The organism is Arthrobacter sp. SLBN-83 (assembly GCF_006715285.1).
In the GTDB taxonomy this organism is placed as follows: domain Bacteria; phylum Actinomycetota; class Actinomycetes; order Actinomycetales; family Micrococcaceae; genus Arthrobacter.
This window is the reverse complement of sequence record NZ_VFMX01000001.1, coordinates 3290594-3346637: the sequence shown is the minus strand read 5'-3', so window position 1 is coordinate 3346637 and position 56044 is coordinate 3290594. Positions and strand designations below refer to the sequence as shown.

General features: G+C 66.4%; 57 protein-coding genes (2 of these 57 cut by a window edge). 20 read left to right on the top strand and 37 right to left on the bottom strand.

Translation table 11 applies throughout. The features are described from left to right. From FBY30_RS15670 to FBY30_RS15600, 15 genes are all read left to right on the top strand, one after another. Positions 1-209, top strand: partial view of a hypothetical protein gene (locus FBY30_RS15670; RefSeq protein ID WP_056387381.1) — the end only. 523 nt of this gene lie to the left of the window's left edge; the window shows 209 of its 732 coding nt (coding positions 524-732); its start codon lies off the left edge, out of view; it ends in the stop codon at positions 207-209. Positions 210-266: 57 nt separating this feature from the next. Next, positions 267-803, top strand: a complete 537-nt coding sequence (locus FBY30_RS15665) for a hypothetical protein (RefSeq protein WP_056387384.1) — start codon at positions 267-269, stop codon at positions 801-803. After that, positions 803-1819, top strand: coding sequence for a hypothetical protein (locus FBY30_RS15660; protein ID WP_056387386.1), 1017 nt, complete (start codon positions 803-805; stop codon positions 1817-1819). The genes FBY30_RS15665 and FBY30_RS15660 overlap by 1 nt, the downstream gene beginning before the upstream one ends. Positions 1820-1913: 94 nt before the next feature. Then, positions 1914-4190 (top strand): relaxase MobL, encoded by a 2277-nt coding sequence (gene mobL / locus FBY30_RS15655; RefSeq protein ID WP_160141486.1) that lies wholly within the window; start codon positions 1914-1916, stop codon positions 4188-4190. 160 nt (positions 4191-4350) lie between these two features. Beyond that, on the top strand, positions 4351-4890 hold the full coding sequence (locus FBY30_RS15650; RefSeq protein WP_056387390.1) for a hypothetical protein: 540 nt from the start codon (positions 4351-4353) through the stop codon (positions 4888-4890). A gap of 87 nt (positions 4891-4977) precedes the next feature. Beyond that, complete coding sequence (locus FBY30_RS15645; RefSeq protein ID WP_142133568.1) at positions 4978-5772, top strand: hypothetical protein; 795 nt, start codon at positions 4978-4980, stop codon at positions 5770-5772. 25 nt (positions 5773-5797) lie between these two features. Continuing rightward, entirely contained in the window at positions 5798-6070 is a 273-nt protein-coding gene (locus FBY30_RS15640; protein ID WP_056387396.1) for a hypothetical protein, read from the top strand. A gap of 153 nt (positions 6071-6223) precedes the next feature. After that, positions 6224-7990, top strand: coding sequence for an AAA family ATPase (locus tag FBY30_RS15635; protein ID WP_056387398.1), 1767 nt, complete (start codon positions 6224-6226; stop codon positions 7988-7990). 132 nt (positions 7991-8122) lie between these two features. Continuing rightward, positions 8123-10192, top strand: a complete 2070-nt coding sequence (locus tag FBY30_RS15630; protein WP_142133567.1) for a hypothetical protein — start codon at positions 8123-8125, stop codon at positions 10190-10192. A 125-nt stretch (positions 10193-10317) separates the two neighbouring features. Beyond that, positions 10318-14412, top strand: coding sequence for a type IV secretory system conjugative DNA transfer family protein (locus tag FBY30_RS15625; protein WP_056387403.1), 4095 nt, complete (start codon positions 10318-10320; stop codon positions 14410-14412). 166 nt (positions 14413-14578) lie between these two features. Continuing rightward, positions 14579-20140, top strand: coding sequence for a hypothetical protein (locus FBY30_RS15620; protein WP_056387406.1), 5562 nt, complete (start codon positions 14579-14581; stop codon positions 20138-20140). Beyond that, a complete protein-coding gene (locus tag FBY30_RS15615) occupies positions 20112-21905 on the top strand; it encodes a hypothetical protein (RefSeq protein WP_142133566.1) in 1794 nt (597 codons plus the stop codon). Before FBY30_RS15620 ends, FBY30_RS15615 begins: the two co-directional genes overlap by 29 nt. Positions 21906-21935: 30 nt before the next feature. Continuing rightward, positions 21936-22301 carry a hypothetical protein gene (locus FBY30_RS15610; protein WP_056387413.1) on the top strand — a complete coding sequence of 122 codons (366 nt, stop codon included), beginning with the start codon at positions 21936-21938 and terminating at the stop codon, positions 22299-22301. Positions 22302-22410: 109 nt separating this feature from the next. Further along, positions 22411-22782: an HU family DNA-binding protein gene (locus FBY30_RS15605; protein WP_056388141.1), complete on the top strand. Its 372-nt coding sequence runs from the start codon at positions 22411-22413 to the stop codon at positions 22780-22782. 144 nt (positions 22783-22926) lie between these two features. After that, positions 22927-23985 (top strand): hypothetical protein, encoded by a 1059-nt coding sequence (locus FBY30_RS15600; RefSeq protein ID WP_056387415.1) that lies wholly within the window; start codon positions 22927-22929, stop codon positions 23983-23985. Here FBY30_RS15600 and FBY30_RS20715 read toward each other — a convergent pair. Continuing rightward, positions 23920-24369, bottom strand: a complete 450-nt coding sequence (locus FBY30_RS20715; RefSeq protein ID WP_160141485.1) for a hypothetical protein — start codon at positions 24367-24369, stop codon at positions 23920-23922. The two genes, FBY30_RS15600 and FBY30_RS20715, sit on opposite strands and share 66 nt — an antisense overlap. Before the next feature lie 153 nt (positions 24370-24522). Here FBY30_RS20715 and FBY30_RS15590 point away from each other — a divergent pair, with 153 nt between their 5' ends. After that, entirely contained in the window at positions 24523-25542 is a 1020-nt protein-coding gene (locus FBY30_RS15590) for an ATP-dependent DNA ligase (RefSeq protein WP_056388143.1), read from the top strand. A gap of 28 nt (positions 25543-25570) precedes the next feature. Continuing rightward, positions 25571-26350, top strand: a complete 780-nt coding sequence (locus FBY30_RS15585) for a hypothetical protein (protein WP_056387420.1) — start codon at positions 25571-25573, stop codon at positions 26348-26350. A 70-nt stretch (positions 26351-26420) separates the two neighbouring features. Here the strand turns inward: FBY30_RS15585 and FBY30_RS15580 are convergent, their stop codons facing one another. The 17 genes from FBY30_RS15580 to FBY30_RS15500 all read right to left on the bottom strand — a co-directional run bounded on the left by FBY30_RS15580 (position 26421) and on the right by FBY30_RS15500 (position 42549). Further along, positions 26421-26663 carry a hypothetical protein gene (locus FBY30_RS15580; RefSeq protein WP_142938892.1) on the bottom strand — a complete coding sequence of 81 codons (243 nt, stop codon included), beginning with the start codon at positions 26661-26663 and terminating at the stop codon, positions 26421-26423. A gap of 11 nt (positions 26664-26674) precedes the next feature. Then, positions 26675-27016 (bottom strand): hypothetical protein, encoded by a 342-nt coding sequence (locus tag FBY30_RS15575; protein WP_142133565.1) that lies wholly within the window; start codon positions 27014-27016, stop codon positions 26675-26677. Positions 27017-27070: 54 nt separating this feature from the next. Beyond that, complete coding sequence (locus FBY30_RS15570) at positions 27071-27577, bottom strand: hypothetical protein (RefSeq protein WP_056387430.1); 507 nt, start codon at positions 27575-27577, stop codon at positions 27071-27073. After that, the gene (locus FBY30_RS15565; RefSeq protein WP_142133564.1) at positions 27570-27941 is read right to left on the bottom strand and encodes a hypothetical protein; all 372 of its coding nucleotides are present in this window, start codon (positions 27939-27941) and stop codon (positions 27570-27572) included. Before FBY30_RS15565 ends, FBY30_RS15570 begins: the two co-directional genes overlap by 8 nt. Before the next feature lie 157 nt (positions 27942-28098). After that, the gene (locus FBY30_RS15560) at positions 28099-28593 is read right to left on the bottom strand and encodes a phosphatase domain-containing protein (RefSeq protein WP_056387434.1); all 495 of its coding nucleotides are present in this window, start codon (positions 28591-28593) and stop codon (positions 28099-28101) included. A 28-nt stretch (positions 28594-28621) separates the two neighbouring features. Then, positions 28622-28906 carry a hypothetical protein gene (locus tag FBY30_RS15555; protein WP_056387438.1) on the bottom strand — a complete coding sequence of 95 codons (285 nt, stop codon included), beginning with the start codon at positions 28904-28906 and terminating at the stop codon, positions 28622-28624. Beyond that, complete coding sequence (locus FBY30_RS15550; protein WP_056387441.1) at positions 28903-29166, bottom strand: hypothetical protein; 264 nt, start codon at positions 29164-29166, stop codon at positions 28903-28905. Before FBY30_RS15550 ends, FBY30_RS15555 begins: the two co-directional genes overlap by 4 nt. A gap of 2 nt (positions 29167-29168) precedes the next feature. After that, a complete protein-coding gene (locus FBY30_RS15545) occupies positions 29169-29870 on the bottom strand; it encodes a hypothetical protein (RefSeq protein WP_056387443.1) in 702 nt (233 codons plus the stop codon). 36 nt (positions 29871-29906) lie between these two features. Next, complete coding sequence (locus FBY30_RS15540) at positions 29907-30848, bottom strand: hypothetical protein (RefSeq protein WP_056387446.1); 942 nt, start codon at positions 30846-30848, stop codon at positions 29907-29909. Between the two features lie 62 nt (positions 30849-30910). Beyond that, positions 30911-31531 carry a hypothetical protein gene (locus FBY30_RS15535; protein ID WP_056387450.1) on the bottom strand — a complete coding sequence of 207 codons (621 nt, stop codon included), beginning with the start codon at positions 31529-31531 and terminating at the stop codon, positions 30911-30913. A 107-nt stretch (positions 31532-31638) separates the two neighbouring features. Continuing rightward, positions 31639-34428 (bottom strand): AAA family ATPase, encoded by a 2790-nt coding sequence (locus FBY30_RS15530; protein WP_056387452.1) that lies wholly within the window; start codon positions 34426-34428, stop codon positions 31639-31641. Positions 34429-34756: 328 nt separating this feature from the next. Continuing rightward, positions 34757-34966 (bottom strand): hypothetical protein, encoded by a 210-nt coding sequence (locus FBY30_RS15525; RefSeq protein WP_142133563.1) that lies wholly within the window; start codon positions 34964-34966, stop codon positions 34757-34759. A 106-nt stretch (positions 34967-35072) separates the two neighbouring features. Continuing rightward, positions 35073-37016 carry an AAA family ATPase gene (locus FBY30_RS15520; RefSeq protein ID WP_082581620.1) on the bottom strand — a complete coding sequence of 648 codons (1944 nt, stop codon included), beginning with the start codon at positions 37014-37016 and terminating at the stop codon, positions 35073-35075. Positions 37017-37163: 147 nt separating this feature from the next. Beyond that, a complete protein-coding gene (locus tag FBY30_RS15515; RefSeq protein ID WP_056387459.1) occupies positions 37164-38855 on the bottom strand; it encodes a hypothetical protein in 1692 nt (563 codons plus the stop codon). Between the two features lie 103 nt (positions 38856-38958). Next, on the bottom strand, positions 38959-40203 hold the full coding sequence (locus tag FBY30_RS15510) for an AAA family ATPase (protein WP_056387461.1): 1245 nt from the start codon (positions 40201-40203) through the stop codon (positions 38959-38961). Positions 40204-40423: 220 nt separating this feature from the next. Next, positions 40424-41455, bottom strand: a complete 1032-nt coding sequence (locus FBY30_RS15505; protein WP_056387464.1) for a hypothetical protein — start codon at positions 41453-41455, stop codon at positions 40424-40426. Between the two features lie 137 nt (positions 41456-41592). After that, positions 41593-42549 (bottom strand): hypothetical protein, encoded by a 957-nt coding sequence (locus tag FBY30_RS15500; RefSeq protein WP_142133562.1) that lies wholly within the window; start codon positions 42547-42549, stop codon positions 41593-41595. 171 nt (positions 42550-42720) lie between these two features. On the opposite strand from FBY30_RS15500, the gene FBY30_RS15495 reads away from it, so the two are divergent. Next, positions 42721-43278, top strand: coding sequence for a LysM peptidoglycan-binding domain-containing protein (locus tag FBY30_RS15495; RefSeq protein WP_056387469.1), 558 nt, complete (start codon positions 42721-42723; stop codon positions 43276-43278). Positions 43279-43348: 70 nt separating this feature from the next. On the opposite strand, the gene FBY30_RS15490 is transcribed toward FBY30_RS15495, so the two are convergent. The 7 genes from FBY30_RS15490 to FBY30_RS15460 all read right to left on the bottom strand — a co-directional run bounded on the left by FBY30_RS15490 (position 43349) and on the right by FBY30_RS15460 (position 47761). Continuing rightward, the gene (locus tag FBY30_RS15490; protein ID WP_056387472.1) at positions 43349-43690 is read right to left on the bottom strand and encodes a hypothetical protein; all 342 of its coding nucleotides are present in this window, start codon (positions 43688-43690) and stop codon (positions 43349-43351) included. Next, positions 43683-43985 carry a hypothetical protein gene (locus FBY30_RS15485; RefSeq protein ID WP_056387475.1) on the bottom strand — a complete coding sequence of 101 codons (303 nt, stop codon included), beginning with the start codon at positions 43983-43985 and terminating at the stop codon, positions 43683-43685. Before FBY30_RS15485 ends, FBY30_RS15490 begins: the two co-directional genes overlap by 8 nt. 217 nt (positions 43986-44202) lie before the next feature. Continuing rightward, positions 44203-44730: a hypothetical protein gene (locus tag FBY30_RS15480; RefSeq protein WP_056387479.1), complete on the bottom strand. Its 528-nt coding sequence runs from the start codon at positions 44728-44730 to the stop codon at positions 44203-44205. A gap of 169 nt (positions 44731-44899) precedes the next feature. Beyond that, on the bottom strand, positions 44900-45217 hold the full coding sequence (locus FBY30_RS15475) for a transcriptional regulator (protein WP_056387481.1): 318 nt from the start codon (positions 45215-45217) through the stop codon (positions 44900-44902). Positions 45218-45447: 230 nt separating this feature from the next. Further along, positions 45448-46086: a hypothetical protein gene (locus FBY30_RS15470; RefSeq protein ID WP_056387484.1), complete on the bottom strand. Its 639-nt coding sequence runs from the start codon at positions 46084-46086 to the stop codon at positions 45448-45450. Then, positions 46083-47204 (bottom strand): hypothetical protein, encoded by a 1122-nt coding sequence (locus FBY30_RS15465; RefSeq protein WP_056387487.1) that lies wholly within the window; start codon positions 47202-47204, stop codon positions 46083-46085. Before FBY30_RS15465 ends, FBY30_RS15470 begins: the two co-directional genes overlap by 4 nt. Further along, a complete protein-coding gene (locus tag FBY30_RS15460) occupies positions 47204-47761 on the bottom strand; it encodes a hypothetical protein (protein ID WP_056387490.1) in 558 nt (185 codons plus the stop codon). Before FBY30_RS15460 ends, FBY30_RS15465 begins: the two co-directional genes overlap by 1 nt. A gap of 116 nt (positions 47762-47877) precedes the next feature. On the opposite strand from FBY30_RS15460, the gene FBY30_RS15455 reads away from it, so the two are divergent. Beyond that, positions 47878-48576, top strand: coding sequence for an SDR family NAD(P)-dependent oxidoreductase (locus FBY30_RS15455; RefSeq protein ID WP_056387495.1), 699 nt, complete (start codon positions 47878-47880; stop codon positions 48574-48576). A gap of 2 nt (positions 48577-48578) precedes the next feature. Next, positions 48579-49664 carry a hypothetical protein gene (locus tag FBY30_RS15450; protein WP_056387497.1) on the top strand — a complete coding sequence of 362 codons (1086 nt, stop codon included), beginning with the start codon at positions 48579-48581 and terminating at the stop codon, positions 49662-49664. Here FBY30_RS15450 and FBY30_RS15445 read toward each other — a convergent pair. The 12 genes from FBY30_RS15445 to FBY30_RS15390 all read right to left on the bottom strand — a co-directional run. Continuing rightward, positions 49661-50350 carry a class I SAM-dependent methyltransferase gene (locus FBY30_RS15445; protein ID WP_056387501.1) on the bottom strand — a complete coding sequence of 230 codons (690 nt, stop codon included), beginning with the start codon at positions 50348-50350 and terminating at the stop codon, positions 49661-49663. The genes FBY30_RS15450 and FBY30_RS15445 overlap by 4 nt on opposite strands. Before the next feature lie 160 nt (positions 50351-50510). After that, positions 50511-50858: a hypothetical protein gene (locus FBY30_RS15440; RefSeq protein ID WP_056387504.1), complete on the bottom strand. Its 348-nt coding sequence runs from the start codon at positions 50856-50858 to the stop codon at positions 50511-50513. A 28-nt stretch (positions 50859-50886) separates the two neighbouring features. After that, entirely contained in the window at positions 50887-51249 is a 363-nt protein-coding gene (locus tag FBY30_RS15435) for a hypothetical protein (RefSeq protein ID WP_056387508.1), read from the bottom strand. 108 nt (positions 51250-51357) lie between these two features. After that, positions 51358-52659: a replication-associated recombination protein A gene (locus tag FBY30_RS15430; protein WP_056387510.1), complete on the bottom strand. Its 1302-nt coding sequence runs from the start codon at positions 52657-52659 to the stop codon at positions 51358-51360. A gap of 3 nt (positions 52660-52662) precedes the next feature. Continuing rightward, entirely contained in the window at positions 52663-53115 is a 453-nt protein-coding gene (locus FBY30_RS15425; RefSeq protein WP_056387513.1) for a hypothetical protein, read from the bottom strand. Between the two features lie 29 nt (positions 53116-53144). Next, entirely contained in the window at positions 53145-53459 is a 315-nt protein-coding gene (locus tag FBY30_RS15420) for a hypothetical protein (protein ID WP_056387516.1), read from the bottom strand. Between the two features lie 29 nt (positions 53460-53488). Beyond that, a complete protein-coding gene (locus tag FBY30_RS21195; protein ID WP_142133561.1) occupies positions 53489-53899 on the bottom strand; it encodes a WhiB family transcriptional regulator in 411 nt (136 codons plus the stop codon). 202 nt (positions 53900-54101) lie between these two features. Beyond that, positions 54102-54446 carry a hypothetical protein gene (locus FBY30_RS15410; RefSeq protein ID WP_056387519.1) on the bottom strand — a complete coding sequence of 115 codons (345 nt, stop codon included), beginning with the start codon at positions 54444-54446 and terminating at the stop codon, positions 54102-54104. Continuing rightward, complete coding sequence (locus FBY30_RS15405; RefSeq protein WP_056387522.1) at positions 54443-54928, bottom strand: hypothetical protein; 486 nt, start codon at positions 54926-54928, stop codon at positions 54443-54445. Before FBY30_RS15405 ends, FBY30_RS15410 begins: the two co-directional genes overlap by 4 nt. Beyond that, the gene (locus FBY30_RS15400) at positions 54928-55269 is read right to left on the bottom strand and encodes a glutaredoxin family protein (protein ID WP_056387525.1); all 342 of its coding nucleotides are present in this window, start codon (positions 55267-55269) and stop codon (positions 54928-54930) included. Before FBY30_RS15400 ends, FBY30_RS15405 begins: the two co-directional genes overlap by 1 nt. Before the next feature lie 58 nt (positions 55270-55327). Next, positions 55328-55720, bottom strand: coding sequence for a hypothetical protein (locus FBY30_RS15395; protein WP_056387529.1), 393 nt, complete (start codon positions 55718-55720; stop codon positions 55328-55330). 283 nt (positions 55721-56003) lie between these two features. Then, positions 56004-56044, bottom strand: the 3' end of a protein-coding gene (locus FBY30_RS15390; protein ID WP_056387532.1) for a hypothetical protein. It continues 229 nt past the right edge of the window; only the last 41 of its 270 coding nucleotides appear in the window; its start codon lies beyond the right edge, outside the window; its stop codon occupies positions 56004-56006.

The window sequence follows — 56044 nt, the reverse complement described above, 5'->3', positions numbered from 1 at the left end:
GCCTGGACCCGGTGTCCGCCGACGGCAAGTCCACGGCCAAAAGTGAGTACGTGGTCTTCACCTTCGCCACCGGACAGGACGGCACGGTCGCCTCGTTCGAAGCGTACCGGGCCTCGGGCCGGACGCGGGACCAGCTTGCCGCGCAGAGGCCACCTGCCTCTGCTTCACCGGTCGATACCGCCAGCCCCGGACCCAGCCACAGCGGCTGACCGGCGGGACACCCGCACAGACACGACACGACACGACAACCACGAAGGACGAGACGAATGACGATCCAGACTCTGGACAAGACCGGCAGCGCGACCGAGCACGAAGCCCGGGTGGAGGCTGCCACTGCAGTCCCCGTCGAGAAGGCCCCGGTCAAGCCGAAGGCCGGGCGTGGCCCTTCGAAGCTGGCCGGCGCGCTGCGCCGCCTGGCCCCCGGGAAGGGCTTCGGCGGATCGCCGGTGCTGATCTGGGCGGTGTTCTTCCGCTCGGTCGTGCTCATCGCCGACTACGTGCTGGCCTCGATGACTGCGATGGTCGTGATCCCGATGCTCGGCGCGTGGCTGCACCGGCAGTCGGGCGCAGCAAGCGGCGACCTGACCATGGCCGGGACCGTCGCGATGTGGATCGCCCCGCTGCTGTTTGTGGTCCTGTTGCTGGCCGCCGCGGAGATCGCCGCGATGCGCGGGATGTGGCGCTGGTCCACCCGCCGGATCCGGGCTGTACGCGACGCCCGCACCCCGGCGCTGGCCCCGGCCACCTCCGCCCCCAGGACCACCCGCCCGAGCAAGAAGACCAACCGGAAGAGGAGCAACTGATGCGCACTGCTGGACTGATGATGAATGACGTGTGGGCCGACCGGGCCCTGCGGGAGCGTGGCGTGCAGGCGCACCGCTACGACGGCCTCGATGCCCAGATCGGGGTGCTGGTCGACTCTGTCGAGCTCAAGCACCGCGGCAAGGAGGAGAACTACCGGCCCTACCTGCACGTCGTGGGCGAGCTGCGCTCGATCACTCCCGCCGAGCCGCTTCCGTACGGGATCACCCAGGTGACCTACTCGCACGGCCAGGGCGAGAAGGTCGACGCCTTCTACGAGTTCGACGACGAGCAGCTGGTCGCACTGGCGGCCAAGGGCTACTTCAGCCCTTCGTTCACTGTGCCCGACCAGCTCACGGGGATCGAGTGGGAGCTGCCCGCCAGGGCGGATGCCCTCGTGCTCACCCCGTCCGGGGACCAGGCCGATGCCCCCGTGGTCTTCATGAACGTGCACCGCATCGCCGATCTCGAGATCGACCTGGCCTCCACCGAGTACGACCTGGCGGCCTACTTCGCTGACCGCTCCAAGGATGGTCATGGTCCGGTCGAGTCCGTCGTCGACCAGCGGGGCCTGCGGGCCCGCTCCGACGCGATCAACTCGCTGTTCAGCGAGGACGAACTCGACTTGGTCGCGCAGGCGGAGAACCTCCAGCGGCCCGAGGAGCAGCAGCCGGCTGCCGAGGGCGTCACCGCGCAGTTGCTGGCGGTCGAGGCTGAGATCACCGCGGAGCGCGAGCGGTATCAGGCTGAGCTGGAGCGCACTGAGGGCACGCCCGAGCACCTGTACCACCAGCGTGTGGCCCCGGCCCTGCACCTGGACGGACCGGAGGATGCTGCCGTCCCTGCGGACGCGGAGCCGGATGCCAGCGCGACCCACGATCTGGACTTTGGTCTGGATGAGGAGGCCACCGGGCAGGAGGTGCCCGCGCCGACGCTCGAGGAGCGCAAGCGCGAGGCCTCCCGCCGCGCCGCCGACCTCGACTTCGGCGAGGAAGACGGGCACGGCCTGGGCCACTGAGGCCGAGGCGGGCAGAGCAGTCAGGACGGGCCCCGGTCGCTGGAGGACAGCGGCCGGGGTTCTGTGCATTCACACGACGGAGGGATGAGGCGGGATGGGCCTGAAGCAGTCAGTGGTCATCGTCAACGAGTTCAGTGTGCCGCTGCCCGGCGGCAAGGGGTCCCGGGGCGGCACCCCCGGCGACTACGTCACCCGGTACATGGCGCGCGAGCAGGCGACTGAGTCGCTCGCGCCGATCCAGCGGCTGCGCACGGACGACTTCATCCTGCGCTACATGGCCCGCGAGAGCGCGGTCGAGCGCGCCGGGACGAGCAGGGTCGAGGCCAAGACGATAATGCGCCAGGCCCAGGGCGATGGCGGCGTGGCCTTCGGCTACGGCTCAGTGTCGCTCTCCGACGAGCAGCTGCGGGCTGCATCCCGGGACATCCAGAAACACTTCGAGAGCGGCAAGACGGTGCTGAAGACCGTGCTCTCCTTCGATGAGGAATACCTGAAACGGCACCGCATCGTCGGCGAGGACTTTCACTGCGAAGGCCGCGGGGACTACCGCGGCCACATCGACCAGATGAAGCTGCGGATGGCGATCATGCACGGGCTGGAGCGGATGAGCTCGGGCACGAGCGGTTTCGACGACCTGCGCTACGTCGGCGTGATCCAGGTCGACACCGAGCACGTCCACTGCCACCTGGCGATGGTCGACGCCGGACACGGCCACCTGGCCAAGGACGGCACCCAGCGGGGCAAGCTTCTGGACCGGCACAAGTCCCGGTTGCGGCGCGGCGTGGACGCCTGGCTGGACGAGAAGCAGGCCGTCGCGCACCTGTCCAGCGCCGTCGGTTACGAGCGCAGGAACGTGACGACCTTCATCAAGCGCTGGGCACACGAGCGCATGCGCTCAGAGGCCCTCCCCCAGTTCCTGTTGGCCTGCCTGCCCGCCGACCGCTCGCTGTGGCGCGCCGGAACCAACGATCTGCGGATGCGCAAAGCCAACCGTCTGGTCTCCGAGCTGGTGGCCGAGCAGCTGGAGCGGCCGGGCTCTCCGCTGCCGGCGGCAATGGAGAGGGTCGTGGAGTACGCCAATCAGCGCCGGGAGGCCGAGGGCCTGCCCACCGACGCGTGGCAGCGCCTGGTCGACGCGGGCCGCAACCAGATCACCGAGCGGGCGGTCAACGGGGTCTACCAGATGCTGCGCGCCCTGCCCGAGGAGGAGCTGCGGGTGCGTACGCCGATGCTTGAGGTGATGGGTATGGACTACGCCGAGATGGCCGCCCTGGCCGCAGAGCGCCAGCAGCAGCACGGCAGCTCGGAGGACGACGTCGTCTCCTTCGGCTTCCGGCTGCGCAGCTATGCCTCCCGCCTGCAGCATCACAAGTCCAAGGCCAGCGCCTACCGCGACCTGGCCCGGCAATGGGAGCGTGCCGAGAAGGCCGAAGTGGCCGTAGAGGACTCCCGGCCGCTCTACGACTTCTACCGCTACGAAGAGGACTGGCACCGGCGGGTGATGAGCAAGTACCAGCACTTCCTGCCGTTTGTCGGCGACGCCAGCCAGTGGTACGCCCAGCAGCAGGAGGTCGCCGCGTACGGCCAGCGCCTGCTCTCGCTGATGGCGCTGCGCCAGGACGCCTCGCTGCAGCGGATGAAGGACGCCGACCAGGCCGAGGAGATGGGCCGCGAGATCTACGGCCAGCCCGGCGGACGGCACCTGACCGCGGGCAAGGCCGGACGGGCGGTGCTGGACGCGCGCATCGAGACGATGAAGCAGGTCTACGACGAACGGCTCCAGGAGCTGCGCACCGACCTGGCCGACTCGGGGCTGGTGCTCGTCGCCGGTCCTGCTGACCAGCGCAGCGCCGTCGCCGGCGGGGATCCGGAGGTCTCCACCCAGCTGTCGATCGAGACCGGGACGGCGCACCCCTTCGACGACGTCAAGGCACTGGACCTGCATCACCTGGGCTACGACTTCGTGGCCGATGTCGAGATCGGCGAGCGGGCCCGGCGGGAGTTCACCGCAGCCGCGGCCGAACGCCGCCGGCTGCTGCTGGCGGCCATGGAGTACCTCGACCAGTCAGGCCAGTCTGAGGCGATCGCCGACCTCCCTGTCGACGACATCGCCGCGATGACCCGGGTCTCGCGGGAACTGGTTCCGGTGGAGGACGGCTCCATGCGGCCGCTTCTGCGTTCGAGGATCGCGGCGCTGCGCGAAGAGCAGGAACAGGCGGCCCGGATGCGCCGTTCGAAGGCCTCCTCGCTCGACGCCGGCCTGGTGGTGCGTGTCCAGCAGCGGGTCGACGCCGCGGTGGCTGGTGCCGGGGTCCTCCCCGGCCCCGAGCAGGAGCCGGCAGGCCGGTCCGACGGTATCCAGCACGAGTAGGGACACGAGTCGAAAGATCATTCGAATGGTTGCGGAATGCTCTATAGGAGTATTAGTGTATAGAGCAGTTCGGCACTGCACTTCGGGGCTTTGCTCGGACGACGTGAATGATCAAGGCCGTTCTGCCGAGTGGCGGACGGAACGACGAAAGGACGAGATCATGGCACTTCTCAAGGGCAAGGGCGCAATGACCGGGGTCAACCTCATCGCCAAGGTCTATGACAACGGCGCGACCAAGGACGGCAAGTCGCACTACGCCGACATCCAGGTCGACGCCCGCGACTCGCGCGGACCGGAGCAGAGCAACCTGCACCTGAAGTCCGAGCGCGTGAAGGGCCCGGACGGCAAGGAGCGCTTCGCCAACACCGCCCCCTACTCGGTGGGCCAGCTGGAGGAGATCGTCAAGGCCGCGGGCCCGAATACGGAGCCGCTGCTCAACAAGGACGGCGAGAAGGTCGGCACCGTCTACGGCTTCAAGGGCAACGTGATGCCGGCCTCGCGCGGCACCGGTCTGGTGGTCAACACCAAGTCCGTGGAGGCCAGCGACTTCAAGGTCGACGCCAAGACCCTGGACAACCAGTTCGCCTCCATGAAGGCGGCCAAGGAGACCCAGGCGGCTGCCAAGCAGAGCCAGGCCGGTCCGGAGCAGACCGCCCAGGCCGAGCAGGTCGTCGAGGCCGAGGCCCCCGCGGTCGGCTGACACCGATCCACGGCTCAGCAGAACTCATTGAAAGGCCCCCGGAGAAACCTCTCCGGGGGCCTTTCGCATAGAGAGGAACGAATCATCATGGCAGATCTCAGTAAAGGTTCCCAGGGCCGACCGGAGCACGGCCAGCGCCCGACGTCGTACACGCCCGAGCAGCTGGCGGCGATCCGCGGGGCCACCCCCGATACCGGAGAGCAGCGGGGCCCGAGCTCGCAGGCGGGCCTCGGCGCGGTGCGGGGTCCCCGATACAGCTTGCCCTCCTCCCCCGCTCCCGGCCAGCCGGGCTCGAGGTTCAACCCCAACGTGGTCGAGCGGCGGCCGCGCCCGCAGGCTGAGCCGGCACCGGGGATGATCACTTCAGCGGATGTGCCGAAGCCGGAATCGTCCCGGCAGGAGCAGCCCCAGGCGAAGCAGGCCCATGCCGGCGGCACGGTTCAGGGTCCGGTGAAGGTCCCGCTCACCCAGCGGGCCGCCGGGTCGAAGGTCGGACAGGCCGTGCAGTCCGCGGGCCTCCGCGAGGGAGCCAGGCGGCTCGGCACCGAGGCCATGCAGGATGCCGCGGCCCACGCCCAACGTGCCCAGCAGTCTGGTGCATCGACCAGGGGCGTCGCCGCCAGCGCCGCCAGGGGAGCTGCCGTGGGTGCAGCCCGCGGGCTGCACACGGAGCTGGCCGGACATGGCGGACAGAAGGCCCCCCAGGGCTCCGCTGCCGGGGCGGACCTGGTCGGGCGGATGGGCTCGGTTGTCGGCCGTGGTGCTCAGGAGCAGCTGCCGGGCACCTCGCCGCAGGGACGGAAGCCGGTCAGCGAGAGGTACGACTATCAGTTCGAGGGCCAGGGCGGGCCCGAGGGCACCGAGCAGCAGCGCGGGGCCTGAGACAGGCACGGAGGAGGAGAAGGCTATGGCGACGAACGATCCCAGCCCACTGAGCGGCACGAGCCTGCTGGAGCTGGGCCTGGACGAGATCACGGCCCCGGACGAGGGCAAGGACATGTGGGCGGAGGCCGGGCGCGCACTGGTCGACCGCGTGGGTGCCTCGATGCGTCAGCAGCGGGAGGCGAACGAGCGGGCACGGCGCGACCGGGAGTCCAGCAGGCCGCTGAGCGAGCGGTACGACTACCAGTTCGAGCAGGATGGGGCTTCGTCCCAGGAGGACCGCCAGCCGGGGCTGTGACAGCACCCCTACGGAGTGAATGGCCAGGAGGCCCCCGGATATGAGTCCGGGGGCCTTTCGCTGTCCTATCACAGTCGAGCCGAATGGTGCCATGATAGACTTTTGACTGATCTATCAGATGAATTCAAGTCTTGGCGAGAGGTCTTCCACGGCATGTTCCATGAAGTGCACCTGAATGAGGGCTATCCGCTCCTGTCGAAGCTGTCGGACCCGCTCAAGAGGGCCGAGCGCGAGATCGTCGGCCGCGAGCACGAGAAGCTCCAGCTGCTGGCCTCGATGAGCAGGCCGGAGCTCTGCAACGCCCTGCTCCTGGCCGAGGCAGGTACGGGTAAGACCGCTCTCGTCCAGGCCACGATGGCCGCTGACGCCGAGCGGCTCTATCTCGAGGTCGATCCGTCCCGGATGATCTCCGAGGCCGGCGACTCGGACCGCATGGCCGCCATGCTCAAGGGCTTCTTCGACGAGGCCGAGCACTTCGTGGCGGACGAGAAGCAGGAGCTGGTCCTGTTCATCGACGAGTTCCACCAGATCATCCAGCTTTCCGATGCTGCGGTTGAGGCGATCAAGCCGGTGCTGGCGGCTTCCGGGGCACGCGGCATCCGAATCATCGCCGCGACGACCTATGACGAGTTCCACAGGCACATTGCGCCGAATCAGCCGCTGGTTGAACGGCTGCAGCGCATCAACCTGACGCCGCCGGACCAGGAGACGACGATCCGGATTCTGCAGGGCATGGCCGAGCACTACGACGTCGCCGACCAGTTCTACGACGACCACATCTACCGGCAGATCTATGAGTACACCACGCGCTACATGCCGGCGAGCTCGCAGCCGCGCAAGTCGATCCTGGTGCTGGACAGCATGGTTGGCTGGCACCGCCTCACCAAGCGGGCGCTGGACCGCGATCTGCTCTCGGACGTGCTCCAGGAGTCTCTGGGCGTCAACGTTGCCTTCAAGGTCGACGGCGCGAAGATCAAGGAGCAGCTGGACTCGAAGGTGTTCAGCCAGGACCTGGCCACGCGTGCGGTCGCGCGGCGGCTGCAGCTGTCGGTCGCGGACCTGAACGACAAGGGCCGGCCGGAGGCCTCGCTGCTGTTCACGGGGTCGACCGGTGTGGGTAAGACCGAGCTTGCCAAGCAGCTGGCACGGCTGCTCTTCGGTGACGACCAGCGCCACCTGATCCGATTCGACATGTCCGAGTACGCCCAGGACTCCTCGATGGACCTGTTCCGCTCCGAGCTGACGAAGCGGGTCTGGGACCTCTCGCACGCCGTACTGCTGTTCGACGAGGTCGAGAAGGCCTCGGCGATGGTCACCCGCCTGCTGCTGCAGGTGCTCGACGACGGCCGGCTCTCCGACGACAACAATCGCGAGGTCAGCTTCCTGAACACCTACATCGTCATGACGACGAACGCAGGCTCGGAGATTTACAAGACCATCGCGCAGTACGCGGCCGACGACACGGGCTCGGGCGAGCAGCTGCTGAAGTACGACAAGCTCATCCGCCGCTCGATCACCGAGACCTCGGCGGATAACCGCTTCCCGCCCGAGCTGCTGGGCCGTATCGACGCCATCGTCCCGTTCCAGCCGCTCTCTGAGGACACGCAGCGCAAGATCGTGCGCAACAAGCTGCGCCACATGGTGCAGGAGGTCCTCATCAAGCACAACGTGCGGGTAGACATCGACCAGAGGGTCCTGCAGTACCTCATCGACGACAAGGGCGACACCGACTCCAATGCCGGCGGTGCCCGTGGCGCGGTGGCGAAGATGACCGACGAGGTCACCACCGGAGTGGCGACGTTCATCAACGAGCATCCCTCTGAGCGGCGGATCCGGATCGACGTCGTCGGCGAGCTGGCGAGCGACCACAAGGACATGCTCACCTCCGATGCGTGCATCGAGGTGAGCGCCGTGCGCTGATCTGCGCCAGCGGCCATTGTGGGTCATTCGGCGTCGTGTCGAATTGTCTATCATTGCACCTATCGACTCATAAGCGATAGGATACTCATAAACCAGGCGAACTGCGTTTCATCATCGAAGGGATCGACACCAATGGGCATTCTGGGCACGGCTGCGGGAAGCCGGAACAAGGATCGGAAGAAGAAGCCTGACGAGCTGCTGTCGTCCGTGGTCAGGGAGACGGCGATCCCCGCAGCAGTCGAACTGCTGCGGTCGAACGCGAAGTTCGTCTTCCCCAGCGGCACGGCGTGGGTCATGCTCGTGCTGGCCGCCGAGTCCATCGGCGGGCTGAGCAAGCGGCACGGCCGCGACGAGGCGAAGGGCTCGCTCATCGAGCTCATTGACTCCGACCAGATCAAGACCGTCGCCACGGCAGAGATGTTGGGCGAAGAGGTCTTCGGCATCATCCCCAACACGGAGACGCTTGCGCGCATGGAGGAGTACTCGCTCCTGGCTGGCGCGGAGTACTCCTGGGCCGTCGTCTGGCAGAAGCCCAGCGGCGAGCTGCTGGTGGACCTGGTCGCCGAGGCCACGTTCAAGCAGGCCCAGGAGGTCGCTTCCGGCACGCTGAGCCTCGAGGAGGCTGTCGGAGCGCAGGCCTGGCGCGAGCACAGCGGCGTCACCACCGACGAGCCCGGGACCCGTCCCGCGGCGGACGCGGACGCTGTTGCTGCCGTGGATACCGCCGACGAGGGTGACCCGATCTTCGACTCGATCTCCGGCGGGGACGAGGGTGCCGGTGACGAGCCGGTCTTCGACGCTGCGGGCGATGAGCCCGTGTTCGACGACGAAGCCGTCGACTTCGGAGACGAGGACGCGGCCCCGGTTGCGGTGGAGCCGGAGCCCGGCTTCGACGGCACGGCCGGCTTCGAGGAGTTCGACGAGGAGTCCGGTCCCGTGACCGCCGACGATACGGCGTACGCCCCGGCCGAGGAGGAAGCCGTCCTGCTGGAGAACCAGGAGCAGGTGCGTGAGGTCATTGCACGCCGCTTCCTCTCCGAGGACCTGGACCTCGACGTGCGCCTGGACGAGTTCAATGCGACCTTCGCCATCGGCGCGCCGGTCGTGCAGATCGAGGTGCCGCAGGGTGCGACCGAATGGCTCGGCGACCAGGTCGCCCAGCTCAACCGGCAGGCCAACGCCGACCTTGCCCAGCTGCGGTGGGCGCACGAGGACGAACTGCGCACGCTGTACGTGAACCTCATGTCGGCCCACGTCGAGCAGGTCATCCGTGACGTGGCCACCGACCGCGAGGGCTCGCGCTACAAGGCACTCAAGGACGGCACCGAGGCGGCGCACCGCGAGCGGGAGTCCGAGAAGGAACAGCGGATCCGCACCCGCAAGGCCGAGATCGTCCAGGACTACGAGGCCCAGGCGAAGAAGCTCGCCGAGCAGGCCGCCCTCCAGGCGGAGATCCAGTACAAGGAGCGCAACCGCTCCCGCATGGAGCGCGAGCAGGCCGACGCCGTCGCCGAGATCGAGCGGGTGCTCGAGAACTCCTACTCGCACGACCGCCAGGAGATCCTGCGCGTGCGCCGCTCCGACGCCGCCCTGAAGATGCAGGTCGGCACTACGCGGATCTTCGAGGTCCTGGCCGAGAAGCAGAAGGCCTACCTCGAGGCCGAGGAGCAGCGTCTGGGGCAGTGGAAGGCCGAGATCCAGCGGATCGTCGACGACAACCGCAAGGCGGACATCGCCCAGGCCGAGGCTCTGGCAGAGCACCAGCGCACCACCGACGAGATCGGCGTCCTGCGCCGCGAGCAGGAGGCGCTGCTGGAGTCGATCCGCAACGAGCACGCCGACCGCATCCGCCGGATGGAGGACGAGCTCGACCGCAACCGCAAGGACGCGATCACGCAGATGCAGGCCCGCGAGACGGAATGGCAGCACAGCCTGTCCCTCGAGAAGGAGAAGACCGACTCGGCCACGCAGCGCAACACGGACCTGCTGCAGCAGATGGAGGTTGTCGAGGACTCGGTCAAGCGCCGTTACGAGGCGCGGCTGGAGGAAATGGCTGCGGACAAGGAGTCCTACGCCAGCGAGCTGGCAAGGGCTTCGGAGATCCAGAGCCGCTACAACAAGATGCTCATCGCCCTGATCGTCGCGCTGCCCGTGCTCGGCGGCCTCGCCGGCTTCATCGGCGGGGCGGCCATGGGCGGCTGATCCGACTCGGAGATCGACGGGGGTCTGACGGCGCATGGGGCTCGCACCCCGTGCGCCGTCGGCGTCTTCCGGATCACAACAGGCGCAGGACACACAGACACACGCGGAAACAGGCAGGGAGAACCATGGCAGGCAGCAAGCGCAGGGCGGCACGGCCCAAGGCCAGCGGCTGGGAGAAGATCTCGGCGCGTCGGCCGGAGGAGACGCTGACGAACCGGGACGTCTATGAAGACCAGCAGCTGGACCGCGGCGAGCGGCTGAGCAAGAAGTCGAACACGTCGGGCCTCGCGCTCGCCGGCGTCGCCGGCCTGCTGGTCGCGATCGTGGCGTGGGTGCTGTACTCGGTCATTGCTACGGCAGTGCTCACGCTCGGGGCGACGATGGGCGGTGGCCTGGGCGGAAACAGCAGCGGAAAGCCGGACTCGTACTACGTGGAGGACACTACGACAGGCCAGGGCGGGGCCCCGATGACGTGCTACCGCGCCGTCAACGAGAAGGGTAACCCCGAGATCGGCTCGAAGTGCTACCCGGATCTCAAGGACGTCCCGGTGCCAGCGTGGTGGACCCACGCAGGCAGCGCCGCCCAGGACGCCCCGGAGGCTGACCAGGGGGCCACGCCCACGGCGACGAACGTGGGCGGGCAGCTGGGGTCCGTCACCGGGTTCAAGCTCTTCCTGACGCTGGGATCGGGCGCGCTGGTCATGATCATGATCTCCACCTGGACCGGACGCCAGGTCGCCAAGCACAACGCGACGGTCGACCACACGGACATCAACGACCACCGCAACGACCAGCACATCGCGCTGCCGGAGGAGGTCCAGCAGAACTACGACTGGTTCCCGGACGCCGGTGCGCACTCGGGGGTGCAGGTCAGCTCCATGATCAGTCACATGATGCTCAGCAAGAAGGGGCTGGGCACGGTCAAGGTCTCCCGGCGCGCAGAGTCCGACGTGATTGACCAGGACGGCAACGTCGTCTACTACAAGGGTGAGGTCATGGACGGCGACGACGGCGAGCCGCTGGTCGAGACCCTGCCGCTGATCGACGAGGAGTTCGGCGAGGCGCTCTTCGACGCCTCGGGCCTGCCCCGGGACAAGCGGCTGCGCCGGAAGTATGACGCAACGGTGATCCCGTACAACCCGCCGACCGAGGAGAGCCGGCGCAAGGCCAAAGAGGCGATGGACCCTGGGAAGCTCCAGGGCGCGAACCGTGACAAGCTCGGGCCCTACCGTACGGTGTCGGACCTGATCACTGATGATTGGGAGTTCCCGGCGTACGAAGTCCAGCGCCCTGCCGGTGCCTACATCGTCGACACTGCTCCCGTGAACACGATGGTGCTGGCCATCACCCGGGCGGGCAAGGGCCAGACCTACATCGAGCCGATGATCGACATGTGGTCGAGGGAGAAGGAGCCCTCGAACATGGTCATCAACGACCCCAAGGGCGAGCTGCTCGTCAAGAACTACATCCCGCTGGTCACGCGCGGCTTCGAGCCGGTGCAGTTCAACCTGATCAACGCGATGAAGACCGACATCTACAACCCGCTGGGCATGGCCGCCGACGCCGCCCGCGAGGGCGACTCGACCAAGTGCGCGCTCTACATCGAGAACATCGGCGAGGTTTTCTTCCCGCTGGACGGCGGTGAGGACCCGGTCTGGCCGAACGCGGCGAACAACGCCTTCAAACGGGCCGCCTACGGTCTCATCGACTACTACCTCGAGGAGGAGCGTGAGCTGCGCGAGTACGCAGCAGCCACCGGCATGGACCCGGGCACGCTGGAGCAGCGGCTGGACGACATGTGGGGAAAGGTCACGCTGTACAACTGCTACCAGCTCTTCGTGCAGCTGACCTCGAAGAAGTGGAAGAACCCCGCTGCCGAGCTGGAGAAGCGCATCAAGAACGGCGAGTTCGAAGAGGACGAGGACGCCCTGGCCGAGGAGCAGGCCAAGGTCGCCGAGAAGGATTTCCTGTGGGAGGGCAAGGCCGAGCAGGACCTGCTCACGCTCTACTTCAACGCCACCCAGGCCCTGCCGCGCAACTCGATGCGCACGCTCGTCGGCAACGCCCACAACGCCCTGGTCGCCATGGCCGGTGCGGAGAAGATGATGTCCTCGGTCTACGGCATCGCGATCACGGGCATGAGCTTCTTCACCGACCCGACGATCTCGACCCTGACCTCGGGTAAGCCGAGCCAGAACACTGACCTGGCGGGCCTGTCCTTCCCGCGGCGGCTGGGCGTGCGGTTCTCGCCGAACTTCATGAAGCGCGACCACCTGCTCGGCCAGATGGCGAGCTGGTCGGCGTACGCGGACCCGATGTTCATCCAGAACCTTGGCAAGGACTTCGAGCACTCGGAGATTGTCGGCCGCGTGGGCTGGGCGCGCTACAACTTCAAGGGAATCTTCCCCGGCGACGAGGCCTGGCTGAAGCTGGAGCTGAAGAACCCGCAGAGCGGCATGCTCGTGCGCACTTTCTACTTCCACTTCCGCAAGAGCTACCAGCTCTCCCTCAACGGCCGGCACTTCGTGGTCGAGCCGGTCACCGGCAAGAAGATCGTGAAGAACGGCGTGCTGCGCGAGCTGCGGCCGGTGCGCGAGGGCGGCACCCGCGACAGGAAGATCCTCTCGTTCCAGCCCGGCGACACGACCTTCCCGAGCCGCAAGCTGGACTTCTCCGGTGGCGGGCACCCCGAGGAGGTCGAGGTCCGGGCGCGCGCGATCACGCAGACGATGGCGCGGTACTCGGAGTCGCCCAAGGCGGTCTTTCTCGTCACTCCCCCGCACCTGATGAAGTACGCCAAGCTGATCCTGATCCTGGTCAAGCAGCTGGTGGACGTCTCGTTTGACCAGTCGTACATGACCAAGTCGAACCAGAAGCCGCTCTACCGCACCCGGTTCATGCTCGACGAGCTCGGCAACCTGCAGTCCGACGGCAACGGCATCGCCGGCTTCGAGACCATGCTCTCCATCGGCCTCGGCCAGGAGCAGCAGTTCACGCTTATCCTGCAGACGCTGCAGCAGCTGCGCGACGTCTACGGCGAGTCGGTCGACAAGATTGTGCAGGGAAACACGAGCAACATCGTCTTCCTCAAGTCGACCGACGACTCGATGATCGAGACGCTGGAGAAGATGAGCGGCAAGACCCACCGTACCCACGCCAGCTCGAAGCAGATCACGCAGAACTTGGACAAGGTGGTCGGCGGGAAGACGGACGGAGCGATTTCGCGCACCTGGTCGACGGAGGAGGAGCCGCTGATCAAGTACAACGATTTCGCCTTCCTCTCGCCGCGCAACTCGATCGTGCTGCGCGCCGGCGACGCGCCGGTCTGGAACCGCAACGAGACGATCCTGCCGATGTCATTCAAGCTGCTCGGCAACACGATCACCCACCCGGGGCACGAGTACTCGCTGCAGACGATCCCCACGCTCAGCTCCGCGATGGAGTTCGACGTGCGCATGAACCAGCCGGACTTCGTCAAGATGCTCGACAAGCGCATGGCCCAGGCGGTCAGGGCGGCCGACGCCAAGACGCTCTACCAGGAGACGTACGACTACAAGGACATCGACATCGAGCGCCTTGACCCGGACGTCTACTCGGACGAGGTCATGGAGGTCATCACGCGCATGGTTTTCACCGACGAGAGTGGCGACCCCAACGCCCCGGTGGTCGTGGACCCGGACGACTACGAGGCCATGATGCTGGGCAACGACGAGGAGTTCCTGGAGGACGTGGAGGTGGCCGCGACCGTGGCTGCCCACCAGGCGACGCAGAAGGACCACAAGCGCCTGGTCTACGCCGAGGGCACGGTCAGCAAGGAGATGCTGATCAATCTCGACGGCTCGGCGAAGGTTAAGGCCCTGGACCTTGAGATCGGTGAGGCGTACAAGACCGCGCTGGTGGAGATGCAGCGGGACCGCGAGCACTTCTCAGTCGGCGGGGACGGCGAGCTGCGCAGCGCCGACGGGTCGAAGACCTACATCAGCCAGGTCCGCTCCGATGCCTACACCGACGCCGCCCGCAGGATCAACGGCCAGATCAGCGACGAGGGCTCGCGCGTGTTCGCCGAGCAGGACGTGACCGAGGAGGATCTGCGGTCGCTGGCCACGGTCAAGGTGCACGCCGCCTTTTACACTTACCTGGCCTCGCTGCCCAGCTGGGAGGTCCTGGCCGATGGGGCTTTCGACCGGGCCATGGCCGTTGAGATGAAGTCCCGGGGGTAGTGCCGGCGGGTCTATTCGCTCCGTGCCGGGACGGTCGATGCAATTCGACTGTCCTGGCATTCGTCTTTTGGCTCGTTTCTGACTCATCTATCGCTTCCATTCGAATCATCAGCGTATGATCTATACATAGTTATGTCCCCGAGCGTCCACAGGAGGCTGAGTAGCAATGAAGAAGGCACACGGACTGAGGCGGTACTTCTACGAGTACGTCTTCTACAAGGCAGTCGAGCAGGCCCGGGAGCAGAGCGGGGAGATCATTCCGATCTCCCAGGCGAAGGCCATCCGTGCACGGGTCGACCAGATCCTCGGCCAGCGCGGAACCGCCCTGGCTGATCCCGGACTCGGCGTCACCGCGTGTCTGACTGCGATCGACACGGCCTTCTCCGAGCGCGTCCCGGACTACGAGCCGCAGTTCGGCGACCACTCCCCCGCCAACGAGCGCTACCAGACGCTGCAGCGCGAGTTCACCCGTGCCACGGGCGTCGGAGCGGAGATCGACCCGCGTTCGGCGCGGCTGCCGATCAGCCCTTACGACCCGGCCTGGTCCGAGCGCGCGACGGTGAAGCGCGCAGGTACCGAGCTGCTGTACATTCCCGACGAGACGATCGTGAAGAACGCCGGCGGCGAGGTGGAGTCCTTGTCTGAGCCGCGCCGCGGGAACATGACGCTCTGGCGGCTCGACGAGGACAGTAAGCCGTACGAGGCCGGCCGTGCCATGACCAACGACGACGCCGCAGGCCTCACGGCGCTCATGGACAAGATGAGCCGCCAGGAGTACGACCAGGTCCGCGAGTGGGTCATCGACGGCGGACGCGACCCGCAGACCGGCCGCGTTGACCGCAACCGTTTCATGTCCCAGCGGGCGGTGGCACGCTCGGCGGCGTTGCTCGAGGAGCTGAAGTCCCAGGGCGTGGCCTACGAGGTCCTGCGCGACCGTGAGCCCGGACAGATCAAGGCCCGGATCTCCGGGACCGGCATGGAGATCCGTCTCACTGACACGCGCCAGGAGGAGTACGCCGGGGCGCGCATCTACGACAACGGAACGGTGCTGCGCTACAGCACCAATCACCGGGTGCCCGGCGGCATGGCCGTGCCCGCCCCGACTCCCGAGGACGCCGTGCGGCTGCTGCGTTTCGCCCAAGGCCTGCCCATCGAACGCGAGGACCGTCCCGGCACGGTGGTTGGCGTCGTCGGCTCCAGCCACCCCGAGCATGGCCGCGGCCGCTCCCTCATCGACGTGCCGGACAGCTATCACGTCGACCGCGAGAGCATGTTCGTCGTCGCGGACTATGTCGTCCCCGGTGAGAGCGCCCCGCGCCCCGGGTCCAAGGTCATGCTGCGCCGGGATGCCAAGAACCGCTCCCTGCCGACCTTCTTCGTGGACGCAGAGCCGGCCGAGGCCTACGGTCGCGAGGCCGTGGACACCGCGCGGGAGAACCTGCGCGCCGCCCTGGGCGTCGAGGAGCTGATCCTGCGCGCGGAGTCTGAGCTGCAGCGCACCGAGGGCGCGCTCGACGAGATCGAGCCCCCGGAGTATGCCTCTGACCCCGAGGTCGCGGCGATCCAGCGCTCTTACTGGGACGTGCTCACCGGAGCACGCAGCGAGCTGCTGCGTCCGGGCGCGACCGAGGAGATGTACCAGGAGCGCCTGGAGGAGATCGGCGAGCTGCAGGCCGGTGAGCTTCCGGACCTGGGCAACCTCGTCTATGGTGGCACGGCCGCCGACAAGGTCCGTGCGCACGCTGATGACGTTCCGTTCGAGCTGGTCGGCACCTGGGATGCCGAGCCGCACCTGATCGACGGTGAGTGGCTCGACCAGCGCTTCGACCCCGCCCGCGTCGCCAAGTACATGACCAGCCCGACCGGCCAGTGGTCTAACCTGGACAACCTCGCCTCGGCGCTGCGCCGCTGCGGGGTGCCTCCCACCGAGCTCATGGGTACCAGCTTCCAGGCGACCCGCTTCAAGGACCGGATCGTCTCCTTCCATGCGGCCACCGCCGCCCCCATCGCCGAGCATCCCTCGGAGTTCATGCGCCGGATCGGTCAGACCGTCCGGGAGAGCATCGAGCGCAACGCCGCGACGCCGGGTGAGATCCTGGTCGACGCGCAGGGCGTCATCAGCTGGACCGCCGAAAAGCTGCGTCGTGACGGCAAGGCCACGCCGGTCTCCGGTGAGATCGGCCAGGTCTTCGATGTCGGCAGCCATGGGGAGATTGTCACGCGCTTCGCCAGTGGCGAGAACGCGCTGATCGTCCCCGGCTACGAGGCGCGGATCAAGGCCCAGACCCCGGGCGAGGCCCCCAAGTCGGTCGAGGAGCGCACGGTGCTGCGCGGCTACGAACAGCTGATGCACGAGCGCATCCAGTACCAGCTTGCCGGTGACCTCGTCTCCGGCCGCAGCCGGACCGGCGTGCCGGCCTCGCTGAACGCGGTGTACTCGCAGCTCTACGGCACCAAGCACCCGGTTGACTTCATCGAACGGGCCACGACGTATGAGGTCGACCCTGCCACCGGCAAGGCCACCGCACGGCTGGACGAGTGGACGGCCTCGATCCTCGAGACCGAGGCCAAGCGCGTGCGCTACTCCAACGAGATCAAGCAGGGCTCGACGATCTACGCTGAGTACCGCGCCGAACGCGATCGCACCGACCCGGCCGACGACAACGTCTTCGACGCCTGGCGGCTCACCGGTGGACGGAACATGACGGTGCTCACGGGAACCGACCGTAACCATGTGACGGCTCCCGGCGGCTTCTTCGATCCGGTGATGACCGGCGGCGCGACCAACCAGGGCATCGTGCGCTACCTCACCGAGGACGCCGCCGTGCGCCCCGACGGCACGATTGAGCCGGGTGACCCGGAGACCGTGACCGGCTCCCGCGCCCCGCTGATGAGCCGGCCGGAGCTGGAGACGCTGCGCTATGACCCGTTCGACCGCCAGCAGATGACGGCCTCGACGATCATGCAGTCTTCCGAGGTGACGAAGCCGACCGGCACCGCTCTGATGACCTTCGGCGGCTGGACGGCCGACGACCCGATCGTGGTGTCGACGGAGTTCTCCGAGCGGCACCGCATCCGCGGGGCCGGTGGCCAGCTGCGCGACCTCGTCGTGGGCGACAAGATCAGCGATCTGCACGGCAACAAGGGTGTCGTCTCTCTGGTGGTCGACCGCCACATGGACCCGGACGAGGCGCGTGCCCAGGGCCTGGAGCAGGAGGTGGCCTGGTTCAGGGAGAACCCGGGCATCGACGTGGTGATGAGCCCGTTCTCGCTGATCTCCCGCCGCAACGCCGGATCGGCGCGCGAGCTGATGGGTGGTGCCGTGGGCGACATCCGCCGCCCGGCCGTCCAGGGCCCCGATGCCGGGCCGGTCGACGGAGGGTTGGGCGAGATGCGGTTCGTGGTCACCCACATGGCTGTCGACGAGAAGACCAAGATCTACGACGACGAACAGGTGCGCGCCGGCAAGGGGCGCAAGGCCTCCTCGCAGCTGGCCTGGGCGCTGCAGTCCCAGGACTGCCCGGCGATCATGCGCGAGTTCTACGGCCACAACTCCGGTGCCGAGTCGAACCTGCGCGAGTATCTGCTGGTGGCGGGACTGGACATGGAGGCCGACGGCACCCTGCGTGTCGTGGGCCAGGCCGAGAGTGTCGACGAGCGGCCCGAGCGCCGTCTGATCCCGATGCCGGAGCTGATGCGCACGCAGCCGCGCAGCGAAGGCGCGACGCCGGGGCTGAACACCACGGCCATGCGCAAGTCCTTCGGCGACCTGATCGGCGATCGTGGCGGCGACATGGAAATCCCCTTTCCGCTGACCTACCCGACGAGTCAGCTGACCGAGACGGTCAGCGCGACTTCGTGGAAGCTGCCGGTGCTCTCTTCGCACCTGCGCAGCGGCCAGGAGTTCGACGACGGCACGTCCGTCACGCACGACTACACGCGCAGCTATCAGGACGTCTTCGTCGAAGCCTGCCGCTACCGGTACATGGCCGAGCAGCTGGATGACCACGGCCTGTCGCCGGACAAGCGCGCCGAGGTGCGCCGGGGCATGAGCGAGTCTGTCTCGCGGGCCCAGCGTGCCTTCGAGGCGATCACCACGGACGTGCAGAACCGCGTGCTGACCGGCAAGAACAACATCTTCAAGACCGGGCTGATGAGCTCGCGCCTGTCGGACTCGGCCACGATGGTCTGGACCGCCGACCCTCGGCTGGACATCGATCAGATCGCTCTGAGCTCGGTCAAGGCCGAGCAGCTGGGCCTGGCCGAAGGCGATCACGCGCTGGTCTGGCGCGACCCGGTCCTGCGCGACGCCGGCGTGCGCTACATGCGCGTGGCGATCGACGACCGGCTCACCGGCGCGGCGATCAACCCGGTGATGGACCAGTGCTTCGACGGCGACTTCGACGGTGACGCGGTCGCCGTCGTGAGGCTGCACAGCGAAGCCGCCAAGGCCGAGGCGATGGCCAGGCTCTCGGTCGGAGCGAACCTCCTGGACACCGGCGTGGTGAAGGCCGACGGCTCGCACCCGCTGGCCATGCAGGTCTCGCTGGACACCCAGGTGGCAATGTCCAAGAGCCCGGAGCTGGCGGAGAGCCTTGAGAGTGCCGTCAGGGAGGCGAACCGCCTGCGGTTCGTCAGCGATCCGCACGAGGTTGCCGCCGGCCACGAGGTCCTCGTCGAGGAGCTCAGCGATCTCTATCGCTCAGCACAGCGCGGCGAGTTCGGCTCGGCGCTGACCTTCAGCAGCCGCGAGGCGCACCTGCAGAGCGTGCGTGAAGTCTGCGTCGAGACCGGGGCCAAGGGCAGCGAGAAAAAGCTCGCGGACTACTCCCGCAACCTCGGCGACGAGCAGGGCACGCCGGGCATCACGCAGGAGGACCAGGAGGCCTCGATGTTCGCCACGGCGATCAAGGCCCACGGCACGGGACTGGGTGGCTCGTTCTCCCAGCGTGCGGTGCGCGCCCTGCGTGGCGCTGACCTGAAGGCGGTGCTTGAGGTGACCTATCCGGTGACCCAGTCGATCCTGCAGGCCAAGCACGACGCTGCGGAGGCACGGCACAAGTACGAGATGCTGCAGGGTCCCGGGCGCGATCTGTGGCGCGGCCGCAAGCTCGAGCACCCCGGCCCCGGCCAGTGGCGTCCCGAGTTCGCCGACGGCGAGGCTGTCCAGGCCACGGCCGAGGAGTGGGAGGCCCAGTTCGTCGAGTTCTACGAGGCCAAGGACGGGTTCAACGTTTCGGTCAACCCGGACTGCGTCGCCCGTGTGGCCCGCGCGCTGGAGGACCCGAAGTCGGGCCTGGTGCGCAACCTCGAGGAGGACCCGTCCCTGGCGGGCACGGTGATGGACCGTATGGCCTACGGCGGCGACTTCGAGGCGCTGGTGCAGGTCGCGAAGAACCGCGAGAGCGTCTTCGACGGCGAGAAGAACGAGCAGTTCGCCTCAGCGGGCACCCGCCGTGCCCGGGCCGCGGCGGCGCGCGAGCTCGACGCGTTCGCGGCGCACGGCCTCGACGGGCTGGACGGCCTGGACTCCGCGGAGGCCGCGGTGGATGCCTCGGTCCTCAAGCGTGACGTGCTCGCGCAGACCGGGGACGGGGCCGCCAGGGCGCGCGGTGCCAGCCGGCGCTCGGCACACGCCGTCGGCGTGGGCGGCCGTCGCCCGGCCTGGACGCCGAGCTACGAGACCGGGCAGCAGCAGAATGACGACGACTATGGACTGGGAGGCTGACATGACACAGGACACGGAGCAGGAAATGGGTCCGGGCGGCAGGGGCCGGGGGCGCAAGGCACTGCCTGTCGACCCCTTGGGCCACGTCCATCCTGTGTACGGGATGGACGCCGGGGAGGAGGACATCATCGACGCGGAGATTGTCGACGAGCCGGACACGCAGGCCGGACACGACACCTCACGCGGGCAGCGCGAGCGGCTGCGCGACCGTGCCCGCGGCTTCTTCGGGGCCACGACGCGGGAGCGGACCGAGGAGCGGGAGCGCCAGCGTGCACGCGACCAGGAGCGCGCTGCGGCCGACGATGACGGCCTCGACGACCGGGAGCGGCTGCTGAAGCTCCGGGCGGAGACGCGGCTGGCGGGCGAGGCGTACATGCAGACGCTGCGCGATTCGAAGCTGCTCGTGCCCGGCTTCAACGACGGGGAGCGCACGAAGGAGTTCGACGCGATGCACGCGGTCTACATGCAGATGATGATGCAGGGCTGCCTGCGTCCGCTCACCCGCGGCGTGAACCCGAACTCGGTCATCCAGGCCGCCGGCATGATGATGGCAATGCGGATGCTCGCTCCTGACTTCAGGAAGGAGATGGACTCCTACCTGCAGCCGTTCAAGGACAAGGTCCAGGACCGGATCGACGCGAAGACCCGGCACATCGGCGAGAGGGCCGAGCGCCAGGCGGCCCTGGTCGGAGATCTGTTCGGGGGCGCGCCGGAGGCGCAGGAGGCCTCCGGCGACGACGGCGACGACGGCGGGAAGCAGTCCGGGAAGTCGGGCGGGCGGTGGGGCACCAGCAGGGACGACTTCCTTTCCCGGCGCTGGCGTACCCGCCTGGAGGACCTGGAGCGCCGCGAGCGGGGCAACCGTGAGTTGTTTACTCCCGAGTCGGCGGCCATGACCGAGGTCGCACTCATGGAGAACGCCTTCTGGAAGATGCGTGACCCCGAGCAGGACGCGAAGCAGATCAACGCCAGCTACAAGGCCCTGCGCAAGCGCCTGCGCCAGCAGATGGAGGACGACGGGCTCGACCGTGCCGAGGTGGTCAAGCGCGCCCGGACGATCATCGGCGAGCGGATGGAGTCCGAGCCGGAGCTGCGCCTGATGTTCAACGGCGTCGCGCACGGCCGCATCGTCAAGGCCCCGCCGCACGAGGCCCGCCTCGCGGGCACCGACAGGGTACGCGAGGTCTGGACCGGGGAGTTCGACGACCACCTGGGCCGGCGGATCCCCGACGAGGGCATGTTCACGCTGCGCCTGCCGATGGAGCCGGACGAGCACCAGGTGCAGCTGGCGGAAACCATGAAGGCGGCGATGCTGGACGGCGTCCAGCGTGGCGACGGACAGGCCCTCGGCGGCAGTGTCATGGGCTACATGATCGGTTTCGCGGCCAAGAAGCAGGGCCTGGACACCCGCGGGCTGCCCGAGGACCTCCAGCAGCGCCTCGACCAGTCCGAGAGCATGCTCGCAAGCATGGAGATCGATGGTCTCTCGGACGAGGAGCAGCAGCGTGTCTACTCGAACGCCTACGTGGACGCCATCGAGGAGCTGAACAAGGAGGACCCGGATTTTGAGCACGAGCTCAAGCTGGCCCTCGGCGAGGACTGGCAGGACACGATGCGGGCCGCGGTCGACGATCCCGCTACTTTCCTGGCGGCGCAGCGCACGCGGCCCCAGCCCTTCCGACAGGGGCCCGGCCCCTCGGCCCGGCCGGGGCCGGAGGGCCAGTGGAGCCGCGACCGCGGAGCCGAGGACTACCAGCCGGCATAGTCCGGAAACGAACGAGAAGGAGACAGGACCATGAGCGACGACCAGCAGGTAGAGCAGCAGGAGCGGTACGGTTCCCGGCTCGCCCAGATGTTCGGGTACGTCACGTCCGAGGACCGCGGTCGCTGGGAGCAGCAGCGTGCGCAGAACAAGAAGAACGTCAACGTAACCAAGCAGGGTGCGAAGTCCTCCGTGAGCTCGATGATGGAGTTCGGCGACAAGAACATCAACGCCAAGCTCAACGCGGCCCACCGGATCGCCGACCAGCAGCGGTTCGACGAGTCCCACGACAAGATCGTCAGCACACGGCGCGATCCGAAGACTCGGTCGATTATTGAGTCAGTTGACTACGAGTACAAGGACGACCGCCAGTCCATTGATCCGGATTTCGAGCTTTAGTTGAATGAATACCGACAGGTCTGTGGATCGCTTTTCGACAGGCCTGTCGGATAAACTGGTTTTCAAGCAGGAAGCGGACGACGAGGGATGATAGGACAAAGGTGTGGGCATGAAGACGACGGTTCATCCGCGGATCAGCAAGCGTGGATTCATCTCGAAGGTGGCCGGCCGCAGCGGACAGCCGATAAGGGTGGTGAGTGAGGTGTACGAGTCGCTCATCGCGGAGCTCACCGACGCCGTGCGCCGTGGAGACACCGTCGTGCTCACCGGCTTTGGCCGCTTCGCCCGGCAGACGCACAAAGGCCACAAGGTCCGGTTCGGCAAGAAGGACGTGGATGACTACTCGGTGCTGAAGTTCTCAGCGTCACGCAGCATCAATCGACGGCTCGATCCGGACACTGACCTGGGCGGCCAGGAGACCTTGAGGCTGATCGATGAATTTGACGAGGCTGAGGAGGTCCTTGCCCGGGTGGCGGGATAGACGACGGGCAGCTGCTGACAGAAAAAAAGAAGAACCCCGGCGATGCGGAAGCATCACCGGGGTTCTTCTGTCCGTAAGGGGCTGCAGGTGCCAAGACCGGTCCCTGTGCACGGCGCATCGTCAGGGGTCGCTTATGATCGCTCGGTGATCTCGTCTGAATTCCTCACCTGTACCTCCCATGTGCCATTGCTCCAGTCAGTGGTGCAATGCGATCCATTCAGTGTGATTGTCAGGTCGGCGGAAAAGGACTGGGACCCGAGCACTTTGTTGTCCGCCCTCAGCCAGGCGTCGGCCGTTCTGGTCGCCATCATTGGTGGTTTCCTGGTCAGCCGGCTTGTCGCGATCTCCAGCGAACGCGAGGGTATCAGGAGGTTAGTGGAAGCAGCCACCGGCCGTATTCAGCACATTGAGTCGGACCTGGACCAGGCCCATCAGACGCGATTGAACAGGGCAAAGAGCTATCTCTACGAAGAAGCAGTGGAGAAAATACTCGAAGATCCGGCTTTGGATCTCGACTCCTTGATCCAAGGCCGCTTGCTAGGGGGAACGGCAGTGGATGAGCTCAAACCGTATGCGCTTTCGCTTCGGCAACGCGTGCAGGACGCGGTGAAGGCTATCAACGGGAAGCTCAGGAAGGGTGACACCAAGGCGTTGGAGCTTGAAGCTCTTGTCGAGCGGGGTCTGGTGATTGCTGACGCCGATCAGGATATTTACGAACAGGCCTTCAAGCATCGGCGACGCAGCCTTCCCTCTCCGGCGGGTCTGGCGATGTTTGGACCGAGCAGCTATGCGGATTTATCTTCGGTACTTCGACCGGGGATCATTTCAGATGCGGCACACGCGGCAAGCCTGCGACGGCAGGACGAGGAAATCAAGGCTGAGGCAGATCTGCGGACGCAACTCCGGGCGGCTGTGGCCGAGCGGGACCGCTTGGATGAAGAGCTGGCCCGCGTCGGCAAGCCTGTGGGTGTGGCTGCGGCCATGTGGATGCTGGGCCTCCTCTCGCTGGGAATCCTCGTACCGTTGATCATGATGGCCTTTGAGCCCAAGGGCCTGGACGTCGTGTCCAAGATTCTGCTGCTTGGCAGCTTTGTCATCGGACTGGTGGCGATTCTTTGGTATGTCGGTTGGTTCTGGCTAAAGATCGGCAAAGACAAAACACAAGCCACGCCAGGAAGGTCCTCGGAAGCCCCGCCCCGGTAATGGCCAGTAGTCACGCAATCTTGATGGCCGCCTTTGCCGACGTTTTGCCGTTGCATTGCGAACCTCGGCGGCAATGCTCCAGGCAGCCGTTTCCGCAGTTCCGTTGGCCGGATGCACGAGAACACCGTGTGGGCCCGTGAGGCTTTCACCTGTACGGGTGCTGGCGTGCACGCAGTACCTGCGCTGGTTGTGCACGGTGTAGGTGAGTTCCAACTCCAGTTCGACATCCCAGATGTGCTGCTGGTCCCGCAGAGCTTTCCTTGTCGCCGCCAGGAACATCAGGGCCGCGGCATCTTCAATCTGCTGTGAGGTGGGTTCCTTGTAGCGCCGGCCACCGGCAGTCCCGGCAGACCCAGCGGGGTTTGTAACAGCTTCAGTGGACATGACGACTCCTGTTTCGAATGTGGTTGGTTTCCCTGATCGAAGAAGGACCCGGTCACAGCTTTGCTGTGACGCTTCCCGGTGCTTGGTGCTGTATCCAGCCGGGAGGAAGCCTTGTTTCCACCCCTGCTTCGCTGGGCTTACGCTGTGCCCACGATGTTCGAAGGTTTGCCGGCCGCCCTGCATCCTCCTGTTGCCCTTGCTTTGGCCAAGGCCGTGGAGTCGATACCACGCGGTGACGCACTGTCCGGCGGCTCAGTCTTTGAGATGAAGTTCGACGGTTTCCGGGCAGTGTGCCTGGTCGGTTCGGATGGGGCGTGGCTCTACAGCAGACAGGGCAAGGATCTGAGCAGGTACTTTCCGGACGTGTTGGCTTCCGTGCGTGAGCAGATCCCTCCGGGCTGTGTTGTCGATGGCGAAGTTGTGGTGTGGTCCGAAGGGCGGCTGGATTTCGATGCGCTGCAGATGCGCCTGGTGAGCTCAAAGGCGGCTCTTGCGGAGCTCGTGATGAAAAGCCCTGCCTCGCTGATCGCCTTCGACGTCCTGGCAGTGGCGGGGCAGGATACCCGCGGGCTTCAATTCCGGGACCGCCGGGCTCTGCTCGAGGAGCTGGCGCGCGGGTGGGTTCCGCCACTGCATCTGTCACCGGTGACCAGCGACCAGGCCCTGGCGGCCACGTGGTTCAGTGACATGACCGCCACGGGCGTGGAAGGAATTGTGATCAAGGGTGAAGGGCAGACGTACGAGCCCCGGCGAATCTGGCTGAAGGTCAAGAGCAGAAGCGCCCTTGATGTGGTTCTTGCGGCGGTCATAGGTCCCATGGCGCACCCGCGGGCAGCGGTGGTGGGTTTGCCGGTACACGGACGGCTGCGGATTGTCGGCCGGTCCACGTCCTTGACGGCTCGTGCGGGAAGGGATCTGGCCACATATCTTCGTCCTCCCCGGGGAAGGCATCCATGGCCGGAGGAAATCAGCGAACGGGTGCTGGACCGCTTCACCAAGGAGGGCGGCACCACTCGCTTGACTTTGGTGGAGCCGTTGGTGGTTGAAGTCTCGGCCGACATAGCCTGGTCGGGTCAGGCATTCCGGCATTCAGTCCGCCTCATGCGGGTCAGGCCTGAGTTGTCGCCGACGGAAGTATCCCTCCCGGAAGGCTTCCAGCGTGCCTGGCGATAAAGAATGTAGCCATGTGAAGAATGGAGTCATGCGACGAGAAGATGAACCTGAAGAGTTCGAGATTGCCGACTCGTATTTTCAGGAGCTGAGGACCTGGCTGGGCTTCCGGGATTCCCACGAGGCATGGATCCCGGAAGCCGGAAGCCGTCTGGCGCAGGACGATGGGCTCATCAAACCCCACCAGGCGTCGCACAACATCGCCAATGCGGTAGTCAGCGCGATCGATCATTTGCACGCGCTGGACAGCATCATGCTTGGTGCCGGAGCATCACATACTCTTGCCCCGTTCTCGCTGGTCAGGGCAGCCATTGAGTGCGCCGCACAGGCCGCCTGGATTTCAGCGCCAGAAGAACAGGCGACCAGGATAGTTCGTTCGCTGTCTCTGTCGCTGAAGGTAGCCAAAGACCGCGAGACTGCGTACAGCGAACTGGCACGTCGCCATCCGAATCTTCAGGGAACGCTTCCGGACTTCGACAGCGACAAGGCGCAACTGCAGGCTATTCTCGATGCCTCCGGGGCCGCTGGAAAGTTGATTCTCCCCAGCAGCACGCACATACTCACGCAGGTCCGCGACCTGGTGCCCAGGACGTCCGCCTTGTCCGTATGGCAGCTGTGCTCGGGTTTTGCCCACGGCAGGCGCTGGGCCGCGGATGCCGTGCTGAAGCCGGCGCAGTCAACTTCTCTGCCGGATGATGTCATCGCCAAGGAAAACCGGCCGACCATGAGGCTGCTTGTCTGGGCCCTTACCCCGGCTATGGATTTGATCCGGTACAGCCTCGAGCGGCATTCCGAGCTGTCGCGGGCCTAAGCAGCCAATTTGTACCCGCTGAAGCAAGAATCGGCGGCCGGAGCGGGTACTGCAAAAGATGCCGCGCGACTCAGTTATCCGCGATGGCGAAGATCACGACAATGATGATGATCGGGATGAGCAGCACGCCCGCGCCGGCGGCGAGGTGCTCCCAGCTGAACGGCGAGTTGAGGAAGGCGATGAAGCCATCCCACAGGCTACGGACGGAGCCCACGGCCCAGGCGAAGAAGCCGGTAGCCCAGCCGATGACGGCGGTGACCGAGACTCCGCTGAGCGCGCACAGCCCCACGATCGTTCTGGTGTTCCTGAGCATGGCCAGTCCCCTCATTTCCGGTCCTCGAACAGCAGGTAGTAGAGCCCGATGTGCGGGATGACGAGCACGGCGAAGGCCAGCCAGGCCCGCTTCGGATCCTCGATCACCCATGTGATCCCCTCTTTGACGGGTTCGGCGTACGCGAGCACCGGCGCAAGAACATCGGTGCGGAAGACCACATGGAAGATGCCGTAGGCCATTCCCAGGGCGATCGCCAGGGCAAGGCTCCGGCGGATTGTCAGCTGCGCCCGCGGGCTCATCCCCCGGCGTGGTTCCGCGACTGCCGGATCCCAGGTCTGGTGGTCCGTGTCGTAGTCGTGCATCACTTCATCCCGTCTCCATCGAATCATCATTCATGTCCATTCTATGAGAAAGGCTGAATGACGAACAGAAACGAGGCCCAATGGTCAGTCGAACTCGAGGTCTGCACCGACTGGTGCGGGTGTGTCGAGCCCCCTGCCCGCCTGCGGGGCATGATTCTTCGCCGCGGATGCGCGGCGCTGGGCGGCGAGCTGGTCGAGGGTGACCCCGACGGGCCGCCCGAGGCGCTGGCCGGCTGTCCGGTAGACCTCGCTGTCGCGGCGTGCGCCGATGGCGACGATCTCGCGCCGGGTGATGCCGCCGGGCGGCTCGGGCCTGACGTCGCGTGAGACGATGCGCAGCGGCGGCTTCTCATGGGGGTCCGCACCGACGTAGGTTGTGTCGCAGTCGGAGAGGTCGGCAAAGCGGGAGTCGTAGTCCAGCGGCTTAGTCGGGTGGCGGCGGCCGTTGAGCCGGTGGAGCATGACGATGGTGGCCTCAAGGAGCGCCTCGTCCCGGCTGTGCGGATTCTTCAGGGCGCGCTGGTTGAGCCGTTCGATGTCCTGGCGGGCCCCGGGGCTGAGATGGACCTTGATCCGCAGCCCCTCAGTCATCGTCGAGCACCTTGCGGATCATTGACCGGGCAGGCTCGCCCAGCTCATCGCCGAGCTCATCGAGGGTCAGGCCGGGCTCCTCGGAGGCGTCGGAGGCACGGATGCGGCGGGAGAGCTCGGCCTGGAAGGCAGTCTCGTCGGCATGGACCCGCCGGAGCAGGTCGACGAAGTCGGCGAACGGGATTACGGCGGCCTCGGGGACGTTCCCGTCACCGAAGATCAGGGGCTCGGCATCCCCGGCGCGGAAGCGCTCGAGCAGGGTGCCCAGGTCGGCGGCGGTAATCTTCTGGGTCGGGGCGACGTTCACGGAGAACTTCGGCAGGGAGCCCTCGCGCGTGGCCTGGGGGGTCTTGTCGTCAGTCATGGTTCCAGTCTATTCGTGGTCGACTGGGATGCCAGTGCCTCATATCCCACCATTCCTGATGGACACTGAGTCGCTGGGGAATGGCGTAGCGGGGCAGTTGAAGAGAAGCAGGCCCGCGCCCTGCGGCCCACTGCGGGTCGAGGGCGCGGGCCATGCATCAGAACTCGCCCGAGCCGGGCTGGACGTCGAACACCGGCACGCCGAGGGCCTGCCAGGCGCGGATCACCCTGGGGCGGTCATCCAGCGCGAGCCGGACGTCCCACCGCCCGCGGATGAAGGCCTCGTAGATCTCGGGCTTGACGATGTCGTCCGGCCGGCGGTCGCCCTGTCCGCGCATGAACAGAGGGCAGCTGGCGGTCCACTCCCCCACATGTTCGATGAGCCAGGCGTAGGTCGCGCGGCCGACGTCCCAGCCGTTGTCGTCCAGGACCGGCCTGCCGGAGCAGAACACGATCTCAAGTCCGGCAGCGTACAGGGCGCGCACGGTTTCGATCACTGGCGGGTTGGGCAGGTCCCAGGGGACGAGCCGGTACTCGTGGTGTCCCCTGATGAAGCGTCCGTCGGGAAGTGTGTGCGTGGCGACTGTCCCGTCGATGTCGACGATCACGGCCGGCGAGAGGACCGCGGTCGTGGCAGTGCTGATTTCTGTCATGGTGGGTCCCTCCTTCCGGGCGGTGAGGCTATTCAGTGGACGGACGCTCGGCCTCGACGTCGAGCGGGACGATCGTCCCGAAAAGTCCTGCAGCATGCTGTGGCCCGTGCGGGACTGCCAGCGGGTCGGGACCATCGGGCATGACCCCGGACTCTCCGCATGTGGGACACGTCCATGTCCAGGTGACAGGCGCGTGCACGACGCGCCTGTCGATGATCATCCAGTCGAAGCGGTCAACCCAGTCCTCGCGGCCGAGAGGCTGGCAGAGATCGGCGTCGAAGAGGGCATCGGGCACTGGTGTCCGGCTGCTCATCGCACTCCTTCTTCGGCCGGTGCGGGACCGGGCTGGGCCACCCAGTACTCCCCGAGGGGCTGGATGGTCCCGTCTTCATGGCCATGGCAGGTCAGTTCGAGAGAGCCGGCCCATTCGTGGGGACCCTGGGTGATCGCGGTGCCAGCCGGCACCTGCAGCGGAGCGTGGTCGTGGCCGTGGTAGTCGCGGCAGGCCGACTCGTCGTCGTTCGCGAGCTTGAGGGCGCAGCACGCGCAGAGGATGAAAACACCACTGGCCAAGGTCAGTCCCCGCCTTCCTGGTTGTCGTACTGGCTGACATAGCCGATGAGAAAGTTGTCGTCGACCGGATCGAAGCCGTGCTGCTCCGTGAACTCCGCGTGGTACTCGGCAGGGTCCCGGTCTCCCGGGTGCGGCCGGACGGAGCCGATCGCGTTGGCGATCCACTCCAGTTCGTCGGCACCGGACCACTCCGGCTTGGTGCCGAGGCCGAGGGCATTGGCGTCGACGATGTCGGTGTCGGTCACAGGTCCGGGGTTGCCGTTGGTCCGGGACAGCGGCCTGCGGCAGTCGGGGATGAATCCCATGGCAAGCAGGACGGTCACCGGCAGGTGGTGGGCGTGCCAGATCGCGTCGGCGGCGTCGGTGGGGGAATCGCCCGAGGAGAGTCCGCCGGAGAGGTACAGCCGGTAGCCGGCGACCTCGATGGTGTCCGTCTCGCTGGAGTCCAGCACCTCTTCGAGCTCGTCGATGATCCTGCGGCCGACGCGCTTGATGACCTCCGGGGTCGGCTCGCCCTCGGCGTCCAGGTGCATGTCGGGGTCGAAGTCCTCGACCAGCTCCTCGAGCTGGGACTCGGGGTCGTCGAACCGGAACGATTCAGGGTCCGCGGTCTCCTCGACCATCAGGCGGCCGCGTTCGAAGTCGATCGGCTTGGTGCGGTTGGCCGGGACGGCGATGGCCGCGGTGAGCATATCGGCGCTCATGGGTTCTCCTTGGGTCGGGATGTGGGTGGGGTCGGCTCAGGCGGCGGATTGCTGTGTCTTCGCGGCGGCGTGCTCGCGGTAGAGGCGCACAGCCAGGTCGACGCAGTAGCAGGTGAACAGGAAGTGGATGTCCCAGTCGCGCAGGTCCCACTCCCAGGTGTCGGAGCCGACGGTGTCCTCGTGCTCAGCCAGCCATTTGTGGGCCTCCGACTCGCTGTCGGCGTGCCAGCGGGCGTCTTCGATGATTTCCATGCGCCGCTCGGCAGGGGAATGTCGTGGGACCTCGATGTCGGCGATCTCCATCCAGTTGTGTTCCTCTGTGAGCCGGTCGAACTTCTCGTCGGGGATGCCGTCGGTGCTCCAGAGGGCAGCACGCGCCGCAGCGGCCGCGTTCCGGCGCTCGTGGTTCAGCACGGTGTCGGTGGCCGCTCGGTGCTCCTGGGCGGTCCAGTGGGCCTCGAAGAGCGCCAACTGTGCGTCCCCGTCAAGGCCGCGCAGTTCGTGCAGGCGCGCCAGCAGCGCCAACTGCTGATGGTGGACCTCCTGGGCCTCGGTGCCGAGTCCCTCGCTTTCTTCGAGGTGCTCCCGCACCAGCTGGATGAAGAGATCCGGGTCGTACTGCTTTACTTCGCGGGAGCGGCCGCCGCAGAGCTTCTCGGCCCAGTAGCGGAAGTCGATGCTTGGCGCACCGTCGGAGTAGTAGCCCTCGCTCTTGCCGGCCGACGCGAAGAACCCGATCATGTCTGGTTCTCGGGTGAACATGTAGCCGTCGGCGATGTCGCCGCTGGTGGCCAGGTGGCCGGGCCAGGTGGTGACGTCCCAGGACCACATGCGGGTCCCTGGGGCCTGGATCCTGAAGTGGCGGTAGAGATCCTCGTCGTGCAGAACGACGAGGACGTGCTCCCGGGTCTGGGCGAGAAAGTCGGCGTACGTACGGGCGTACGGGTTCTCGGGCTTGACGGTGTCAGGTGCGGACATGGCGGGTCCCTTCCGGGTCTGCTGGTCAGGGTTGTGGTCGGGGCCGTCCGCTCGGGCGGTGCTCAGAGGATCGGCAGTGGCCGGCCGGAGGGCTTGTAGTGGCCGTCGGCCTCGTCGAGCACGGCCTCGGTGAGGAGCACGGTGGCGGGCATGAGGAACGCACCCACGAGCGCGGCGAGGCGCTGCTCGTCGGCCAGCACCCGCTCGGGGATGCTGCCGCGGGAGCTGAAGAACATGTCGGCACGCTCGATGAGGCTGGCCCGGCGGGCCTCTCTGGAGGTGAAGTGCTCGGCGATGGTCTGTCCGGGGCCGTACTCGGTGATCACCGAATAGAGCGCGGCGGGAACCTCGGTCTTCTTGCGGGTTGTGCTCACGTAGACCTGGACGCCCCATCGGCGGCAGAGCTTGGCGATGGCGTTGACCACGCTGTCCGGGGCGCTCTCCCACTGCCCGGAGCTGGACTGGTACAGCTCGTGCACTTCGTTCGCGGCGGAGGCGTCGATTGCGCCCAGGACGACGTCCGAGGCGGTCAGCAGCTGCGCGCACATGCGCAGCCGGAATGCTGGCGAGGGGTAGTGGTTGTGGAAGACGATCCGGTCGTCGTGGCAGATGACCAGGTCGTAGGCACTGTCGGGGCCCGGCACGAGCTCCTCTGAGCCGGCCTGGATTCCAGTGGCGGTCATGGCGTGCTCCTTCGAAGCTGCATTGGCTGTGTTTATAGGATGGGAAGCAGGAGGCGCGGGCGCTCCGACCTCTCGTGGAGGTGGAGCGCCCGCGCCGGTGCCGTCGGTCAGACGGCTTCTGCGACCTGCTGCTGGTCGCCGGCGGTACCGGCGTCCTCGTCGTCGACCAGAAGGGTCGGGTCGATGCCCGCAGCGCGCTGCGCGTTCTTCTCGTCACGCTCGGTGAGGGCGTTGACGATCTGTTCGTAGCTGCTCTGGATCGGCGGGTTCTTCGCCGTGCCGTAGGAGAGCACGTACTGGCTCTTCATGGCGCGCGTGAACGCGACGTAGAACATCCGCTTGGTGTCCTGGGTCATCTTCGCGTCCTCCTTGTAGAGGACGACGACGTTGTCGAACTCGAGGCCTTTGGCACCGTGGATCGTCGAGACGACGAGGTCGGCCTTGGACTCGAGGTTCTTCCGCTTGCGCTCCTGGTTCTTCTGCTTGTTCACGTTCAGCTTCTGCTGGTTGCGCGTGATCTCGAAGGACAGGAGGTTGTCGCGGAGCCGGTCGAAGAACACGTTCGCAGGCAGGCTGCCCTGGTTGCACAGGGCCACCCAGCCGTTGATCGCGGCGCTGTTCTCGACCCACCACTCGGAGATGGTGCGCAGGATTGCCTTCTCGACGTTGACGTTTCCGGCATTCTTCGTCAGCTTGCCCATGTTGTCCTTGATCCCCTGGGAGACCACGAACGAGGCGTTGGCCGGCTGCACCTGCAGGACGTCGTTCCAGAAGAACTTGATGTACTTCGAGAAGATGTCCGTGGCGTAGACGCGGTCGCTGACGAGCGAGGCCACGTGCTTATTCGGGTAGGCCTTCTCGAGCACTTCCTGGATCAGCGCCACCTCACGGCGGGCGTAGGCCAGGAAGGCCACCTGCTCGCCGCGGTCCAGGCAGGCCTGAACGTACTCCGGGATCACCGTGTTGCGCACGAGCGGCTGCAGGTCTTTGGCGATGAAGCCGGTCAGGCGGGCCACCTCGTGGTAGTTGAGGGTGACCTTCTCCTGGAAGGAGTCGACCGTGGGCACCGCCAGCGAGTTGGCCTGCAGCTGGATGTTGGCGAACTGGTTGGTCTCCAGACCGCCAAGCACGACGTTCGCGAAGTCGAGAATCTCCTGGTTGCTCCGGTAATTCGTCGTGAGCCGGAAGGTCGCGAAGACCCCCGAGCCCTCCAGCGTGTTGAGCGCCCTCGGGTTGGCCGAGCGGAACTCGTACAGCGTCTGGCTGGCGTCGCCGACGATGAACAGCGACTGGGCGTGCTTGGTGATGTACTTCAGCACGTAGATGAACTCGAAGACCGAGTTGTCCTGGACCTCGTCGATGATCAGGTACTTGCTCTGCACGTGGGCAGGCTCGGACATGTCATCGATCTTCTGGTAGCAGATGATGATCTGCAGCTCCAGCGAGGTCTGCTCGATGCGGTCGAGCAGCGCGATCACCTCGTCGAAGTGGTTCTCGACGAAGGTGTTCAGGGCCGTGAACGCGCCGGTCTTGTTCTGGTCGACCTCCAGCAGGCGGTGTCGGAACGTCGCCGCGAACTGGCTGTTCGGGTAGAAGATGTCGATCGAGTTGATGATCGTGTCGATGGCCGAGACCTTGTGGGTCGGGTGGTTCATCGAATAGATGTCGATGATCATCTTGGCGATCGTCATCGAGCCGACGTTCGGGTTCTTCTCCGTGATGTTGTCGGCCGCGGCGTTGGTGAACGACAGGACGGTGATGTCGCTGGCGGGCACCCCGCAGGTCTCGAGGTACTTGATGCGCTCGAGGATCACGGTCGACTTGCCTGTGCCCGCGCCTGCCTGCGTCATCACGAGCGGCTCGTGCGTGCTGAGCGCGTCGAGCTGCTGCTTGGACAGGTGCGGCGGGAAGACCGGGGCCGTGGCCGGCTGGGGCGGCGTGATGAGCTGGCCCTTCATGCGCTCCAGGTGGTCGAGGGTGTGGTTCATCAGCAGGCTGAGGTTCTGCTTGGACAGCTTCGCCGCGATCGGCGCGGAGAACGTGGTGTCCAGCTGCTGGTGGATCCGGCGGTAGGCCTCCAGCGGGACGTTGTAGTTCTCCAGGTAGCGCAGCTGCACCGCGAGCATGTTCAGCTGCTCCTCGGTGGGGCTGGCCGGCATGTCCTGCACGTACTGGCAGACGGTGTCCGAGATGGCCTCGGAGTCCCAGATCTGGGCCAGGCGCGTGATGCGCTCGTAGATCGGGTACTCGTCCATCCAGTCGGCGAGCTTGTCGAGGTTGGTGGCACTCAACCCTGCGGCCGAGAGCACATCCTCGATGACGTCGCGGGCATTCTCTGCGGGGCTGGTGTCCCACTGCAGGAACACCGCCGCGTCGTGGTTACCGTAGCCGATGGAGCGGGATACCGATACGGCACGCTCGGGCTCGGCCAAGCCCTGCTTGAGGAAGTAGAGCTCCAGGCGGTACTGGATCACCAGGTCACGGCGGATCTTGTCGCCGGACTTGTCCTCGTACACGGTCAGGGCCTGGGGGGTCATGTCGAAGTGCACGTCCCAGGAGTTGGTCGGCGTGGCGATGTCGAGCTCGAAGCGGTCATCGACATGCGGTACCGGCAGCGTGAACGACCCGCCCGAGAGCAGGGAGCGGCGCGTGATCGGGGCCAGCGGCACCAGCGCGGTGGTGATGTCGTGGTGGGTCGAGCTCTGCTTGACCTCGATGTCGCGGTCAACCGCGTAGGCGGTGTTGGTCGCAGTGTTGATCGGCCGCAGGCTCTCATTGAGCAGGCCGGTCTTCTTGCCGGACCCGGTCAGGCGCGAGGAGAAGAACTTCGGGTCGACGGTCTTCTGGGCAGCGACGGCGGCTGCGGAAAGGTCGATGTCGTCAAGCAGAATAGGCATGGTGTCGTCTTTCTTCGAACGAATCAGTAGGCGGGTCGAGAGGGTTTGTCGAATGGAAGCCGCATAGACCATGCTCACAGGAGACGAATGGTCAGTCGAATGCTCGTAGACGAGCGCTTGGGTCACGGGCGCGGGCATGAGAGCGGGAGGGCTCGCCTCTGGCGACGAGCCCTCCCGCGCTCCTCTCAACCCACCCGTCAGGGGCCGTGAGGCCCCTGAATCCGGGCGCGGCGGCGTCAGCCCCGCGGACCCGGACACCGCGCACTACCCATGCGCGCGGCGGTCAATCGCAGGCTCACCTCTTGGGTAGGCCCGGCGGGAAGCACCTTCAGTCGGCGTTCCAGGGATTGGCCTTGGTGACGGACCCGGAGGGGTCCACCTCGACAAGGCCGAGCATGAGTGCGAGATCACGGCAGTCGGCCGCGTCCGCCGAGTGGGCGGAGACCAGCAGCAGTGCGTCGCCGCAGATCTGCTCGCTCCTGTCTTCGGGCTGTGCCGAACGGACTGTGCCGACGGCGGTGGTGGTCGTGGTGGTCATGGCAGTGACGTCCTTCTTCCTGTGTTCGAACGCGGTGCGCGCACGCACGAGCGCCCCCACCCCAGGTATCCGGGACAGGGGCGCTCGAACGCAGTGTGGTGCCGGATCAATCGACGGCCAGCGGCTCCGGCTCGTCGGAGACGGCGGCTGCGGGTGGGATGAACGCAGTCGACGCAGCCGACGCAGCCTGGGCGGCGAGCAGCCGGTCCTCGATCCACACGCGCACGGCCTTGCCGGCCGGACGCGCACCCTGGGAGTCGACGTAGGTTTCCTCGGCGACGGCACGCAGCTCGTCGTCGGGGATCGACGCGGGCAGCGTCTGGCCCAGGCGGGGCCTGGCGTCCAGGATCCGTTCGCGCTGGCGGCTGTACTCCGCCGCGAGGATTTCCCGGTAGGCCTGCTCGTCGACCGGGTTGAAACCCACGACGAGTGAGAACCGCCCGAGCAGCTCTGCGTCGAAGAACTGAGCCAGCTCCTTGGTCAGGGACCGGTGGGAGACCGCCGGCGGGGCCGAGCCGAAGCCGACCGGCTTGCGGTTCAGGGCTTCCCGCGCGGCGTTGGTCGTGCAGATCACCAGCGCCTTGGAGAAGTCCAGCACCTTGCCGTGGGCGTTGCGGATGTAGCCCTCGTCGAAGGCCGAGAGGAATAGCCGCTGCACGGCTTTGTCCGCCTTCTCGAACTCGTCGAGCAGGATCACCCGGTGGGGGTTGGACTCGAGCGTGTCGAACGGCAGCTCGCGGTTGGAGTCCGAGCCCACGTAGCCGGGAGGTGCCCCGACGATCTTCGCGGTGTCCGAGGGAGTGTGGAACTCCGTCATGTTCAGAATGATCGGCTCGGTGCCGGTCATCTGCTCCGCAATGATCTTCGCGGTCTCGGTCTTGCCCACGCCCGAGGCTCCGGCGAGCATCCAGGTTGTCGGGGTCGACGTCGGGAACAGGTCCAGCTCCTCGCGGGCCAGGCGGTCCACGAGCTTCTCGAGCACGTCGTCCTGTCCGCGCAGGCGGCCCAGCAGGGTCGCCCGGAGGGTTGCGACGTCGAAATCCGGACGCTGGGCGTTTCCGGTCATCAGACGCTTGGCCACGTCCAGGACGCGTTTGGTAGTCAGCGGCACCTGCGGGATCGACCGCAGGGTGTTCACGAGTGCCGTGTCTCCGGCTGCCTCGGCCTGGACGATGAGCTTCTTCTGCTCCAGCACACGGTCGGCCATCGCCCGGTCCAGCAGCGTGATGGCGCTGTCGGGGCGGTGCTGCCCGGCACGGGAGTTCTCCTCCGCGATCCGGACCGTCTCCGCCAGGACATCGTCGGAAACCGCGATCTGGTGGCGGTAGTGCGCCACCAGGCCCGGACGGACACTGCCGAGCACCGTGAGGGTTTGCTCGACGGTCAGTTCGTCGACGATGAGCGGGGTGAAGCGCCGCGCGAAGGCAGGGTCGTCGTCGAAGGCCCGGGACTCCGTGGAGGTGGTGGCACCGATGACGCGCATGTCGCCGCGGGCCAGGGCAGGTTTGAGCACCTGCGAGACCTTTCGCAGCACCGAGTCGGTGTGGGAGGTGGATCCACCGGTGATTTGGTGGATCTCGTCCATGAACAGGATGACCTTGTTCTTGGGGTCTGAGGCGAAGTCGATGACGGCCTGGACCTTCTCCTCCAGCTGCCCGACGATGCCGGAGCCGGCGACGAGGTTGGTGATGGGCAGCTCGTAGACGGTGAAGCCCTTGAGCTGGTCGGGGATGAGGGTGTCGCCCAGGGCGATCCGGCGGGCGATGTCCTCGACGATCCGGGTCTTACCAACGCCGGCGGAGCCCTTCAGGAGCACGTTCGGCTTGTTCCGGCTGATCAGGACGGAGAGGACCTGCTCGATGAGCGCGTCGCGGAACATCGTCGGGTCGGCGTTCTTGAACTTCTCGTTGTAGTCGACGAGGAGCTCCTTGACGGCGTCGTCGGACTGGCCGCCCTGGCTGGGGATGCCGCCCATGGGCGGGAAGCTCGGAGGCGTGCCGCCGCTGTTCGTGTCGTCGTCGGAGCCCGACGTGAAGTTGTTGAGGCCCATCGCGGGTCCCTCCTTCGGTGGGGTTCGCCGGGCGGCGCGCTGGGTGGGCGCGCCGGGATGCCCGGCAGGGTTACGGGTAGGTCTGAGGGAGGAGGAGACGCCGGCCGGTTCGGCCGGTCGGCGTCTCCCCTGTGGCCGGGAGCAGGATCAGAGGACCATGCCCAGCAGCTTCTGCCGGATGCTCGGGTCGATGTGCTGCATGCCGTTCGCGTACGCCTCGGCGGAACGGACCATGTACTTCCAGTCCATGGCCGAGCACGGGGCGTAGTAGAGGTTCGGCGGGTGCTCCTCGCGTCTCGAGGGCGGAGACCACTCGAAGTCGGTGATCATCAGCGACAGCCGGCGCTTGCGCACCGGGGAGGCGTTGATGTAGTCCCACACCTGCTTGAACTCGGTGCCGCCGGTGACCTTGGGCACCTTCCGGAACTCCTGCCAGATCTGCCGCGTCGACTTGTTCTCGACCTTCAGCAGCGTCTCCTGGGAGAGCATGTGGCTGAAGGAGTTGAAGTACAGGTTGACGTTGAGCTTCTTGGCGATCCGGATGAGCATCAGCACCGCCTCCTGGTAGTTCTCCTCGGAGATCGACCCGGAGGTGTCGATGAAGACGTGCAGGTCGGGCATGTACTGCACCGAGGTGATCCGGCCCGGCTTGTTGAAGTCGTCCGGGTTGCGGCGGTTGGCCTTGAGGAAGGTCGTCTTCGTCGTCCGGTAGACGTTCTGGGACTTGTTGACCTTGCCCATGCGCTTGAGCACCCGGGTGATGTCCTTGAACAGGTCCAGCTTCGTGGGCGGGGCCTTGCGGAACTTCACCTGGGCCGAGCGCGAGCCCGGCTGTCCCGGCTGCTGCCGTGCGCCCATGGCAGCGGCCCTGGCAGCTGCTCGCGGGAGCGAGGTCAGCTTGGACAGCGCGGCGTTGGAGACGACTTTCACGGGTGAGGCGAGGGACTGGTTGATGAGGTTCCACTCCCCCGTTACCTTTGCGGCGGTGGCGCGGGCGTGGGCCTCGACGTTGACCAGGACCAGCGACCGCGGGCAGAACAGCTCCCCGACGGTAAACGGCATGATGCCGGTGTCGAGGGCGGCCGCGCCTGTTGAGGCGGCCTTGCGCTGCTGGTCGACGTAAGTCATCAGCATGCGGATGACCAGCCGGGCGAAAGAGAACTCGTCGTTGCCGTCGGAGTCGTCCTTGCGCAGCAGCAGCGATTCGGTCAGCCCCTTGAGCGAGAGGTTCGCGAAGTCGTTCAGCAGCCGGAGGGTGTCCGCCGGCATCGCGTTCGCGCCGGCCATCGTCTGCACCTGCTGGTTCAGCCAGATCTTGAAGCCGTCGAACGCGGCAGAGGACTGGAACCAGAACCCGAGGGTATTCGGGTGGTAGGTGTAGGCGACGGAGGCGAAGAAGGCGCTCTCGTCGGCGGAGCCTGCGAGCAGGCCCTTGGCCGCGGGGATGACATCGTTCTGGGCTGAGTAAAGGACCCGGGCTGACGGCGCGGGCCACTTGTTCTGCTGCCCGGCCTGGACAGCGAACAGTTCGCCCACCGGCAGGGGCGTGCCCTGGTCATAGCTGACCATGGTCTGCCCGAGCAGCGCCTTGGCGTTCTTCTCGGCGGCCGGGTCCATCGTCTCGCCGAGGCAGCGCATGACGATGTCCAGGACGTCGCCGGTGATGTCGTGGCCCGAGCCGTCGACGATGCTCGCCGGAGCGCTGGGGTTCAGCGGCTCCAGCAGCGGGTCGACCAGGACCTTCTGGATGGCCGGCATGGGGTCGTAGTCGCCCGTGCACGAGATCGTGTGCAGGGCGTCGAGCACCGCCGGCTTCTGGTTCGTGACGGTGATCGTCATCGTGGTCTCCTAATGCGGTCTGAGGCGACGGGTGTCGTGGGATGGCGGGGGACGCTCCGGAACGGAGCCGGTGGCGTCCCCCGCCGCCCGGTGCCGGGTCGGCTCAGAGGAAGGCCGACAGGGACGGCTTGACCGCGGCCACGATCGGCGAGTCGACCTCGAGGAAGGCCTCCAGGTTCTGCCGGTCGAACTGCCCGGTGGTCACCAGCTCGAACAGGGTGCGCGTGTGCTCCGGCTCAATCTGGACGGCGGCCTGCGCCAGCTGCTCGATGAGGCGCGAGTTGTCATCCTTCTCCTTCATCGCGTAGAGCAGCGAGCCGGAGACCTCGTTCTGGGTCAGGCCCGAGATCTGCGCGGCGAGGTCGGTGACCGTGCCCGCGGACTTGAGGGTCGCGTAGCAGTTCGGCTTTGGCACGTTGACTCGGTTGTGTGCCGGGCCGCCCGAGTTCGATGCGAGGTCTTCGGCGATGACCGCCACGAGCTGGGTGGTGAACATGGTGTCGCCGGTGAAGGCCTCGATCGCCTCGTTGAGCAGCGAGGTGTCGCGGCCGCCGATCTGGACCGGGGTCGCCAGGTGGCTTGCCAGCTCCTGGCGGTCGACGCGGTTCAGCCACCGGGAGAGGTGGTCGATGGTGCGCGGCGTGGTGAGCTGGTTCATCTCCTCGCCGCCGTCGAACAGCTCGGCCATGGTGACGTTGCCGTCGTCATCGTCGTCATCGCGGCCGTCGGCCACGATGGAGTTCGGCGTCGACTTCTGGAAGATGAGTCCGGGGTGCTGGGTGAGGACTTTCTTCACCCAGGGGTTGAGCGCGTCACCGAGGACGGACATGAGGGTCGTCGCATCGGGCTCGACGTGGAAGATCGCGAAGCGCGACAGCGAGGCCTCGTCGAGAGTCGTGACGTTACCCTTGTCGTTGCCCGCCACGATGAGGCGCACGTTCTCCGGCAGTTCGATGTGGCCCATGCGCCGCAGGGTCACCAGGGTGAGCGCGCCGGAGGTCACGTCCGAGGTCGTGCGGTTGATCTCGTCGAGGAAGAGGATCGGCCACTCGCGCGGGTTCTCCAGCGCGTAGTCGATGCACTCCTGAATGACCTGGTGCGGGTAAAAGACCTGCTTGTAGGACTGTGTCCCGTCGGTCTTCTCGTAGGGCACCAGGCGCGCGCCGGTGAGGTCGGCCTTGTCGGCGAGCTGGTTGCAGGGCAGGACGAAGGCTTTGGTGCCCATCGAGTAGGCGAGAGCCTCGACGAAGGAGGACTTGCCGATACCGGGCTCGCCCATGAGCGCGGGCGTGGCCCCGACCTCGAGGGACTGCTGGATCAGAGTCGTCAGGGTGTCGTTGAACTTCATGGGAATGTCTTTCTGGTCGTGGGTGAGCTGTGAGCAGGTGAGACGGGAGACGGACCCACGGCAGGGCTGAGCGCCGTACGGGACATGTCGGAAGCAGGGCCACAAGGCCCGGTGACGGGGGCGGTCGGGCTCAGAAGCCCACCGCCTCCCCATCCCCGATCGGGCTCCGCCCGATCCAGTCCTTGTTCCACCGCCAAACCGATGGGCAACCCCCAAAGGTTCACCCCGCCTCGGCGGAGGCTTCCCGTGCCGCCACCAGGGCAGCGGCACGGTCCAGCAGGAACGGCCTGCCGTTGCGCATCTGGGCGTGCTTGGGCCGAGGCTCGATCACCGCCAGCGAGGTCTTGTACAGCAGCCAGGCCTCGTCACCGGAGGAGAACTGCGCGCCGAAGGACCGGTAGGTGCGCAACGGCAGCTGCATGCCGGTGTAGAGGACACCCAGGACGGAGAACTCCCAGCGGGAGCGGTCGTTGTCGAAGTCCTCGGGCGTCTTCAGCCGGTCGCGGGAGCCGGCGAGTGTCTGCTCGACGATGGCCTCGGCGTACGGGATGTCGGGCATTTCGCCGTCCGTGCCGACGGCGGTCGAGGGGATGCTGATGCTTGGCTTGGCCTTGGCGGCGAGGTCTGCATACAGGTCCGCCACCGAAGAGAACCGGTCGGAGGCTGGTCGCGCCGCAACGTGTTCGACGATCCGCTGCGGCACCGGGTTGCGGGTGAACGTGCACCAATGGTCCAGGAGGACCTCGTACCAGCCGTGCTCCTCGCGCAGGACGCGCTTGTCAGCGGCGATCGGGAAGTCGTGGAGGTTGGCAGGCAGCGGGGCGACCAGGTGGAAGCCCCGGCCCGACATCGACAGCTCCGAGTACAGGATTCCGGGCAGGCGCAGGATGTCTGCGGCCACGTCCGGCGGGCAACCGGGCTCGACGTCGATCACGATCAGACCGTCGGAGGGGGCCTGCAGGTAGAAGGCAGCGTTCGCCGCGTTCGGCAGTGTGGCGGCCAGCTGGTCGAGAGTGAGCAGGCAGGTCGCGTCCAGGGCGAAAGCTCCGCGCAGGGGGCCTGCGTGGCGGCAGCCCGGATTGCAGCCGTCGAGCAGGTGCCGCACATCGATCGGTGCCTTGCGGCCGGAGTCCTCGTCGTCGAGCTCGCCGAGCCGGCCGGAGATGGTCCAGCGGCAGGCGGTCGCCAGGGCGCGAATCGCGGGGTTGTCATAGAAGCTGGGGAAGATCGCGCGGGGATCGACGGCGGTCACATCAATGCCTTCTTGTCGGGAGCGGATGAAAACAGGGCCGGGTTGCACTCCGGCCCTGAAAGACGAGACCCCCGTACGGCATGGATGCCTGCACGGGGGTCTCGTCTGGGGGTTCGGTCGGTCGGATCGGCCTTGGATCAGCCCTGGTAGGTGATTCCGGCCTGCTGGGCATCGCCGGAGCCGCCCCACGGGCCCTGGCCGGCGGGAGCACCCACGGCCGAACCCGCGTTCTTCAACTCGGCGTTCTCACGCTCGAGGCGGGCGAGCTTCTGCTCGGGCGTCTCCTGCTGCGGCTGCACCGCGGGGACCGGGGCGGCAACCGGAGCCACGGCAGGGGCCGCCTGCGGAGTCACCGCGACCGGTTCGGTCAGGACCTGCGCGTGGGCCTGGGCGGGGACCGGAGCCGCGACTGAAGCCGCGACGGCGGGCTGCGGGGCCGGGAAGGACAAGCCGTCCTCGACCTCGGTGGCGACCGGCTGCTCGCCGTTGCCGACGGCGGAGCCCGAGCCCGGCTGGGCCTGGACCGCGCGGGGCGGGGCGTTGAAGACGATGCCGCGGGCCGCGAGCTCCCCGCTGGCGACGCCGCCGGCGTTGTAGTAGCGCGGGGTCTCGTGCACAATCACCTGGTCGAGCGACAGGCCGCGGTTGGCGAAGTTCTTCGGCTTGTAGACGCGGAGCACGAGCGTCACGTCCAGTCCCTGTGCCAGCTCCTGGCCGGAGGTGTCCTGGTCGTAGGTGCCATCACCCTTCTCGGACGGGATCGCGATGATCGGCAGGTTCGTGCCCTTGGAGTCGATCGAGTAGTTCGCGCCCGAGGCTGGGTTCTTCTTCGAGGTGTAGCGGCGCTCGGAGACGAACTGCTCCTCGACCGTGGGGTTCGCCGGGTCGGCGAACTGCACCTCGGCCTCGGTGATCGTCGCCGTGGTGTGCGGCTTGCCCACGGGGCTCATGCCGTTCTGGACCTTGCGCTGGTCGCTGGCGGCGAGGGCAGCACCCTCGATGAGGCTGGTCAGCCGGGCGAAGGCGAGCTTGCCGCGGATGAAGACGCTGGTGCCCTCGGTGAGCTGGTTGGCGGAGATGGAGTAGTTGGCCATGGTGGTGGGTTCCTTCTGTTGAGTGATTCGGTGGTTCGTGGCGGCCCGTCGGACTGGTCTATGACTCGTCTATTCCTTCTCCTATTCTATCAAGAGGCACTGGACTACGAGTAGAATGTGCATGAGGACTCGAATGGTCACAAATGGTGAGCTGGATAGAGAGGGACAGGGATGACGGATACGATGCACAGGCCCGAGGAGAAGGTCGCTGATGCGGCTCCCCCGGCCCGGGTGGCGGTGCAGCGGCGGGACCGGCTTGGGCCCCTGGGCTATGGCGGTGGACCGGTGCTGGCGGCCGGGATCATGGCCGGTGGCGCGCTGCTGTTCGCCGGCTGGGGCGCGACGCAGCTCCTCACTGCTGACCGGAGCCCGGCGAGCGATGCGGCGGCAGCTTCCCAGCACGAGGAGGGCACCGTGACGGTGACCTTGCCGGACCGGGACCGCAACGGGGTCCCGGACGCCTTCGAGGCCAAGGCCGGTAACGGCAGCTCTGCGGACGGCCAGGGTTCGGGCACCTCGGCGTCGGGCAAGGGCGACGAGGACAAGCCGGCGCAGGTCCCCGAGCCGAAGCCACAGCCGCGGGTGTATGTGATCCAGTGGGGTGACACCCTCACGGAGATCTCGGCGGAGACCGGAGTGCCGATCGGGGCCCTGGTCGAGAAGAACCGGATCCAGGATCCGAATCTCATCTACGCCGGGGCCTCGCTGCTCATCCCGCCCACGGCGTGAGAGCAGGCCTGGGGCCCGGACTGCGCCGACCTTCAGCGCAGTCCAGGCCTCTTGCTGTGTCCGGAAACGGTCAGTCGGCGGGTCCTGCAAGCATCTGCTGCAGCGATCGCAGCCGCGTCAGCTCGGCCTGCATGCGGGCGACGTCGTCCGGCGCGTAGTCCTGGGGGTAGTCGAGCTTGTACTCGGCGAGCAGCTCGATCTTGGCGGCGAGGAGGTCCGGCACGCCGAGTTCGTCGATCAGGGCCCGGGTGAAGGCCCGGAACGCGTCCTCGTGGGTGATCGCCGCGCCCTGGGCCCAGCCGAGGGCTGCGAGGGCGGATTCCCCGTCCTCATGGGTGAGGCCCCGGGAGGTGACGACAGCGGCTGCGGCCTTCTCGGTGAGGCTTGCAATCGTTCCGGTCAGGTCAGTCATCGGCACCGCCGCCTTGCCCTGCGGCGCTGTCGCCGGCCGGGGGCGACGGGGTCTGGATGTCCAGCCAGATCTGCATGGCCTCCAGGACGTTCGAGACCCCGTCGCCTTCGTCGAGCGTGATCAGCTCCGTCCATCCCGACTGCGTGAGTGTCGAGACGGCGAACTCTTCCCTGGCCGCAGTCACCTGGTAGAGCCCGGAGCCGGCGACTTCGTAGATGGTCCGGCCGTGCCGGGCGGAGCCTTCGGCCCGTTCGTACTTGACGGGCAGCTGGGCTGCGCGGAGAGGGACGGTCATGGGCTACTCCTGTGGGTCGTGGCTCTCAAGAACAGACGATTCGGTAACGGTGGCCGCGCCGCGCACCGCGCGGCTGCGACCACCACGGAACGACCCCCGGGACCGGCGTGAGCCGGTCCACGGTCTTTTCCACCGGTTCCCCAGGGAAGCAAAAGACCCCGCCTCGGCCGAAGCCGGGCGGGGTCGATCGAGCGCCGGAAGAAGTGCTGCGCCGCGCTCAGGCGGCGTCTGTGTCGGCCTCACCGGGATCCTCGGCAGCGTCGTGCTTGTCAAACAGGAAACCCCGGGCCTGGCCGCTGGCCATCATGTCTCCGAGGTGCGCCAGGAGCACCGCGCGCTGCGTGGTCCGGCGGTCCTCCAACGGGTCGTAGTCGCGCAGGGCATCCAGGTTGACCACCCAGCCGTTCTCGCGTTCGACGGCTTCCTCAAGTTCGGAGCCAGCGGCGACGGTCATATCGGTGAAGTCGTGGTCGAACTCGGGTGTGACGTCGAGCCGCCGTGTCGGGTCGTCGATGTAAAGCGTGTCGCCGAACAGCAGCCCGCCGGAGCGGTCGAAGGCGGTGAGAAAGACGCGGTCGGCGCGGGAGGTGTTCTCGACATGCACGGCGGCCACGGCGTCGTTGGCGAGAAAGTCCGTCTCGCTCAGACGGGCATAGATGCGTGAGCGGGCTTCGTAGCACCACATGATCGACCGGGCCTCGTCGAATCCGCGGAACTCGTCGGAGGGGGGCTGCATATCGACCATCTGATGCTCCTTCACGGGCGTGATCACCTTAGTCCGGCGGGACATCACGATGTACGGAATCGCCGGGCTGTGGTTCCCATCCTGCCACAGGAGTGGAAAAGATTCCACTCAAATACCAAACGCCGGCACGAGGAAGACGTCCGCAGGGTGGTGGGACCCCGCGGCGGGATCAGTCTTGAGCGGAATCAGGGCTCTTGGGCGGGTCGTCGAGCTGTTCGCTCTTGCGCGCCAGCTCCACAATGGCCCGGATGCTGGCCAGTGCGCCGTCGCTGAGCCCGTGCACACGCAGGGCGATGGTGCGCTCCTGCGGGGTCAGCTCCTGCTCGGTGGCGCTGTCTGGCTCGTTCTCCTCCAGGAAGTAGGACAGGGGGACGTCGAAGGCGTCGGCCAGGGCTCGGAGGTGCTGCAGGCGGGGATTGTGGGCCTCCCCCTTGCGCAGTTGCTGCAGGTAGCTGAGCGACATCGAGGAGATGCCGCGCTGCTCCATTCTCTGGACGATTTCCTGCAGGGTGACGGGGCGACCGTGTGGTCCCGCCGTCTCCGCGAACAAGCGTTCTAGTCGCTGGGCGATGGTCACGGAGCTGGATCCTCCTCGTGATTTCAGACATGAAGTCATCGAGGCGAACGGTGCACGCGACGACACCTTCATACTAGTGGAAGATCTTCCAATGCGGTGGCATCGGCACATTTCCCGCTGCGCCGGAGCGGCGGGCAGTCCTAGCCGGCGGTGGGCATGTACGCACTGGCTCCGAGCATCACGGCGGCCGCCAGGCCGGATCCGAGTGCGAGCTCGAGGCGTGTGTGGTGCTTTAGCTTCAGCCGGGCGAAGGCGACCACGGGCAGCAGGGTTGGGAGGGCAAGCAGCCACCAGGGCGAGAGCCGCATCGCCGCGAGGACGACGAGGGAGGTGAAGCAGAACGCGTGCATGGAGACTTTTGGTCCCAGGAGGGTCACTCCCCCGGCAAGGACGAGCCCGGCGACCATCGTCGGCAGGATCCACAGCAGCGGGCGCGGTGCGTCCAGCAGCACCGCCGTTGCCATGCCTCCAAGCACAGACGCCACGCAAACCAGGAAGACCCACCAGCGCTGATCGCGCCGGGTGACGTGTCGATCGGTGAGCTGCTCGCGCCGCACGGCGACATGGATGGTTGCTGTCGGGATCACTGCGCAGAAAGAGCCGATCAGGATGCCCCATCCGAGACCAACCCATGTATGCGGGTGGCCTGTGACGCCGCAGAGGACGCAGATGAGGAACACGGACACAGCGGGCGCGAACACGTCACTGAGGATCCGGGCGGCCCGGGTCGCAGGATCGCCGGCCGCGGGGATGCGGATATTCGTCCCGTTCCCGGTCATCGCCCGTCCGCCCCATTCATGGCACTCATCGCAACACGGATTTCGTAGAGGCTCTGCACAGAGGCGGCCAGGGTTTCGTCGTCTTTCAGCTTGAGCGTGCGGAGCCGGCTCAGGGCGAGTGTGAACCACCCGAGGCTGGGAACGGCGTTCTCGCCGCTGAGATGGCGCACCAGCCCCGCCGACAGGTGCGGATCCTCGGGGTGCTGCCTGTGCAGGGGTTCCAGTGCGGGGTCGTGGTCCTCGCGGATGAGTCTGAGCGCGTCGTGGGTTTCGATGGTGAGCCTTGAGAGCGTCATCAGCTGATCGAACCCCTGCCTGTCTTCGGGCGGAAGCTTTACGTCGGGGTGAAGAGTGGTGGTCGTTCGCCACAGAGGTACGACGACCTCGTGCGCGAGGCGGAGCGCGAGCCTCACCTGCGTTTCTATGCTGATGCGGCGGATGACCCCTGTTGCGAGTCCCAGGAAGAAGAAGCTGACAACGGTGACGAGGAGTTGTGTCCTCAGTTCAGTTCCGCCGACGACCGGACTGCCAAAGAGGTCCAGGAGTGATGAGCCGATGAACAGGGCAGATCCGATGGCCCCCGTAAAGACGAATGCAACCGGAAGGCGGGCGGAGAAGGGTTGGTTCTTCTGCGTCATGGTCCGCCAACAGCCGACGGCAACTACGGCAGTTGCCGCGGCGAATGCAGAGAGGTACAGGAAGTTGTAGGAGATCAGTGCCCAGGCCTGGCCGCGGGCAAGGGCGGCGTCGATGTCGACCCGGTCGTAGATGGTGCCGTCGGCATGGACGGGGATGAACCACACCAGCACGGCCTCGCCCAGGGCGATGATCCCGGCGAAGAGGTAGATGAACCGGGTTGCACGTCGTGAAAGCGGAGTCGCGCGGAACGTGAGGATGAGCAGCGCCACGGATACCTGGGCGGTCAGGATGGCAAGGCGCTTGAGGAGGTCGACGGCAGGTCCGTCTAAGGGCGGCTCCACGCCACGGCAGACCGTGGCCACGAAGAGGGCGGCACAGGTGACCCTGAGAAGGTTAACCCGGCGTCGGCGTCCTTGATACAGGGCAGAGACGATGATGATCAGGCCCATGGTGATACCGACAATGATGATCTCAGTCATCAGATCTCACCGTCCTCGTTTGATCCGGACAGGAAGGCGAGGACCTCGCTGCGTTCTTCCGATGCCCGCCGCTTCCGGTGCAGAGCATCCATCAGCCGCATGCCGGTGGTCTCGGCGCGCTTCTCCACCGGATCGTCGAACATGCTGCGCAGATGGGTGCAGTCGGTGTCGGCCCGGACGTCGCCGTGCAGGATATGGGCGAACTCGTGGAGGATTGTCTGCTCAATGTTGAGGGGCGGGAGCTCAGGGTCGTAGAAGACGTGGGCCACTCGTCCGATCACAGTAGTGAGGCCGCTGACCTCATGATGGCGCATCTCATCCGGGATGGGCCGTATCACGATCTCGAGTCCGCAAGCTGAGGCGATGGCTTTCCCGAGTGCTTCGAGGCTCAACTCGTTCGGCCAGTCGAAGAGGTCGAGCTGAGCGGGCTTCGGGGTGCAGCTGGTGGGACCGATCTTGGCAGCGCCTTTGCGCATCAGTCGGGCGAACAGGGGGTGACGGGGCTGGCCGTTCCGAGGCGTATCGGCGGTCGCAGCGGATGGAATGAAGGCAGGCATCAGCGTTCCTCTAAATAGCGAGAAGAGCGGACACCGCCTGTCGTTTGTCAACGAAGGGGTACAAGTCCAGTAAAGTTCCGTGTCACAACTTTACAACCTGGGAGGGTAAGAAAAAAATGAGCGACATGGGGAGAACTGCCCTGGTGATCGGTGCAACCCGTGGGATCGGGGCGGCCACGGCTCGAGCCCTGCTCTCCGCCGGCTACCGGACGGCGGGTACGCATCGTACCGGGGGGACCGTGCCCGAGGGGGTGCTCCCCCTCGAGATGGATGTGCGTGACGGTAATTCGATCGCAGCTGGCGTCAAGGCGGCTGCCGCCGACCTGGGTGGTCTGGATGTGCTCGTCGTCGCAGCAGGGATCACCCGCGACAAGCTGCTCATGCGGATGAGCGAGGAGGACCTGAGCGAGGTCATGCAGGTCAATGCGATCGGGCCGATGCTGGCCTGCAAGGCGGCCCTGGGGCCGATGCTGCGGCAGCGCGGCGGATCGATCGTGCTGGTTTCATCCATGTCCGTGAAGTACGGCGTTGTCGGCCAGTGCAATTACACTGCCTCCAAGGGGGCATTGGAAGCGTTTGCACGATCGATGGCCAGGGAGTACGCAGCCCGGAACATCCGGGTGAACGTTGTTGCTCCCGGCGCAACTGATACGGACATGATGGCTGATGTTGCTGAGGAGGCACGGATGGCAATGCTGGAAGGAATCCCGCTGGGTCGGTTCGGGACGGCAGATGAAGTCGCTTCGGCGATCATTCACACCGCGGAGAATACCTACATGTCGGGGGCCACTGTGCAGGTCTCAGGCGGTATTTGATCATGCAGGTCCAGCTGGATGTAGGTTCCTGGGGCCTTTTCTGCGGAAGCGACGGCAAGCAGCTGGTTCTGGTGGACGATAAGCCCTGTGGTCCGGTCTCCGCTCGGAAGCCCACGCGTGCAATTCCCAGGCGTCTTCTACTTGATGAGAACCGCATCGCCCAGGTGATGCGCAGTGGCAATGTAATTTCCGAGACAGTCCCCCATGCGGACGAGCAGTGGGCAGTTGAGGTACGGCCCGTCTTCTCTCCACGTACCTCCACGGTGATCGGTGTCCTCGCCGGCGTGGCCAAAGCGGCTGATCCGCTTCCGGAACTACCGCTGGTCGGTGGCTGGGAATGGGAGATCGAGCGTGACGCCGACGGTCAACCAACACTGCGCCGGCGCACGTACTGGGACCGGAACCTGTTTCGTATCTATGACGTCGACACAAGCGTCGCCCAGCAGCGCAGTGGCTATTGGGAAGCCGGGGAATGGGCGAGCGAGCTCATCGACCAGTCCGACCGGATGCGCGTGAACAGCCTCATCCGCGACGGCATCCAGGACGGGCTGATGGGCGTAACGGGCAAGGTCCGGTGCCTGACCTACAACATCGTCACAGGTTACGGCACGGCTTCACAGGACCGTCGGCACATGCGCCTGGTCGGCGTGATTCCGCCGATCGAGCCCGATCACGACAAGATCTATCTGCAGGGCTTCAGTTACGAGGCCCCGGAGACTTTTCACGATATGGCCTTCGAGCAAGACGCCAATGCGGGGCGCGTGGACGACGTGCTTCGCGGAGTCATGGCCCTGGCCAAGGAACCGATGGCCGTCGTCGACTCTGCAACGCTGGATGTTCTTATGACGTCGCCATCGTGGCGTCGGGAAGACTTCGGGTATGTCGGCGGCCTTGGTGAATTTGCCATTGACGCTTCAGGTGAGTTGCACAGGTTCATCGCGGCTGCGGCGAGGGATACCGCTCGTTCTCAATCGATGGGTCTGGCGCTTCGCCGGGTCGACGGTTCCGTGCAGAATGTGCGCATCACCGCCACCGGAGTCAGGTCTGGGGCTGAAGGGCGGGATGCAGTCATCAGGCTCGACTTTTAGTCGAGTCCACCTGCCCCGCCGTTTCGCAACGGGTTTCGTGCACTGAACACCGCCACGGTACCGATGACGTCGACCTTCACTTGGTCGAAGCTTCGCCGCAGTGCAGCCTCAAGTCCTGCGGCGTCGTCTTCGCGGTTGTGAAAGATGCCCAGGCGGTTGTACAGGGCCATGAAGCCGCGGCCGATGAGGTTGTGGCTCACGCCACTGCCCAGGATGGTACTGCCGAACAGCACACCGTCAGCAGCGAGCCGCTCCCCTAGGTGTTTGAAAGCTACGCCCTTGTCCGCCCAGGAGCCGGGAACGCAGTGGAAGACGTAGTTCGCCGCGATGGAATCGAATTGGCCGAGAGCCTCGGGGATCGGTTCGAGGACGTTCGCGGTCACACCTCTGGTGCTTACGTGGGTGTGGGCGAGTCTGGACGCTGCGTGCTCCACGCTGTTTTCGTTGAGGTCCATGAGTGTGATCTCAGCAGATTCGGGGAGGTCGGCATTGGCGAGGTACCAACCAGTGCCGGGACCGACATCGAGATGGCGGGTGCCGATGCAACGGTTGTACTGGTCTAGCATGAGCTGGCTGGGGCATCGCCAGGCCAGCGAATTGGAGAACTTCACGACGAGCAGGTCGTAGAAGCCCAGCACCGGCTTGCTGTAGATACCTGCGCCGCGGCGCACTTCCTGGTCGTTCATGTGATCGGAGCCTATCGGTCGAGGTCGGCGAAGTGAGGGTGAGCAGGGTGGTTTCACGAAGGAGCAAGGACGGCTGTGCTGGGGTCCGTGTCCACTGGGTAGCTCTGAGATTGCATCCTAGTGGAAGTAGTTCCACTGGTGAAGTCGAGCCGGTGCGGCGTCAGCCGAAGACCAGCTCGCCGTAGCAAGCGGTCTGAAGGATGATGTCAAGGTCTTGGACGCAGCCGAATCCGAGCTGTTCGGACTCGATGGCGGCAGAGCAGCAGAGGTGGTACCCCTTCTGCTTGGCCTTTCGAAAGGCTTCCTTGATTTGGGCGGCCGACAGCTCGTAGTCCTTGGTCTTGGACTCGTCATCAGACTCTGGATCGTCAAGTGTGATGCTCACGTGCAAGCCGTCCTCTGTCAGCTTGCTCCCGTGGTACCAGGGAAGCGCGCCACCGAAGTAGAACTCTTCGACGTCCTGCAGGACTGAAGTTGCTGATTGGGTGAAGATACCGGTGTTGGTCATGTTTCCATTCCTTCGCGATTCCGTGCGATCAGGGCAAAATGACTTCGCGGGAGGCGAGGTCGGAGAGAACGGCCGGATCCGGGACCCGTGCATCGACGCTGTCCTCCTCACAGAGGGCATCGATCAAAGGGTGGCCTTCCAGCGCGCTGCGGGCTTCTGTGGGAGATGCGAAGACGACAGCTGTGCGGGGATGGAACTCCCGGTCGATGAGCACGTAGCCTAGTTCGCCGGGCTCGCGGCGCTGCATGCGCAGCAGGTCGAGATGCAACCGTGCCTGCGCTTCGACGGCGGCGACGTCGATACCAAGATCTGCTGAGAGTCGGTCGTCCACAGTCCTGGGCTTGTCGGACTCCGGGGTCTGCCTCGCGCGTTCAGTGTTGTCGTTGATCATGCTCATCCCCTCTCGTAGGTCTTGTGGAAGCCGACGACTTTGCTGGTGATTTTCCATGCAGCGACGATCCAGGATGATGCGGCCACGGTTCTACCTCTGGTCCGCGATCTAGTCGAGGGGGTTCCTGTCCTCCACGGTCATCTGATCGATCGCAGCCAACCGTCTGGCGATGGTTTGTTCGAAGCCATTGCCGGTAGGACGGTAATACTGTGTGCCGCGGACGGCATCGGGTAGGTATTGCTGCAAGACAACTCCGTGTTCGAAGTCGTGAGGGTAGAAGTAGCCTTCTCCGTGCCCGAGGCCCTTCGCGCCCGGGTAGTGCGCGTCGCGCAGGTGCACTGGCACGCTCCCGGTCCGGCCGCGCCGGACGTCTTCCAGCGCTTGGTCGATGCCGCGGATGACGGCCGGCGACTTGGGGGCCGTGGCGATTGCGACCGTTGCCTGAGCGAGGTTGAGCCGCGCCTCGGGCATACCGATCAGCTGGACGGCCTGGGCGGCGGCCACTGCGATGCCCAGCACCGAGGGGTCGGCCATGCCGACGTCCTCGGAGGCGTGCACCACCAAGCGCCGTGCGATGAACCTCGGGTCCTCCCCCGCCTCGATCATCCGGGCCAGCCAGTGCAGGGCCGCATCCGGGTCGCTGCCTCTCATGCTCTTGATGAATGCGCTGACGACGTCGTAGTGCTGGTCGCCATCGCGGTCGTAACGCTGCAGCGCAGCGCCGGTGACCTGCTCCAGCACCTCGCGGTCGACGACGCTCTTGCCTGCGGCCTGCGCAGTTGCGACAGCGGTCTCCAGCCGGTTCAGCGCCTGGCGGACGTCGCCGCTGGACAGCCCTGCAATGATCTGCAGCGCGGGGTCGGCGAACCCGATCCCGGTGGCTGAGAGGACCGGGTCCTCCTCTAGGGCACGCGAGAGCAGGTTCACGACCTCGCCGTCCTCCACAGGGCGTAGGACCAGCAGGATTGAGCGCGAGACCAGTGCCGAGTTGACCGAGAAGCTCGGGTTCTCGGTGGTCGCGCCGATGAGCGAGATGACCCCGGCCTCCACGGCGGGCAGGAGGACGTCCTGCTGCGCCTTGGAGAAGCGGTGGATCTCGTCAATGAACACGAACGTCTGGAGGTCGTCGTCGAGGGCCTTCTGGGCTCCGGCGAGCGTTTTGCGGACATCGGCTACGCCGGCGCTGGTCGCAGAGAGCTCGACGAAGCGGCGGCTGGTCTGGCGGGCGATCACCGAGGCGATGGTGGTCTTGCCGACGCCGGGCGGACCCCAGAGCAGGACCGAGGTCGCACCCTCGCCCTGGGCGAGCAGCTCGAGCGGCGAGCCGGGAAAGACCAGGTGCTCCTGGCCCACGATCTGGTCGAGGGAGGTGGGCCGCATGCGGGCGGCCAGGGGTTGGATGGCACTCATGGTCTACTCCTTGTTTGGTTCGAGGCGGGCGATCTCGGCCTCGACCCGGGCTTCTTCGCTCTGTGCCGCGGCGGTGCGCGCCCTGGCCTCGGCGAGCCGGGCACGCGCCTCGCGCAGCGCCTGCGCGTCCGACATGGCCTCGACGGCGTGGATCGCTTTGAGCACCGGTGCGGCTGCGTACGAGGGCACCCGGACGCCGATCTGCAAGTAGAAGTCGTCACCGTCAGATGCGTGACCGACGCTGGGCGGCCGGCCGAACGCTGTCGTGCACTCCTCGTTCTTGCGCGTGTGGATCCGGCCGGCGAAGACCTGGGCGGCGGTCACGCTGCAGTCCGCGACGGCGGCGTGGATGGCCCGGAGCACCGGCTCGACGAGCTGGGTGTCGGTGCGCTGCTGTGGATTGACGGTCGGCAGGAGTCCGGGGTCGAGGTGGCTGTCTTCGATGCGGGGGTGCATGATTGCTCCTTTTGCGGCGGGGGTGGCCATCAGCTCTCGATGCGCGTGAACGGGCCGGAGTTGTGGACGAACAAGGCGATGATCGGCGCGTACCGGGCGTCGCGGTGTACGCCGCCGGCGTCGGTCCAGCCGCCTTGGGCGTCGAGCGTCCAGCGGTCGCCCGTTGTGTCGAGGTACTCTCCCGGCTCGGCCGGGAGCCGATGCTGTTTCACCATCCGGCGGAGCTTGCGGTCAATGGCGGCGCGTTTCCTGGCCGGCATGGGCGCGCCTGTAGTCCGTTCAGGGGGATAGGCGTCCCCGGGCAGCATGTTCTGCTGCCTGAAGCGGCGCGGGAACAGTGGCATGGCGGTCCTTTCAATTGACGGTGCTGCGCTCAGGCGGAGACGGCGTCCTCCCGCTCCTTGTGCCGGGCGAGCACCCGGTAGACGGTGCGGTCGGTGACCTCGGCCATGTCGGCGATGGTCCGGGGGTCGATCCCTCTGCCGGCCATCGCGACGATGAGGGTGTCGCGTTCCTGCTTTTGCGCCTGGGCGGCGCTACGGTGTGCCACCGGTGAAGTCTTGATAAGGCGGTCGCGTTCGGCGGTGCTGAGTCCGCCCCAGATGCCGAAGCGCTCGTCGGCGCTCAACGCGTAATCCAGGCACTGTGCGCGCACCCCGCACTGGGCACAGACCTTCTTGGCGTCGGTGGTGTTGCCGCCCTTCTCCGGGAAAAACGCGTCGGGGTCTGTTTCTGCGCACAGGGCATCCCTGCGCCACTTCTCGTCGGGGTCCTCGCCGCTCATGACGGTGCGGCCGGGAGGCGGGTGTTCTGCTGTGCGTGCACCGTGGCTCCTCCTAGAAGTTGTCGTGCGTGTGTCGGTACTTCGTTCTCGGGGTGTGCGGGCACAGAGCCCCGGAGGATCCCATTCCTCCGGGGCTCTGTGCGCGAGGCTTCCGTCCTGTACTCCGGGGCGGCTGCGCCGCGCGCTGCTCCCGCTGTTCCTTTTAGTCACTGAAAAGGTGCGCGAAGTGTTCGTCGCTGAGGTCAATCTCGACACGCTGGCCCCCACGAGAGATCGTGAAGACGCAGCCCTCGTCAGCACTGGGCTGCCATGGTCCGCGCTGGAAGACCTCCCGCCAGACCTTGCTGGCGGCCTCAGCGGGCGATGCAGCATCCTGGTCGATCGTCCATCCGACGAGGTACTCCTCGCTGCCGGTGCCCTCAAACGGGTCGAGCTGATCCCGGGGGAAGACCTGGTCGAGCGCACGCTCGAAGTCTTCCCGGGTGGTGTCGCCGCCGGACACAGCTCCGCGGATGAGGTCGGCAAGGCTGTCGATGTGCAGGCTCATGGGGTTGCTCCCTGGGTTTTGGTTCGGGTGGGGTCTGCTGCGACCAGCGCGGCGATGAGCTCGAGGTCGTCTCCGCTGTCGGGGTCGATGAGGGTCCCGGCGGATCCGATGTCGGCCAGCGGCTGCTCGTGCGTCTTGCCTGCCGTGTCCCGGTAGACGAGCGTCACGCCGGACAGGTCCACGGCCGTGGTGCTTACCGGGGAGGACCCGGAGGCCTCGAACGCCGGCCGGATCGCCTCGATGAGCGCGATGAGGTGCTGTACCTCTGATTTCCGTTCGAGCAGCGCCTTGCGCTGGAGTGCGCGCTGCTCGAACCGGGCCAGGTGCGCGTCGCAGCAGGTGTCGGTCTTGTCGGGCTCGTCCTTGGGATAGGACAGCAGGTAGTGGTCCGTCTCGACGGATTTGTCGACGAGCGTGTCGAGCAGGATGTCGGCCTGCCGGGCGGTGATGCTGAGGCCGAGGCGCTGCTGCGCCGCTGCCATCAGGACGCCGCCTTCCGGTCCTCCGGGACGATGCCCTTGGTGCACAGCCGGACGAGGGCGGTGAGCATGTCCTGGCGGTGCCCGCCCCAGTGGACAGTGCGGCCGGAGGCCAGCTTGACGACGATCACGGGTGCCTGGGCGTATCCGAGGTCTTCGGTGATGTGGCGGTGGTTTTCATCGCCCTGCTCGATGTCGATTTTGGTGTACTGCATCGCGGGCTGCTGCCGATCGAACAGGCTCTTGGCCTTGTCGCAGTTGGGGCACTCCGCCGGCCCGTAGATGGTGATTTTCGGCGCGGTGTGGGCGGTCCGGGGCAGGTCGCCGATCGTGGTGGGGGTCATGGGACTTGGTTTCCTTCTCTCCCCTGCTGGGGTCGTTGTGGTGTGGAGGCCCTGGCTCTCAGACGTCGGGCTCCAGGTCGAACAGCCCGGGCTGGGCCACACGCTCGCGCAGCTGCCGGGCGGGTTCCTCGCCGAGGCGCTCGACGGCCTTGTCCAGGTCGCGGTAGGCCTCGGACTCGCCGAGTCCACCCATGGCCTCGATCTGGAAGTACAGCTCGGCGAGCTCCCGCTCGCTCAGGCGGTGGCCGAGCACTTCGGGGGCAGCGAGGTCGGTGTACGAGGCGCTGTAGCCCAGCTCCCAGTCGGACTCGGTCTGCTGCTCGGCTGTAAAGGCCACGAGGATGCCGTGGTCGGGCACGAGCGCGCCGACGAGCAGGTCCGCCAGCTGGTCCGGTGTCGGGCTCCACGGCTGCGCCTGCTGGAGGACTGCGCGGACCTTGGTCCGCAGCACTGAGTCGGCGTACAGCCCGGGCTTCCCGCACGGGCACCCGCCGCGAGGGGGCCGCGATCGATGGGCACCCAGAGCCCGTGGTCGTGCTCGAGGTGTTGGTCGGCGTCGTGCCGGGCGATGGCTGCTGGTGTCGACATGACCGTGCTGTGCTGCCAGCTGCACCCGGTGCACGCCATGCCGTCTGCGCGCTGCTGGCCGTAGACGTAGACCTCGTGCTTGCCGGGGTGCTTGGCGCGCTTGCCGTCCGGCGTCGCGTCGACCCACCAGTCGGGCAGGGGCGCGTTCACGGCTTCACGTCCTTGGCTGTGCTGTGCATCTCGGCGA

What these genes read in the sequence shown, in the direction of transcription:
- FBY30_RS15665 (WP_056387384.1), top strand. Translation starts at nt 267, where the DNA reads ATGACGATCCAGACTCTGGACAAGACCGGCAGCGCGACCGAGCACGAA.
- FBY30_RS15660 (WP_056387386.1), top strand. Translation starts at nt 803, where the DNA reads ATGCGCACTGCTGGACTGATGATGAATGACGTGTGGGCCGACCGGGCC.
- mobL (WP_160141486.1), top strand. Translation starts at nt 1,914, where the DNA reads ATGGGCCTGAAGCAGTCAGTGGTCATCGTCAACGAGTTCAGTGTGCCG.
- FBY30_RS15650 (WP_056387390.1), top strand. Translation starts at nt 4,351, where the DNA reads ATGGCACTTCTCAAGGGCAAGGGCGCAATGACCGGGGTCAACCTCATC.
- FBY30_RS15645 (WP_142133568.1), top strand. Translation starts at nt 4,978, where the DNA reads ATGGCAGATCTCAGTAAAGGTTCCCAGGGCCGACCGGAGCACGGCCAG.
- FBY30_RS15640 (WP_056387396.1), top strand. Translation starts at nt 5,798, where the DNA reads ATGGCGACGAACGATCCCAGCCCACTGAGCGGCACGAGCCTGCTGGAG.
- FBY30_RS15635 (WP_056387398.1), top strand. Translation starts at nt 6,224, where the DNA reads ATGTTCCATGAAGTGCACCTGAATGAGGGCTATCCGCTCCTGTCGAAG.
- FBY30_RS15630 (WP_142133567.1), top strand. Translation starts at nt 8,123, where the DNA reads ATGGGCATTCTGGGCACGGCTGCGGGAAGCCGGAACAAGGATCGGAAG.
- FBY30_RS15625 (WP_056387403.1), top strand. Translation starts at nt 10,318, where the DNA reads ATGGCAGGCAGCAAGCGCAGGGCGGCACGGCCCAAGGCCAGCGGCTGG.
- FBY30_RS15620 (WP_056387406.1), top strand. Translation starts at nt 14,579, where the DNA reads ATGAAGAAGGCACACGGACTGAGGCGGTACTTCTACGAGTACGTCTTC.
- FBY30_RS15615 (WP_142133566.1), top strand. Translation starts at nt 20,112, where the DNA reads ATGACGACGACTATGGACTGGGAGGCTGACATGACACAGGACACGGAG.
- FBY30_RS15610 (WP_056387413.1), top strand. Translation starts at nt 21,936, where the DNA reads ATGAGCGACGACCAGCAGGTAGAGCAGCAGGAGCGGTACGGTTCCCGG.
- FBY30_RS15605 (WP_056388141.1), top strand. Translation starts at nt 22,411, where the DNA reads ATGAAGACGACGGTTCATCCGCGGATCAGCAAGCGTGGATTCATCTCG.
- FBY30_RS20715 (WP_160141485.1), bottom strand. Translation starts at nt 24,369, where the DNA reads ATGTCCACTGAAGCTGTTACAAACCCCGCTGGGTCTGCCGGGACTGCC.
- FBY30_RS15590 (WP_056388143.1), top strand. Translation starts at nt 24,523, where the DNA reads ATGTTCGAAGGTTTGCCGGCCGCCCTGCATCCTCCTGTTGCCCTTGCT.
- FBY30_RS15585 (WP_056387420.1), top strand. Translation starts at nt 25,571, where the DNA reads ATGCGACGAGAAGATGAACCTGAAGAGTTCGAGATTGCCGACTCGTAT.
- FBY30_RS15580 (WP_142938892.1), bottom strand. Translation starts at nt 26,663, where the DNA reads ATGCTCAGGAACACCAGAACGATCGTGGGGCTGTGCGCGCTCAGCGGA.
- FBY30_RS15575 (WP_142133565.1), bottom strand. Translation starts at nt 27,016, where the DNA reads ATGATGATTCGATGGAGACGGGATGAAGTGATGCACGACTACGACACG.
- FBY30_RS15570 (WP_056387430.1), bottom strand. Translation starts at nt 27,577, where the DNA reads ATGACTGAGGGGCTGCGGATCAAGGTCCATCTCAGCCCCGGGGCCCGC.
- FBY30_RS15565 (WP_142133564.1), bottom strand. Translation starts at nt 27,941, where the DNA reads ATGACTGACGACAAGACCCCCCAGGCCACGCGCGAGGGCTCCCTGCCG.
- FBY30_RS15560 (WP_056387434.1), bottom strand. Translation starts at nt 28,593, where the DNA reads ATGACAGAAATCAGCACTGCCACGACCGCGGTCCTCTCGCCGGCCGTG.
- FBY30_RS15555 (WP_056387438.1), bottom strand. Translation starts at nt 28,906, where the DNA reads ATGAGCAGCCGGACACCAGTGCCCGATGCCCTCTTCGACGCCGATCTC.
- FBY30_RS15545 (WP_056387443.1), bottom strand. Translation starts at nt 29,870, where the DNA reads ATGAGCGCCGATATGCTCACCGCGGCCATCGCCGTCCCGGCCAACCGC.
- FBY30_RS15540 (WP_056387446.1), bottom strand. Translation starts at nt 30,848, where the DNA reads ATGTCCGCACCTGACACCGTCAAGCCCGAGAACCCGTACGCCCGTACG.
- FBY30_RS15535 (WP_056387450.1), bottom strand. Translation starts at nt 31,531, where the DNA reads ATGACCGCCACTGGAATCCAGGCCGGCTCAGAGGAGCTCGTGCCGGGC.
- FBY30_RS15530 (WP_056387452.1), bottom strand. Translation starts at nt 34,428, where the DNA reads ATGCCTATTCTGCTTGACGACATCGACCTTTCCGCAGCCGCCGTCGCT.
- FBY30_RS15525 (WP_142133563.1), bottom strand. Translation starts at nt 34,966, where the DNA reads ATGACCACCACGACCACCACCGCCGTCGGCACAGTCCGTTCGGCACAG.
- FBY30_RS15520 (WP_082581620.1), bottom strand. Translation starts at nt 37,016, where the DNA reads ATGGGCCTCAACAACTTCACGTCGGGCTCCGACGACGACACGAACAGC.
- FBY30_RS15515 (WP_056387459.1), bottom strand. Translation starts at nt 38,855, where the DNA reads ATGACGATCACCGTCACGAACCAGAAGCCGGCGGTGCTCGACGCCCTG.
- FBY30_RS15510 (WP_056387461.1), bottom strand. Translation starts at nt 40,203, where the DNA reads ATGAAGTTCAACGACACCCTGACGACTCTGATCCAGCAGTCCCTCGAG.
- FBY30_RS15500 (WP_142133562.1), bottom strand. Translation starts at nt 42,549, where the DNA reads ATGGCCAACTACTCCATCTCCGCCAACCAGCTCACCGAGGGCACCAGC.
- FBY30_RS15495 (WP_056387469.1), top strand. Translation starts at nt 42,721, where the DNA reads ATGACGGATACGATGCACAGGCCCGAGGAGAAGGTCGCTGATGCGGCT.
- FBY30_RS15490 (WP_056387472.1), bottom strand. Translation starts at nt 43,690, where the DNA reads ATGACTGACCTGACCGGAACGATTGCAAGCCTCACCGAGAAGGCCGCA.
- FBY30_RS15485 (WP_056387475.1), bottom strand. Translation starts at nt 43,985, where the DNA reads ATGACCGTCCCTCTCCGCGCAGCCCAGCTGCCCGTCAAGTACGAACGG.
- FBY30_RS15480 (WP_056387479.1), bottom strand. Translation starts at nt 44,730, where the DNA reads ATGGTCGATATGCAGCCCCCCTCCGACGAGTTCCGCGGATTCGACGAG.
- FBY30_RS15475 (WP_056387481.1), bottom strand. Translation starts at nt 45,217, where the DNA reads ATGGAGCAGCGCGGCATCTCCTCGATGTCGCTCAGCTACCTGCAGCAA.
- FBY30_RS15470 (WP_056387484.1), bottom strand. Translation starts at nt 46,086, where the DNA reads ATGACCGGGAACGGGACGAATATCCGCATCCCCGCGGCCGGCGATCCT.
- FBY30_RS15465 (WP_056387487.1), bottom strand. Translation starts at nt 47,204, where the DNA reads ATGACTGAGATCATCATTGTCGGTATCACCATGGGCCTGATCATCATC.
- FBY30_RS15460 (WP_056387490.1), bottom strand. Translation starts at nt 47,761, where the DNA reads ATGCCTGCCTTCATTCCATCCGCTGCGACCGCCGATACGCCTCGGAAC.
- FBY30_RS15455 (WP_056387495.1), top strand. Translation starts at nt 47,878, where the DNA reads ATGAGCGACATGGGGAGAACTGCCCTGGTGATCGGTGCAACCCGTGGG.
- FBY30_RS15450 (WP_056387497.1), top strand. Translation starts at nt 48,579, where the DNA reads ATGCAGGTCCAGCTGGATGTAGGTTCCTGGGGCCTTTTCTGCGGAAGC.
- FBY30_RS15445 (WP_056387501.1), bottom strand. Translation starts at nt 50,350, where the DNA reads ATGAACGACCAGGAAGTGCGCCGCGGCGCAGGTATCTACAGCAAGCCG.
- FBY30_RS15440 (WP_056387504.1), bottom strand. Translation starts at nt 50,858, where the DNA reads ATGACCAACACCGGTATCTTCACCCAATCAGCAACTTCAGTCCTGCAG.
- FBY30_RS15435 (WP_056387508.1), bottom strand. Translation starts at nt 51,249, where the DNA reads ATGATCAACGACAACACTGAACGCGCGAGGCAGACCCCGGAGTCCGAC.
- FBY30_RS15430 (WP_056387510.1), bottom strand. Translation starts at nt 52,659, where the DNA reads ATGAGTGCCATCCAACCCCTGGCCGCCCGCATGCGGCCCACCTCCCTC.
- FBY30_RS15425 (WP_056387513.1), bottom strand. Translation starts at nt 53,115, where the DNA reads ATGCACCCCCGCATCGAAGACAGCCACCTCGACCCCGGACTCCTGCCG.
- FBY30_RS15420 (WP_056387516.1), bottom strand. Translation starts at nt 53,459, where the DNA reads ATGCCACTGTTCCCGCGCCGCTTCAGGCAGCAGAACATGCTGCCCGGG.
- FBY30_RS21195 (WP_142133561.1), bottom strand. Translation starts at nt 53,899, where the DNA reads ATGAGCGGCGAGGACCCCGACGAGAAGTGGCGCAGGGATGCCCTGTGC.
- FBY30_RS15410 (WP_056387519.1), bottom strand. Translation starts at nt 54,446, where the DNA reads ATGAGCCTGCACATCGACAGCCTTGCCGACCTCATCCGCGGAGCTGTG.
- FBY30_RS15405 (WP_056387522.1), bottom strand. Translation starts at nt 54,928, where the DNA reads ATGGCAGCGGCGCAGCAGCGCCTCGGCCTCAGCATCACCGCCCGGCAG.
- FBY30_RS15400 (WP_056387525.1), bottom strand. Translation starts at nt 55,269, where the DNA reads ATGACCCCCACCACGATCGGCGACCTGCCCCGGACCGCCCACACCGCG.